This window comes from Rhodococcus sp. NPDC003318 (assembly GCF_042879035.1).
Taxonomy (GTDB): domain Bacteria; phylum Actinomycetota; class Actinomycetes; order Mycobacteriales; family Mycobacteriaceae; genus Rhodococcus_G.
The window spans coordinates 1-57,671 of record NZ_JBIAOU010000020.1; the positions used below are offsets into that span (position 1 = coordinate 1).

Below are 57,671 nucleotides of genomic sequence, written 5' to 3' on the forward strand. Positions count from 1 at the left end.
CTGCCGTCTGTGCAGGTCCGCAAGCTTGCCCGCGGTCGTGTGGATATCAGGGACATTCGATGCCGCGGTCACGGCAGGCTCCTGGACGCTGGTCACTACGGCAAACCTCTCACTTCACTCGCACTGGCGACTTGATCGGGGCCACACTACTCTGAAGAGTTATCGCTCACTAAGTGACCCCTGATGTCTCACTAGGTAACCTAGGATAGCCCGAGCCCGGCACGGACCGGTCGGGACGACGCACCGAGCCCGATCCAGCACAAACCCCGGCCGTCGAAGGCCGGGGTTTGCAATCGTTCTCACTTCCGCTCGGCGGACACCAGCATAGGCTCGCGCAGGTCGTAGTAGGAGACCTCGCCCATCAGCTCGGACTCCTCCTCGAACAGCGACCGCAGGTCGTCCGGGATCTCCATCTTCTCGTGCAACCGAGCCTCCGACTCCGAGGTGAAGTAGACGGCCTCGACGTATCCGTCCCTGCCGTCGCTGCACAGCGTGCCGCCGATGATCTCCGGCCGCATCTCGTGCACCCGCTCGCCGACCTGACCCATCAGCTCCGCCATCCGGTGAGCGTTGCGGGTGTGGCCCTCCATCACCTGCACGAACCCGGCGTCGTCGGATCCGCCGCCCATCCACTCGCTGACCTCGGCGCAATCCATGAAGGTCACCGGCCCTGCGAAGCAGCGCTCGGTCTCGGCCCACCAGCTGCCCTGTTCCGGCCTTTCACTGTTGCGCCGTGCCGCTTCCTCGGACTCGAACCTGACCATGCAGATGAAGGTGCCGTCCGCGCATGTCCCGCTCGTCGAACCGAGATAGCCGGTGGCACCGGACGCGAGCTCGTCGTTCCACCGGTCCAGGCAGCGCCGCAGACCGGCCTCGTCGGCCACCTTGCCCTGTATCACTTGAATGAACATCGCCTTCTCCTCACGCGCGCGCCGAGGCGCCGCGAGTACACCGCCGATGGTCGACGGGCGAGGTCCACCGCCGCTGCCGGCTCTGTGCGGCCGACCCGACGGCCCGCGCTCGCGACCACTGCGACACCAATTTTTCGCGTGCACGATGCGCCGCGCAAGATGTCCGCCGCTACCGTCCGGACCACAGGGTGACATGCCTTAGGCTCGTGAGGTGAGCCCGCGCTGGCCGGTGATCGATCGGCCTGCCGAATCCATCGCGATCACCGAGGCCATGGCGTCGGCGGACGGACCTCGCGGTGTGCTGGTGGAGGGGCCCGCGGGAACCGGGAAGACCACGCTGGTGCGGGAGACCACCGCTCCCCTGCGGCGAGCCGCCCAGTGGATCACGGGGACAACGGCCACACAACGCACTCCGTTCGGAGCACTGTCCCGGCGCATCGACACCCGGTCGTCGTGGAACCTGACGACGGCGCTGGCGGACACCCGGAGGCGCCTTGCCGCGGAGGTCGCGAACAGCACACTGGTCGTCGACGACGCCCACCTGCTGGACCCCCTGTCCGCGACCGTGCTCAACCAGCTGGCCGCCACGGACACCGTCGGACTGGTCGTGACCGTCCGGGCCGACGAGCCGGCACCGGATGCGGTGACGGCCCTGTGGAAGGACCGCGGATTCACCCGCGTCGCGGTGGGGCGCTTCGACCGCGGCGAACACGACAGGGCACTCGCCGCTGCCCTCGAGGGGCCGGTGGAAACCCTGACCGCAGAGCGTATCTGGGCGGCGACGGCGGGAAGTCCGCTGTACCTGCGCCACCTGGTCGAGGGCTCCCGGACCGCGGGCACGCTCCACCTCCACAAGGGGATCTGGCGGTTGCGGGGCGAACCGGCGGTCACCCTGGAACTGGCGCTACTGCTGCACCGGCGGCTCCGCCGAGCCCCGCCCGACGCCGTCCGGGCCGTCGTGCTGGTCGCATTCGGTGAACCGCTCGACCTCGCGGTCCTGAACGAGCTGTCCAGTGAGCAGGCGATGCTGGCGGCCGAACGCGCCGGGCTGGTTCGCTTCACCAGGGAGAGCTCGACGCTGGTCGCGCGCCCGGCGGATCGCTTCCTCGGCGACCTCGTCCGCGCGGGCGTCGACGACGCGACCGCTCACCGGGTCCGAGGTCGGATCGCAGAAGTGCTCGCCGAACACGTCGCGACCGACCCGATCCGTGCGGCAGAGCTGTCGCTCGACAGCGACCGGCATCCGACCGTCGGCAGGCTCACCGCCGCAGCCGAGAAGGCCGCCGCACTCGGGGCCTTCCACCGTGCGGAGCCCCTGGCCCGGGCGGCCACCGCCGAGGGAGGTGGTGCCGCCGCCCGCCTCGTCCACGCGAGCGTTCTGGCGTGGACACATCGGGGACCGGAGGCGGAGCGGGTGCTGTCGGCCCCGGGTCCGGCTGCACCCGAGTACCGGGTCAGGTGGACGATCCTCCGGGCGGCGAACCTGTTCTGGAATCTCGGCAACCGCGACGAGGCCCTCGACCTCCTTCGACGAGCCGGCTCGCGGGAGACGACGAGCCCGGCCGGCCGCGACTGCCTCGACGCCGTCCGTGCCGCCATCGACGTCTCGCTCGGCAACGCCACCGCCGGACTGGACGTCGCCGAACGGGTGCGGGTTGCGGCAACCTCGCGGCCCGCCGCCCGTGTGTGGGCGGCCGCCGCCGGCGTGCTCGCACAGGCGTTGGTCGGGCGCGGCGACTCGGCGCCCGGCTGGGCCCGGGAGGCTCTCGAGCTCGTGCGCTCCGACACCGCCGCACTGCGCTCCTTCATCGGACACGGGGAGCTGGTCGCCCTGCTCTACACCGGCCGGTTCGATCGAGCCGACCGGACGGCGCGGCGTTACCTCGACATGACGACCGACGACCCCGATGCGTGGTTCTGGATCAGCGCCCTGGTCGGTCGACTCGACCTCGCGCGCGGCGACCTGCGAGCCGCACTGGCTCGGCTGACGGAAGCGGCCGACGCCCTCGAGAAATCGAACCCGGAGCGGTGTGCGATCACCAACATCGCTCTTGCTCACTGCCACGCGGTGGCCGGACGCCCGCACCCGGCCGCGGCGGCGGTCCGCGTCGCGGAGGCGTCGCTCGGCGCGCACAACCTGCTCCACCGACCCGAACTCGACCTCGCAGGTGCGTGGGTCGACGCATCGGGCGGCGACCTCGGCGCCGCCGTCGCGCGGGCGCGCCGGGCCGCGAGGGTCGCCCGGGCATCCGGGTTGCTGGCGGTGGAGGCGGAGGCGCTGCACGCCGCGGTCCGGTTCGGCTGTTGCGCCGTCGCACCCCGGTTGGCGTCGCTGGCGGACCAGGTCGACGGGTGTCTGGTGCGCCCCATGGCCCGCCAGGCGACCGCGTTGCTCGCCGCCCACGGCGACGGACTGGTCGGGGCGGCAGACGAGTTCGCCGGTGTCGGGTCACCACTGCTCGCCGCCGACGCGTACGCGCAGGCCGCGAACGTGTATCGCCGGCTCGGGGACCGCCGGGCCGAGATACGTGCGGCTGCCCGAGCCCACGCTCTCGCGATCGGCTGCGGCGGAGTACGCACCCCCGCCGTCGCCGTGTCTGCACGGCCCCTTCCGTTGACGGGCCGGGAACGCCAGATCGCCTCGCTCGCGGCCGCCGGGCTGACGAATCACCGGATTGCCGACCGGCTGGACGTCTCGTGTCGCACCGTCGAGGGCCACGTCTCGCACATCATGATGAAACTGCTGGCGACCGACCGCGAGGACATGTGCGTGACGGTGCAGACGTCGAACCCTCCCGGGGACATCTCAGGCGAGCGGAGACACCCTGGCCGCCAACTCTTCTCGACCGCCGATGCCGAGCTTGCCGAAGGCACGGTACAGGTGCCCTTCGACGGTGCGGACGGAGACGGTCAACCGCTCGGCGACCTGCCGATTGGTCATGCCGTCGGCAACCAGTGACACGACCAGCCGCTCCCGCTCGGTCAGCGACACCGAATTCCGGGCCGCGACCAACGCCGGTGTCCGAGGGCCGCCGCACTGGGCGGACAGCCGCTGTGCCGTTGCCGCCGACAGCAACTCCTTGCCGGTGTCGCCGTCACTCCGATGCACCACCGCCGCCTGCGATGCGGCATCCGCGGCGAGGAGGATCGCCCCCATGTCGGCGAATTCCTCGGCAGCCCTGTCCAATCCGTCGCCATCGTGCGCTTCGAGCGCACCGGCGTGACGGGCCGCAGCACGGACGAACGGGCCGTCGACACGGCGCGCGAGTATGCGCAACCGACCCGCCGCCGACCGGTCACCGAATCTGGTCGACGTGTGCAACGCCACCACCTCGACACCGAACATCGACCTCGCTCGCGCCCGACGGGCCGCGCACCTCGCCGTGGCGGCCGCCCGCCGGCGCTCGCCACGGGCCGCCTCCACCCACGCCCGCGCGAGCGCGAGATCGGGCTCGAACGCCCCGAGGTAGGCGCCGAACACCGACTCGGCGCGCGCCAGCGCCGCCGCGCCCTCCCCGACGCGGCCGCGGGCCCCGAGCGCCTGCGCCAGCCCCACCGCACACAGCGCGATCCACATGCGCTGGCCGCAACGTTCGGCCACGGAACCGGCCCGGCGAAATTCGTTCTCCGCGTGACCCAGTCGGCCGGTACTCAGGTCCGCCAGCCCCCGAATGTACGCGTCGGTCACCGCCCGCGGCCGGTCGCCGCCGTCGCTCGCCGGGTACCGCTCGAGCAGGCCGTCGACGACCGCGAGATACCCGGCGAGCGTCACCGCGACCATTTCCGCGACACCGAGCCCCGACGTCTCCACGGTCGCCGACCCGGCCGCCGTGTACGCGCGCATCGCCAGCGGCGGAACGCGATCCGCGCATCCCGCCCGCGCGAGTGCGCATCCGGCGACGGCGGCCGCCGCGGTCAGGGCAGGCGCGGGCCACCATTCGGCCCCCGTCAGCCTGTCCGCCAGCTCGAGCGGTCCAGCCAGGTCGCCGCTGTGGAAGTCGAAGGCCGCGGCCGCGCACTCCACCAGACGACGGGTCGCCGCAGTCGTCGGGCGGGCGAGCAGCATCGACAGTTCCCGCCGCGCATCGACCACACGGTTGTCCGCGTACAACACACCTGCCCGGCACACCGCCCACGCCGTCCGCTCCGGCTCCGACAGTGTCCGCGGGTCGATCGCGCCGAGCAACGCCTCCAGCGCCGCACTGCGGCCCCGCCATCGCATCGACCGGGCGGCGACGAGGGCCGCACGGATGCCGCCGCCGCGAGCGACCGCGGCCACCGCCATGCGCTCGGCCGCGGCCTCGTCGCCTCGGGCGAAGGCCTGTTCCGCGGCCGCGACGAGGTCCGGGGCCCCGACCTCCGTGCCGCTGTCGAGGGAGAGCACCGCGGACCGGATCGGGTGTCCCGCGCGCAGGGCGAGTGCCAGCCGCCTTCGCTGGGTGTGCGCGGCGAGCTCGCCGACGGTCGACTCGATCGCGATACCGAGGACCGGGTGGGTCAGCCTGGCCGTCCGCTCCCGGTCGATTCGCAGGTGCCCGCTCACCACGGCCGCCGCGACGGCGTCCGGGGACGCGAGCCCACGCAGGATCTCCACATCGAGGGCGCCGCCGAACGTCGCGAGCGAGAGCACGTCGACGACGTCGGGCGGGATCGTGCGCAGGGAGGCCCCGAGGAGGGACGTCAGTTCCGCGGACAGCACGGGGCGACCACTCAGCTGCCACACCCCGCCGTAGGAGTGGAAGCGCCCCGCGTCCCAGGTTCCCTCGACAAGGTGACGCAGGAACAGCGGATTGCCCTCCGACACCTCCCACATCGACCGGGTCGCCGAGCGGTCCACCGGACGGCCGACCGCCTCCTCGACCGCCCGCCGGACCTCGGTCGGGTCGAACGCGGGCAGCGCGACCTGCTCGAACCGTCCGGTGGCGAGAAGTGTTCTGCCCACGCCTGATTCGCAATCCGTGCACGTCACGACCAGGCGGCCGGGGCCGTCCTCGGTGAGCTGTGCGACGAGCAGCGCGGAGAGCGGGTCGAGGAGGTCGGCGTCGTCGACGACGATCCTCGTATCCTCCCGGCCGCGGAAGGAGCGACGTATCCGCGCCGTCACGGCCGCCGGATCGGGATCCGTCCCGAACTCGGCCAGCTCGGCAAAGGCACCGAGCGGGACGTCACGGCAGGACTCCGTTCCCGCCACCCACAGGCACTCTCGGTGCGCACGCGACGCGACGGTCCGCGCGAGCGTCGTCTTCCCCGCCCCGAAGGGGCCGCGGATCAGCACACCGCGCACGGATCGTCCCGCTGCCGGGACGGACGCGGCCCTTCGCGGGATCGTCGGCCACCGCAGGCCCATGGTGGCGATTATATGGACCCGGTGCAGGCGGCGGCCCCGATTCGATCCCCTCGCCGGGTACACCGGTCAGTCGTGGTCGCCACCGCTGCGACCGACGGCCACACCGTCGACTCCTGCCGCGCCGTCGTCGCGGAACCGGGCCGTGTCCACGACGGGGATCTTGAACTGGAGAACCCGGTACGGCCATCCTGCGGCAGTGTTCCACTGGCTGAGCAGGATGTGGAATCCCGTGCCGGGCCGCGATCCCGGCACGATCGACGGCCCGTACAACTGGGCAACCGCGTCGTCCCCCTCCTGCCCCCAGCCGACGCCCCGGATCGGGGTGCTCTTGTGCACCTCGTAGAGGTTGTCGGTGATGCCGCGGAACACCCGGACGTCGATGTCGTACCCACCGACGTTGGAGGAGTCGAAGTTGACGAGGACCCACTGCCCGTCGACACGGCGCAGGCACAGTTCCCCGAACTTGTCCGCCGATCCCACGCCCTCGAGCACCGGGGTGGGTTCGTTGCCCCACGCCCACGCGCCGTCGCGCCAGCCCCAGCCCTCGTACGCCGCCGGGTCCGGGATCCGGTCCGCCCGGACCCGGCGCAGGATCAGGGGCTTGTCGCGCTGGAAGCCCGTGGACATCACGTACACCCAGCCGTCCTCGGCGACATCCCAGGTCCACAACTGGGCAAGCCCCCGGTGCAGTCCCGGATCGAACTTGGCGCCGGTGTGCTGCCAAGTGCGGCCGTCGTCGACCGACCGCCAGATCTCGGTCCAGACGACGTTGCCGAGACCCTTGTTGACCATCACGTGCAGGTACATCGTGTCCCCGACGGTGATGACGTCGGACGGCAGCACCGTGGAGAACACGGGGTTGTCGTGCGGGTAGTCCCACAGCTGGCGGGCGTGGTTCGGGTCGCCGCCGGCCGCCTCGCTCCAGACGATGCCGTCGTCGAGCCGCTTCGTGTCGGAGAACAGCGCGACCGGCGAGCGCCAGTCGCCGTCTCCGACCCTGGGCCCGCGGAAGGTGTCACCGAAGACCGCCAGGATCCGTCCCGACGGGGTGCGCGCCATGACCCCGAGATCCGTTGCCGACATCCCGAATCGGTCGGTCGCTCCGGGTCCGGTGACGGCCTTGACCATCGTCGAGCGCGCCACCGCGGGGCCCGGGTCGATCGGGGCGGCGGTCCGGGGCGTCTCCGGTGCGGACAGCCGCCAGCCGTGTCGGATGACCTCGTTCCACTCACCCTCGTAGACGTGCCCGGTCACCGGCCACCCGAACGCCTGCTGCATCCGGGTGGCCGCGTCCCGGGTTGCGTTGTCGTAGATGCCCGAACCCGGGAGTCCGAGGGCCTCCTGCCAGCGCCGCAGTCCGTCCTTCGAGGACTGCGGTTCGTTGCCGAAGGTGTTGGACCACGACTCGGTGGGCCCCTCGAGCGGACCCCAGTAGTGACCGGCCGGCAGTGGGAACCGGTCCGGGTCGTCGGGCATGCCCGCGTACCGCTTCGCGGCGGTGAGGACCACGTCGTACGGGAATGTGTCCGGCACGTCCCAGTGCGTTCCGTCCTTGAATCCCTTGAGGATCACCGATCCGTAGGTGTAGTTGTTGTGGCTGCTCACGCCGGGCCGGTTGGCGCCGACCCCGGCGATGTCCACCCGCTCGATCGGGATCCGGTGCTCCTTGGCGACGGTGGCGATGACGAACGCCACCATGTCGAGCATCTTGTCGTGTTCGAGCCACTGTTCGCGGGTCTTCGGCCGCTCCTCGCGGTTGGGGTTGGACCCGTTCCAGTTCCCGATCGTGCCCGAGGTGCCCACCATCGCGATCTGCACGCTCACCCGGTTGTCGCTGAGCACTCCCCACGCGGTGTTCTTGGTGGAGACGGTGTTGACGATGTGGGTGTCGTCGACGAGGTAGTGGTAGCTGCCGTTCTGCTCACGTGCCTGGTAGTCGGCGACGTTCTCGGCGCGGGTGATCCAGTCCTGGTTCTCGGTGGTGTGCAGGTAGATCCGCAGGTACGCCCCGTGACCGGAGGTGTACCCGGGCCCTGCGTGCCAGGTGATGGGGTATCCGGTCGACGTCGACTCCGTCGGTGTGTCCGGCTGCGCAATCGGCTGCACGACAACGGAATCGGCGATCGGAGCCGGATCCCACTGCCCGAAGCGCTCCTTCAGGATCCGGTTGCGGTCGATGCCGACACCACCGACGTGCTGCTTGTCGATCTCGAACTGGTGCAGGTGGGCGGCCGGGTGCACGCGGCCGCCGCTGCCCCAGTTGTGCATCCAGAAGTACGACCCGACGCCGTCCCGCAGCGCCCAGTCGATGGTCGGGTGGTTGCAGTAGATGCCCATGCGGTCCTTGCCGAGCCGGTCCTGCCAGGCCATCAGGTAGGGACGCACCAGGCTGTTCCACTGCTCCTCGCTGGGTGAGGCGTCCACCGAGACGTAGATCGCGGCGGTCTCGGGGCCGCCGGCCTCCCGGTGGATCGCGATGCCGCGTTCCGCGTCTCTCCTGCCCTGCTCGGCGCCGCCCAGCCAGTCGGACTTGCCGTACTGGAAGTTCGACACCAGGATCATGCCCCGCGCCCGCAGTGCGTCGGCCTCCTGCCTGCGCAGTGGCTTGCCGACCATCCAGCCGGCCCGCGGATCGGAGACGTACCGGACGGCGCCGACGAACCCCGCGGCCTCGATCTGTTCCGCCGTCGGCACGCCGGCGGAGAAGTCCACGAGCATCTTGTCGACCAGCGGCCCGCCGCCGTCCTCGTGCGGGGCCATCCGCGGGTCCGTCGCGTCGAACAACCAGGTGGTGTCCGGGTTCAGGTCCGGTCCACCGAAGCGCCCGGGAGCGCCGAACGTCTCGAAGTGCAGATGCGGCCCCGTCGATCCGCCCTCGGATCCGACCACCGCGATCTGATCGCCCGCGTGGACACGGTCCCCGTAGCGCCACTGCCTGCCGGTGTGCGGATCGAGGAACGACGACGGCGGCATGTGCCCGAACGCGAAGTCCAGACCCCAGTCCTCCTGGGCGTCGATGACGAGCCAGGAACCGTAGCCCTGCGGATCGTCGTTGATCCCGACGTGGGCGATGGTGCCGTCGGTGGGTGCATAGATCGGGGTGCCCGTGTTCGCGGCGAAGTCGACGCCACGGTGGTTGGGCCGGTCGGGGGTCCGGTACCCGCTGCTCTCGCCCGAGTGGGTTCCGGGGGCCAGGGGGTGGTAGCGCTTCATGATTACCTCACCAGGAGATCCGGGACGGTGTCCGCGTCGTGCTGTCGATCATCCGACTGCGCACCGACACGGTCACGAGTAGACCGATACTCGAATCCTGCGCCGAGTGCGCCGCCCGCACCCGAGCGAAGTCGAGTAGTGCCCCACGCATGACGACGGCCACCGCGCTGCGGGATGCTCGAACGATCAGGACGCCACCGTCGCACCACGGGAGGAGCCACGATGACCACTGCGTATGTGCGACAGAATATCTGGACGCTCGACCAGCAGGATCACCGGCATCCGACGATCGAGGCCTACGCGCGCGCGGTGGCCGTACTGCAACAGCGTTCCCGGTCGGACGTCGACGATCCCAGGGGGTGGACCCACCTGGCAGCGGTGCACGGAACGGGGAACAACACCGACAAGTTCCGCAATCAGTGCCAGCACCAGAGTTGGTACTTCCTGCCCTGGCACCGGATGTACCTGTACTGGTTCGAACGAATCGTCAGGGCCGCCGTCCGCGAACTACCCGACGTCGACGACACCACCAAGCAGACCTGGGCACTGCCCTTCTGGGAGTACGGCCCCACGGTCGAATCCCGCCGCCTGCCGCGGGCGTTCCTCGACCCGTTCCTGCGCGACGGCGTCACCCCGAACCCGCTGCGGGTGCCCGGCCGCAACCTCAACTCCGGCGCCGCACTGCCGCCGAACGCCGCCCGCCTCCAGGAAGCGCTCGCACCGGTCACCTTCACCGGCTCCCTCGGATTCGGGGGTGCCGCCACGGCGTGGAACCACTTCGGCGAGGACCCGGCGGCCGCCGCCGCGCCACTCGAACTCACCCCGCACGGCGCCGTGCACGTGCAGGTCGGAGGGCCGATGGCGGACTTCGACACCGCCGGGCTGGATCCGATCTTCTGGCTCCACCACGCAAACATCGACCGGCTGTGGGAGGTGTGGCTCGGGCAACCGAACCGCACGAACACCACCAGCTCGGCCTGGCTGACGGGCGAGACGTTCCACTTCCACGACGAGACCGGAACACCGCGCAGCCAGCAGGTCGCGGACGTGCTCGACATCCGGGGACAGTTGAACTACCGGTACGAGGGCACACCGGCCCCCTCCGTGCCGATCGAGGAGGGGCCGATCGAGGAGGCACACCGCGTGGAACACGAACCCGCACATCCCCCGGAACTCGTCGGCGCCACGAGCGAGGCGGTGACGCTCACCGGCGACGTCGCGAGCGTCGCCGTCGACGTCGGAGCCCCCGCTGGGCCGCTCGCCGAGTCCGCACGCGTTCCCTCCCGGGTCTTCCTCGACATCGAGGACGTGTCCGCGCCCCGTGCACCGGGCGTGACCTACTCGGTGTACGCCGACATCCCGGACGGCGACCCGGCCACCGACGACGACCACTTCGTAGGCACCGCATCGTTCTTCGGCATCGAGGAGGTCGACAGCCGCGACAGCGAACACGCGGGTATGCGGCTCCGGTTCGACATCACCGACCTGCACCGTCGTCTGGTCGAGACCGGGAGGTGGAGCGACCGGGTCTCGGTCACGTTCGTTCCCGACTTCGTCGAGCCCCCGGACAGTCCCCTCGACCTCCCGGCGGAGGAGTCGGCGACCGTCCAGGATCCGGGGACGCTGCGGGTCGGCCGCATCGGCGTGTTCTACCAGTGACGGCGGTGCAGGAGTCGGCGCGCCGCCGACTGAGCTGGGACCATCCCGAGCTGGCGCTGGCGGGCATCTGCGGCTGCGCATGGCTCGGCCTGATGGCGTTCCACTTCGCGTCCGCCGCGCCGGCGACTCCGCACGGGCACCATCACGCCGCCCCGACGCAGGACGTCGCCGCCGTGTCCACGGGAATCGTTGTCTCAGTGACATTCTGGATTCTGATGGCGGTGGCCACGATGCTGCCGACCGCGCTGCCCGCGGCACGTACGATCGGGCTGACCGGCATGTGGAGTCGACGACACCGCGGACCGGCACTGTTCGCTGCCGGCTACCTCGCGGTGTGGATCGCCGCCGGGATTCCCCTCGTCGTGGCCGCGGCATGGATCGTGCCGGGTGACCCGTCGCCGCTACTGATCGCCGCGGCACTCGCCGTCGCGGCGGCGTGGGAGATCACCCCGTGGAAGCGCTGGTGCCTGCGCGGGTGTCACCGCCTGCGATCCCTGCCACCGTCCGGACGCCGGGCCGACCACGGATGCGTCGCGCTCGGCGTCCGCAACGGACTGTCCTGCACTGGCGCCTGCTGGGCGATGATGACCCCGATGGCCCTCGCCTGGCACGCGGCCGGACTGTGGGTCATGACGGTCGTCACCGCGACCGTCTGGGCGGAGAAACTGCTGCGCAACGGTTCTCGCCACCTTCCGATGGCGGCAGCGACCTTGGCGGCCTCGGCGGTCCTCGTCGCCGTGACGGGATGAGTCCGCGGCCGGTGGATGCGGTCACCGTGCGGAGACGAGGTCCACGCGGACGGAGTCGTCGGCGTTGACGACGAACACACTGTCCTGGCCCTTCCGCCAATCGACAGGGACGAGGAAGTAGCGGTCGGACGCGCGGATCAGCATGCGCAGCCCGGCATACCGGTGGTGATAGAGGTTCCCGTCCTGCACGAGGTCCTGGCTGATCACTCCCGGCCCCTGAATGGACAGCCGGTCGACGCTGTAGAGAACCACACCGGGCCGACCCTCCAAACCCGCAGCGAACTCTGCGCCCTGACGCTCACCGACGTCCTGCGCATACAGCGCGACAAGCCACATCGACCCGCCGAGCAGCAGCGCAGAGAGCACGACACCCCACATGCGGTCCCGACCGTCGTCGGGGCCGGTGCCCCGCATCACCTTCCACCCAAACGCCGCCAGCAGGGTGATCCCGATCAGCGCCAGCGGAAGCGGATAGCCGTGGTCGAACAGCGGAAGCCGAAGCCGGAACAGCCCGTTGAACAGGATCAGCGCCAGAACGGCGGCACCCACTGCCGTAGCCAGCAGGGCAGCGGTGCGACGCCGGGGACTCTCCGAGAGGGTCCCGGCGATCCGGGTGAACGGTCGACGCACCAGCACCACCACGACCACGACCAACCCCGCGACGATCAGCAGCGGCACCGCCGAATTCAGGCTCCGCCCAGTCCTTCGTCGGCGGTGCGCGGCGTCACGGGATCCTGCGACAGTCCGGGCAGGTCGTCGCCACCCGGCGGACGTGTCGAATCGCTCGCGGTCGACGACGGCGGCCCCTGCGGTCGCGGCTGCTCGGTGCGGTCGCACGCAGAGAAGAGCAGGACCGATCCCAGGGCGACTGCGGCCACTGCCGCGCGAGAGGCGTTCGACGTCGTCATGGCGTCCTCCGTGACAGGTACCCGGCCAGCACGGCGAGGTTCATCCGCAGGATCTCCATCGCCAGTGCCGGGTCGAGTGTCGACACCACGTCCCGGGCGCTGTGGACGTCGCGGTTGGCGGTGTCGTTGTCCTCGATGGTGAGTGCGGCCGGGATGCCGGCGTCGATGAACGCAACGTGGTCACTTGCGAACGGGGACAACGAGGTCGACACCGTCAGACCGGTCCAGGTGGACGCGGCCGCGACGAGGTCGTCGACGAGCGTTCGCGACACCGGCGCGCCCTCGACGAGCACCCCCGGTTCGGGAGTGTTCCGGCGCGCCACCATGTCCATGTTGATCACCGCGAGTATTCGGCGCCGCTGCGCGGCCGTCAGACCGGCGACGTGCCCCGAGCTCCCGAACAGGCCCTGTTCCTCTCCACCGAACAGGATCAGCCGCAGATCGTGGTGCCAGGCACGGGTGGCCAGCACCCGGCCCAGCTCGACGACACCGGCCGCACCGCTGGCGTTGTCGTCCGCACCCGGAGCCGGGCCCGTCTCGCCGTCCTCGTGATTGACCGAATCCAGATGCGCGGTCGCAACGATCACCCCGCGCGGCCCCGCCCCGGCGCCCGGCCGCGCCGCGATCACGTTGCGGCTGCGCCCGGCACCGACCCGCACAGGGACCTGGGTGACGGTGTAACCGAACGAGGTCAGCATCGCACCCGCGGCGGCAGCGGCATCCCGGAACCCGTCACTGAACGAATGTCGGGTCCGCGGCGAGGTGAGCTGTCCGAGGCATCCCTCGTAGGACGGTCGGGACAGCTGGGCGAGCAGGTGCGCCGTCCCCGGGTCACGTGCCCCGGCATCGGTCGCCGGGCGGTCGACGATCACCGTGTCCTGCGGCAGCGGTTGCACCCGCCAGCACACCCGATCCTGGGCGGTGGGCGTCGGGACCGCCGCGGCATCGACGACGAGGTACCGCCCGTGGTCGACGAGCACCTCCACCTCGGGGTGGGCCAGTTGGAACGCCGCGCCGACCTGGGTCACCAGAGCGGGCGCGGAGTCGAGCAGCGACGCCGGTCCCCGCGACGTCACCCGGCTCACCCCGTGGTCGGCGGGTGCCCACACGACGACATCGTCGGCCAGGCGAGCCCAGCGCGTCGCACCGTCGCCGGCTGCGCGGGAATCGAACAACTGCGTTGGCAGCGTGGCGAACTCGACACCGGTCATGATCGACCACCCATCCGCAGCTCGAGCCGATCCGGGTCGAGCCGCACGATCCGCACCACCCGGCGCTCACCCGCCGCAGTGGTCACCTCGAGACTCTCGCGCTCCGCGCCGGTCGCCCACGTGCCCTCCCGCGGCTCGTTCGCGTCGGCGGGGCCGACCGCCCAGTCGACGAAGGTGCCGTCCGGGCGGAACTCGATCCCGCCGCGACCGCGGGCCCGCGGGAAGTCGAACCCGGCGGGCCGGTACACCCGGACGTCGTCGTGGTCCTCCTCGAAGGAGTGGCGCCAGCGTCCACACACATCGGACATCGGCTCGTCCGTTTCCTACGTCCTGACCGACAGTTCCGGTGTCGCAGCGGCGATCTCACCGTCGGTTGCCGGGGTCACGGCCGCAACGCCCGGTCGGCCGAGCGACTCCCAGCCGGATTGCGAAGGCCGCCAACCCGAGCCGTCCCACCACTTGTGGTGCACGGTGCCGTCCGCGCCCGCGGCGAACACGTCCATCCGGCCGGACCCGGTGGTGACCACGGTCGGTTGTCCGGCGCCGGCCACGGCGACGGGCGCTGCGACGGCGAAGGCCTCGCCGGCGGCGCGACGCGACGTCCACAGCGATCTGCGGACGCCGACCAGGCACGCGGTCATCCGGGCGACCTGCCCCCGGGTGAACATCACCATGCCCGCGTCGTCCGTGTAGTCCATGTAGTCCATGAACAGGTCGCCGTGAGGGCCGTTGTTGCAGGTGACATGGGGGAAGGTGGGCATGCCGACGTTCTCGCTGCCCTGGTTGGGGGTGTCGGCGACCTCGTCGGAGCCCCGGCAGCCGGTGCCGTCGTCACCCCAGATGTGGAAGAGGTTCAGATAGTGACCGATCTCGTGGGTCGTCGTGCGTCCGAGGTTGAACGGCGGTGCCGCCGTCCCCACCGTACCGAACGCGGTGTGGGTGATGACGACGCCGTCCGTCGCTGCGGGTCCGCCGGGAAACTGTGCGTAGCCGAGCAGGCCGCCGCCCAGTTTGCAGACCCAGATGTTGAGGTAGCGCTCCGCCGGCCACGCGGTCGCACCGCCGCTCTCGGCGAACTTGACGGACTCGTCCTGGTCGAATTCGCGGACGTCGGTCCTGCTGCGCGTGATGCCGTTCGTCGGGCGCCCCAGGGGATCGGTGTCGGCGAGCCGGAACTCGAGCCGAGCGTCCCCGACGAGATGCTCGAAGACCGCCGGAACGCTCGACACATCCGTGTTGGTGGCGCGGAAGTCCTTGTTCAGCACCTCGATCTGGCTGAGAATCTGTGCATCGGTGATGTTCTGCTCCGCGGTGTTCGCCACCACGTGCACGACGACGGGGATCGTCATCACGCCGCGGTCGCCGGGTGGTGCCGCCGACTCCAACCCGATCGTCTGGTTCTCGATCTCCGAGCGGGCAACGCGGTACGACTCGGATTCCGTCAGCAGCTTCCGGTGCACCTCCATCGCTCCGCACTTGCGGCGGGTCGGGAGAGTCACACCTCCGTCGTTGTCGGTCATGTCGATGAACTCCTTTGTTGTGCATTCTTTTTCACAGGACGATGTGTTCGAGTCGGACGAGCTCGCGGGGCAGGCCACTGGCCTCCACCCGCTCGAGCGGATCCGCCTCGACGTAGCGGTCCAGGCCGAGACCGGTCAACCGGGCGATCCGGCGGACCGGAACCTGGAAGGTGCGGTACGCGCCGAAGGAGAAGGCTTCCTCACCCTCGGCGAACTCGTCGAGCAGCGCGGCCTGGCTCAGCAGGTAACCGGTGACGGCGAGTCGCCCCTCCTGACCGACCATGGCGACGAGCTTCCAGAACTGACGAGGCAGTGCCACCCCGCGGTACTGCGGATCGTCCGGCGCGAGGACGGGTCCCGTCACGACGCTGACGGCGATGTCGGCGTTGTCCGCGTTCGTCAGCACGTAGTCCTCGAGGCCCAGCCACAGCGTCCGGCCGGCGTTGAACTCGTGATGCTGCGGGGTGCAGTTCGTGAAGTGGAAGGTGTCGTCGTTGGCGGCCTTCGCCGTCGGCCCCCACGCCGGGTCGAGGCGCCGTACCAGGTGACCGCGGTCGAGAGGGTTGTCCCGGTACACGGGCTCGCCGGTCTGGTCGGAGGCGGGCAGCCGGGGGTCGACGATCCAGCGGTCCCGCTCACGAGTCAGGTTCCGGGACTGCTTCCCGTCGATGTTCACCGCGGTGAACATCGCGAGCCTCCGTGCCCGGTTCATGACGACGCTGAAGTGGTGGTAGCGAAGTTCCTGCGAGGCAACGGCGGACAGGTCCCCGCCGCGTTCCGGGAGCGGCAGTGGCACGCGCAGGAACCCGGGGTCGTATCCGGACCTGGTGGTGTAGTCGGGATCGATGGAGATCGCCTCCGGTTCCGCCACGGCGGCCCGCGGGGTCCCGTCGGCACCGACGCGCACGGTGATCTCGAGGGGAACCTGCACGGTCACCGCTCCGTCACCGAGCTCGACGCCGGACCGGGCCGCGGGCGCCGTCACCGGTGCGGCCACCTCCATCCGATCGGCGGCGAAGACACCGTCGACGAGACCGCGCTGGTCCGAACCCAGGTCGAGTGCACGCAGGTACGCGACGATCCGGCTGATCCGCACCCCCTCGTTCAGCACTCCCCCGAACTCCGCGTGCGCAGGTGCGGGCACGCTCGCGTGGTGCAGGGCGACGACTTCCCACTGGTCGTTGAAGACCGGGGACCCCGACGATCCGGGCTCGGTGTCCGCCGAGTAGTGCAGGAACTGCCCCGGTACGTCGACGATCCTGTTCTCGCGCAACGTGATCTGCTTCTTCTCCCCGCGGGGGTGCTGCACGATCGTGACGAAGTCGCCGATGATCGCCTTGCCTTCCGCCTCGATCAGCCGGTTGAATCCGAACTGGCCGAGGACATCTGCCGTGCCGGCCACCGCGACTAGGGCGAAGTCGCGTTCGCGGTCGGCGACGAAGAACCGGTCGGGGTCGAGCGGAACGGCGTGCACCAGCAGCGGCATGCCGTCGACGCCGTCCTGGAAGTCGAACTCGACCATACTGCCTCGCGCGGTGTGGGCATCCGGCAGCACATGGTGATTGGTCAACAGCAGACCCGGCGAGACGAGGAACCCCGTGCCGTAACCCTGCAGGACTCCGCGGGCGTCGCGAATGGTGACCCGGCCGACCGCGCGTGCCGCCCGAACCCCGGAGTCCAGGTACCGGACGCCGACGAAATCCGATGTGAGAATGATCTTCTCGAGTACCTGTTCGGAGCTGCCGCCGCCGTCGACGAGTTCACCCACCCGGTCCAGCGCCGCCTCGGTGAGTCGGTCCGTTTCCTCGGTGACCGTACCGGTGGGCAGCTCCTCGCCCGTGTAGTAGCGGCTGAGCCGGTCCAGCCGTTTGGCGATCCGTTCGGGAGTGTCGGCCAGGGCGATTCCGCCGGGCACCGACAGCGTGTCGACGTGCTCCGCCCTCCGGCCGGCACGCTCCTGTACCCGCCGGGCCGCGGCCGCGTTCTGCTTGCGCTCTTCCGCCGCGATCCGATCCGTGGATCGGCCCTGCGTGATCGGGGACGAGTTCCCGATCCGGTCGCTCGGGGTGACTATGGTCATGACGCTTCCTCGTGTCTGGTGAACTCGTGTCTGGTTGTTCGTCGAATGCGAAGTCTTCTCGCCCGGATCCGGTCGGACACGCGTAGCCGGCTACTCGATCGGGGCGGACGCTGCCTCGAACTGCTCGACTCCGCCCCGGACCACCCGGTGAACGGCACCGGTGGCGACGAGCTGGTCGAGAATCGGCACCGCGAGTTCGGGGCGAACGGACGTTTCGGCCAGCAGCGGACCCAACGGCATCGATTCGGAGCCGAGTGCCGTGGCGATGGCTCCGCGGCGGGCGGCCTCGAGCGCCGCCTCGACCCGCAGGCGGCATGCCTTCTCGCCGCCGTCCGCGTCGATCGGCGATGCGCCGTCCATCAGGATGTCGCGGATCTCCTGCGCGGCCAGGTCACGATCGGTCGCCCAGACCAGCATCGCCGCGACCGCGACGTAGAGCGCGGCGAACGTCGTGCCCTCCATCTCGGGCCCCGGCGCGATCACCTCGTAGGTGGTTCCCGAGATCGTCCTCGGCGCATAGATGTCCGGCTTGCCCAGCTCCGGGAAGTACGGGGTCTCGTGGGTCAACGACCCGTCGTCCTCGATCGCCCCCACCGCGAGAACGCCCTCGCCCCAGGCCGGAAACGTCGGTGTGTCGGAATGGTCGCCGGACGCGATCACCAGGCGCCCCTGTGCGACGAGCTCGTCGACGATCGCGTTCTCGGTGTCGGTCGGCTCGGCCTTCCCGTAGTCGACGACGACGATGTCCGCCCCCGCCTGCCCGACCTCGCGCAGCCACCGATCGATGCCGGAAGGCATCCCGTCGGGGAACGCCAGCTCGTGCGGAAGCAATTCCGCCAGTGCCGATTCCCCGACGCCGGTCTCCCCGGACACCACGACCCGACCGGGGACGCCCTGCGCGATCGCACACTGGGTGACCGCGACGGCGATCTGGTTGCGGCGACCCGCGGTGAACGGTCCGGCGACCGCCAGCCGCAGCGGACACCGGACCGGCACCGCCTCCGTGGCCGGGCCGGCCGCCTCGGCACCGAAGAAGTCGGCGCCCACCGGCTCCGCGCTCTGCGTTCGCTCGGGCCGAGCACCGAGCGAACGGACCAACCGAGGCAGATCCGCCGACTCGTAGGCTCCGTCGCGGGAGACGATGTCCGCCAACTGTTCCCACTGCTCGAGGTGACGGATGTCGGTGTAGTGCAGGGACAGGTCCTTCTCCGGGAAACGGGTGAGGGCCGGCAGGTTGCGCCGGATCCACTGCCACACCTCCGGCCACGACAGCGGATCGAGCCGGATGGTGCGGACCTCCGAATCCCTCATCGCACCGGTGAGTTCCGTCAGTTCGCGGGTGGCGATCACCGCGAGCCGGGCATGGCCACGCCGCGCGGTGAGGGTGCCGAGCGCCCGCAGCACGTCCGGGCCCCCGGACGCGTCGCCCGCCAGCAGATCGCAATCGTCGATCACGATCGCCAGACGCATGTTCGCGAGGCCCCCGACCACTCGCTCCCACCAGTCACCGGCGCCGAACGTGCCCGGCGGAACCGTGGGCACGCCCCTCGACTGCATCACCTCGACGACGAGTTCGGCCAGTTTGCGCACCGGATCCGGATCGGCGAGCAGCAGCCGGGCGCTGATGAACAGGTACGTGATCGAGACGTCGAGTTCCTCGATCACGCGGTCCAGCAACGCGGTCTTCCCGGTCGCGGGCATGCCGACGACGTGCAACATCCTCGCCGACGTGTGCCCCGACAACACATCGACCGCCTCACGCAGCTCGGCGAGTCGGGAGATGAATCGCAGCTCGCCCTGCCGGACGCCGAGCCGCAACCCGACCCGAGGCCGGGCGGGCATCGGTGTCGCGCCGGCGTCCGGGTCGACAACCGCTCCCGGTTGGCTGCCCCCGACGAAGAGGCAGGGCACCGCCCAGTTGAGCAGCGGTCTTCCGCAGTCCTCGTCGCCGTTGATCGCCAGCCGGGCCAGGCGCAGCGACTCGGCGACCGAATGACCGGCGGTGAGCGCCTGGTAGAAGAACCGGGTGAGCAGCCGCTCCGTCCCGAACGGCAGGACGGCCTGCATACCGATCACCATGGGGCTGGCGTCGCGAACACACAGGTCGGCCGTCGACAGCGGGCCCGGCCACCCTCCGTTCCCCGGCTCCTCGTCCGGTGCCCGCGCGGTCTCGCAGCCGGCGAACACCGCCAGACGCAGGTCCGGGAGCTGTTGCAGCAGCAGGGCGAAGTCACGGCTCGGCACGACCGTGCCGCGTCCGTTGCGCCGTTCCAGCCGGAGTCCGTCGGGATTGGCGTGCCCCAGGTAGTGGAGCAGATGAAACCCGTTGCGCTGCTTGCCCATCAGCGTGCGAAGCTGTTCGACCGTCGGACGGTCCTCGACCACGATCCGCAGCAGGCCGGACCGTTCGAGCGGTTCGAGTTCCCCGAGCAGACTTCGCTTCTCCGCATACAGGTCGAAGGGCGTCTCGGTGTCCGCGGGGCCCACCCTCGGCGGGCTCGACATGACCAGCAGCAGATTCAGCGGTGGCGCGACGGGCTCCTGCCGGACCGGGTAGGTCCGGGAACGACCGGACCGTACGACGTGGACGTCGCGCGCCATCGCCAGGCACCGGTCCGGTTGCTCGGGGTCGAGCATCAGCTCCCACGGCCAGGCGCACACCCCGTGCGGCGCGGCGAGAATGCGCACCAGAACCTGGGCTCCCGACAACCCGGCGGCGCCGCGGGTGCGCTGCAGCAGCGTTCCGACCTCCGAGACCCCGAAGACCAGATCGGTCAGCGCTGCGCCCACCGCCCGGGCCTGCGACCCGGCGTCGCTGCGTGCGTGCCGGACCGCGTCCCGCAGCCACACGGCCGGCGTCGTCACGCTCCTGCCGACAAGGTCCGCGGGGAACGTCCACGCCGGTTGCGGGCGTCGCACCGCGAAGACCGAACCGAGCCGCGACTGCGCCGACACCCAGATGTCGTCTCCCGCTGCGAGGACGCTGATCTCGAGTTCCTCGAACCCGGCCATCGCGAGCCGCCTACATCAGGGCGGCCCGTTCGACCGCACCCAGGTCGACCACACTGGCGACATCGGTCACCGGGCGTACGCCGTTGCCGTACACGGTGATCCGGTAGTCCTGCGCGGCGAGCCCCTCGATCGTCGCCACCTGCCACCCGTCACCGTGCAACGGAATCTCCCTGCGCCAGCCGTCCGCACCCTCGACCGTCGCGGTCAGGACCGCATTCTCGGCTTCGGTGCGCGCCCGGATCACCATCGGTTCCAGATCCGTGATGTCGTCGACCTCGAGCGACACCGCCTCACGTTCCGCGGGAAACACATCCGGCGGAGCGAGCCGCTGGGCGGTCAGCAGACCACCGAAGTGATCGAGGACCGGACCGTCGTTCTGCAGCGATGCGTGCCGCTGCCCGACGAACGCGGCGTTGCGCCACCCCTCCATCGCCTCGTGCGGGATCGCGGACAGTTTCGGCACCGTGCCGTCGCCGCCGCTCTCGTCCGGGCCGCGAGTCCACAGCGACTCGATCCGGTTCCCCGTGAACCGGGCCGCCCACCGGGTGCGCTGGAAGTCACCGATGACGGGACGGACGTCGTAGCCGAGGTCCCCGGCTCGCAGTCGCTCGTCCACCCGCGCCCGCAACTGCCGGTGCAGGTCGACGGCGTCGCGCACCTTCGCACCGTCCACCGCGGTGCCGGACCACTCGATGTCCTCGTGGTCGAGGTTGCGCCACGAACCGTCCGGGCCCTCGATGCAGCGGTACGACGGCAGCAACTGGTACGCGGAGGTGAACGACCGGATCAGCGCACCGAGGTCCACGCTCAACGGCCCCCACCCCTTGCGGAAGCCGTTGACGAGGAATTCGAGAGCGTTCACCGAGCCCGAGTACGGCGTCCCGAACGTGACGAGGGTGCGGGTGTCGCGCCACCCGTCGAGCGTCTCCAGGTACAGCCGCGCGACGATTCCGCCCATCGAATGGCACACCAGGATCAGCTGGGCGTCGTCGTTGCCGGACTTCTCCCGCCACCGGGCCAGCCAGTCGTGCGCCCGCCGCGCGAGACCCCGCGCCGCGACCCGGTTGTCGCGACGCCAGTCATAGGGGAATTCGAAGTAGTTCTCCCCCGGCAGCGCTCCGAACCGCCCCGTGACCTCCGTCCGGAACCTGGTGTAGCCGTCGATCTTCCAGTCGAGCCCCGGCAGGACGTGCAGATCCGGGACCAGGCGGGTCGCGACGACCCCGTCCCCGAGGTCGTCGGCGTCGGGGTCGTCACCGTCGAGTTGCAGCTTCTTGATGCTTCCGCCCAACGACAGCACCGCCGCCAACGCCGCTCCGGGCGTCGGTGCCCACAGTTCCCTGCCGTCCTTGGCGAGCACCGAACCGGTGATGCCCGGTATCAGGACCACGACGTCTCTCATGGTTCATCTCCGAATCCGTGAGCGATCCCCAACCCCCCGTGGTGCGAGTCTCCGCCGCATCCCGCCACGAGGGCACGCGTACCCGACTACTCGTTTTGTTCGTGCGACAGCGATCCACCTGCGGGACCCGTCGACGCGCCGAACGACCGCGGACAACGGCCCCACGGTCGACACCAGCGACGCCACCTGGCAGTCTGTACTCGAGACCCGCTCTCGTCCTGAGGGCAGGCTCGCAGTAACAGGAGCAAAAAAGTGGCACAAGGCACCGTCAAGTGGTTCAACGCGGAAAAGGGTTTCGGATTCATCGAGCAGGACGGTGACGGACCCGACGTCTTCGTCCACTACTCCGAGATCCAGACGAACGGCTTCAAGACCCTCGACGAGGGTGCGCGTGTGGAGTTCGAGATCGGCCAGGGCCAGAAGGGCCCGCAGGCCACCGGCGTCCGCAACATCTAGGACTTCGTTTCGGCTCGAAGGGCGTCTCCGCACGGAGGCGCCCTTCGTCGTTCCACCGGCACGTCACCGCGTTATCCTGGGGTTCTCGACTCACCCGCGAGGTGACACATGAGAAGAACGCCGACCGACCCGATGTGGATCGGCAGGTGGGGGATCGGGACCGAGACCCGGCACGACGATGTCTGAGCTCGACCCCCGCCCCGCCCCGCGCGCGGTACCCACAGGCATCGCCACCGATCTCGCCGCCGCAGGATTCACCGACGGTGAGGAGATCGGCCGCGGTGGCTTCGGTGTCGTGTACCGCTGCTCGCAGCCCGCACTCGATCGGACAGTCGCGGTGAAGGTGCTCAGCGGCGATCTCGACCCCGAGAGCCTCGAGCGGTTCCTGCGTGAACAGCGCGCGATGGGCGCCGTGTCGGGGCACCCGCACATCTGCAACATCCTTCAGGTCGGCACGATCGGATCGGGTCGGCCGTACATCGTGATGCCGTTCCACCCGCACAACTCGTTGCAGGAACTGATCCGCCGCGACGGCCCCCTGGACTGGACCGCGGTGCTGCGGCTGGGTGCGAAGATGGCGGGCGCGCTCGAGACGGCGCACCGCTCCGGCACCCTGCACCGCGACGTCAAACCGGCGAACATCCTGCTGACCGAGTACGGCGAACCGCAGCTGACCGACTTCGGCATCGCGCGCACACGCGGCGGATTCGAGACCGCGACCGGGCTGATCAGCGGGTCTCCCGCCTACACCGCGCCGGAGGTCCTCGAAGGCCGCTCCCCGAGCGTCCGCTCCGACGTCTACAGCCTCGGCGCGACCCTGTTCTGCGCGATGACCGGCCATGCCGCCTTCGAACGGCACGAGGGCGAACAGGTCGTGGCCCATTTCGTACGCGTCACCGCGCACCCGGTCCCGGATCTGCGTGGCGGTGACGTTCCCGCCGACGTCAGCTCGGCCGTCGAGGCGGCGATGGCGACCGACCCCGCAGACCGGCCTGCCACCGCCGCCGACTTCGGCATGCGACTGCAGGACCTCGCGCTCGTCCACGGACTCGGGGCCATCGAGATGGCGCTGCCCGCCGCCGCCACCAACTCGGCCGGCACCGTGGGCCCGACCACGCTGACCCACCGCGCCGGCGAGGACGGCAGGCACTCCGCGTACTTCCGGTCGACCGGCACTCTCGGCCCGACCCGGCGGCCGACCGCGCCGACCCCACCCGCACCCGCCACCCGGTTCCGCCCCCCGGTCACCGGCCGCACCCTCGTCGCCCGCGAACGCCTCATCGAGAAGTTCCACCCCGGAGAACGCCGGCGGCTGACCGTCATTCACGCCCCCGCCGGTTTCGGGAAGTCCACCCTCGCCGCCCAGTGGAGCGCCTTCCTCGCCGCGGACGGAGTCACCGTCGCCTGGCTGACCGTCGCCCCCGACGACGACAACGTCGTCTGGTTCCTCTCGCACCTGGTCGAAGCGGTCCGCCGCGCCGAATCGGCGCTCGGCGACGAACTGGGCCAGGCGCTCGAGGACCACGGAAACGACGCCGCCGCCTACGTCATGACCACGCTGATCAACCGCATCCACGACGCCGGGCAGCACGTCGCGGTCGTCATCGACGACTGGCACCGGGTCACCAGCGCCGAATCGCATGCCGCGCTCGACTACCTGCTCGACAACGGCTGCCACCACCTCCAGATCGTGGTGACCAGCCGCACCAATACCGGACTGCCCCTCGCCCGCATGCGCGTGCTCGACGAGCTGATCGAAATCGACTCGACGGCACTGAGATTCGAGCCGAACGAGTGCGAGGAACTGCTCGTGGGGCTCGGCGGACTGCACCTGTCGCACGCCGAGGTCGCCGGGCTGTGCCGCTCCACCGAGGGCTGGGTGGCGGCGCTGCAACTGGCGTCGCTGTCACTGCGCAGCAACGACCGGCCCGGTGAACTGATCGAGCACCTCGGCGAGCAGCACGCCGTCGACGAGTTCCTCGCCGAGAACGTCCTCGACACCCTCGAACCCGACCTGCTCGACTTCCTGCTGACCACGGCGATCACCGAACGGACCACCGGATCGCTGGCGTCCGCGCTCGCCGGGGTCCCGCACGGCCGCGCCCGCCTCGAGGAGGTCGCGGCCCGCGACCTGTTCCTGGTCCGGCTCGGCGAGGACGTGACCGAGCGCAGATCCACACGCAGCGCCGACTGCTGGTACCGGTACCACCACCTGTTCGCGAAGTACCTGTGCCGGCGACTCGAACGCGATCACCCCGAGCGGGTCGCCGGACTGCACCGGACGGCGTCCGCCTGGTTCGCCGATCGGCACCTGCTCAGCGAGGCCGTCGACCACGCGCTGCTGGCCGGTGATCCCGATGCCGCGGTCGCGCTGGTCGAACGGGACGGCACGTACCTCATCGAGCACTCCCGGATGATCACGCTCCTCGGATTGGTGGACAAGCTTCCGGCGACCACCGCCGCGGGCCGGGCGCGACTGCAACTGATGGTGGCGTGGGCGAACGTCCTGCTGCAGCGTCCGGGACCGTGTCGACGCGCCCTGGCACTCGTCCGCAACGCGCTCGACACCTCACCCGACCCCGACCAGTCGGTGGAAGCCGACGTCGTCGAGGGGGTGATCGCCGCGTTCAGCGACCTCCCGGAAGACATCGAGCGGTACACCGAGACCTGCCTCGCCGATCCGGCCAGGTACAGCCCGTGGGTGGTGACCGCCGCCGCCAACATCCGGACCTTCGGGGCGCTCTACCGGTTCGACTTCGACGCGGCGCGCCGCTGGCAGGAGTGGGCGACGCCGTACCACGAGGCGATGAGCGGCCCCTTCGCCACCATGTACAGCTACTGCATGGTCGGCATCGCGGCCAACGAACAACTCGCCGTCGAGGCGGCGGAGGACTGGTTCCGCCGCGCGGTCCGGGTGGCCCGCGACCTGTCCGGCCACCGCTCGCATTCGGCGCGTCTGGCGTCCGCGATGCTCGGCGAACTGCTGTACGAGGAGAACAAGCTCGACGAGGCGGAACAACTGCTCGACGAGGGATTCGCTCTCGGCGGCGAGGGCGGGATCGTCGAGTTCATGATCGCCCGCTACGTCACGGGCGCCCGCATCAAGGTGCGGCGCGGCGACCCGGACGCCGCGGCGCAACGGCTCGCCGAGGGCGCCCGCACCGCCGACACCCTCGATATCCCGCGGCTGCGGGCACGGATCGACAACGAACGCATCCGCCTCGGCTTCCCGGTGACCGCCCGTACCCGCGCGCCGCGCTATCCGACGCTGCCGCCGGTCGACGACGTGCCCGACGGCAGCGCCGAGATCACGGCACAACTCGAGGATGCGACGACGGCCCGTCTCCTGGCCCGCACCGGGACCCCGGCGAACACCGCGCAGGCGTACCGGATCGCGCAGGCCTGGGTGGATCGGCTGGCGGGGACCCGGCGGGCCCGTGCCCGGCTACAGGCCGACCGGTTGCTCATCGCCTGCCTGTACGCGGACGGTCGGGACGAGCGCGCCCTGTCCGTCCTCGCGAGCGTGGCCGCGCGCTGCGCCCAGCACGGGATGCTGCGCTACCTGCTCGACGGCGGGCCGACCATCCTTCCGGGGCTGTCGCGACTTCGGGCCGCGGCCGCTGCCGGCGAGTGGGACCAGTCCTGGCCGACGATCCCGATCGAATTCCTCGAGGACGTCCTCACGATCGCCGCGGCCGACCCGCACCGGTGACCCTCCGGATCCCACAACCCCTCCTACCCCCGCCCGGGGTGAAGGGGACATTCATGCGGCCTGACGAGACGAAGGCCGCCTTCAGCCCCCAGGGTGAAGGGGACATTCATGCGGTCTGACGAGACGAAGGCCACCTTCAGCCGGGAGGGTGGAGGGGGTGCCCGCGTCGTCAGTCGGCGAGCACGGGCATCGTGACGACCTGGCCGGCGTAGGCGAGGCCGGCGCCGAAGGCGAGCAGCAGCGTGGTGTCGCCGGGCTTCACCTTGCCGGTGCGCAGCATCTCCTCCATCGCGAGCGGGATCGACGCGGCGGAGGTGTTGCCGGTCTCGGCGATGTCGTTCGACACCGCGACGTGCTCGGGCAGGTTCATGCTGCGGGCGATCACCTCGGTGATCCGGGCGTTGGCCTGGTGCGGGACGAACGCGTCGATGTCGTCGATCGTCAGGCCGGTCCTGTCCAGGGTCTGCTGGGCGATCTTGCCCATCTCGAACGCGGCCCAGCGGAACACGGAGGTGCCCTCCATGATGATCCACGGACGCTTCTGCGTCGGGTTGGTGGCGAAGTCCACCCAGTCGGGCTCCTGGCGGATCGCGCGGCCCTGAGCGCCGTCGGACCCCCACACGACGGGACCGATGCCGGTCTGCTCGCTGCGGCCGACGACGACAGCGCCCGCGCCGTCACCGAAGATGAAGCGCACGGACCGGTCGGTGGGCTCGGTCGAGTCGCTCATCCGCTCGACGCCGATCACCAGGACGTGGTCCTCGCTGCCGGCGCGCACCAGGTCGGACGCCAGACCGAGGGCGTAGCAGAAGCCCGCGCACCCGGCGGAGACGTCGATGGCGCCGGCACCACCGGTGCCGAGTTCCTCGGCGACCAGGGCCGAGCACGCCGGGGTCTGCAGCGGGTAGGTCGAGGTCGCGACGATGACCGTGCCGATCTGCTCGCCGGTCAGACCGGCGGCCTCGAGCGCCTTGCGTCCCGACGCGATCGCCATCGCGAGCACGCTCTCGTGGGGCCCCGCGAAGCGACGGGTCCGGATCCCCGAGCGGGACTGGATCCACTCGTCGGTGGAGTCGATCTGCTCGCAGATCTCCTCGTTGGTCACGACCCGCTCGGGCCGGTACACGCCGAGCCCGAGGATCGCGGAGGGTCGAAGTTCGGTGGTGTTCGCGATCGCTGCACCCATAGGGACTGTCTCCTCTGTCTTTCTGCCGTCGGATGCTCGGGCGAAACCACGAACTCCTCGCCCGACACGGTACTGGGCGGCCCTCGCGCGTGGTGACGCCTCCACCGACGAACTGGACGGTCCACCGAATACCACTGCGGGATCTTGTCACCGTCGACGGTCGGACGGCACGGGAAACGTTGCATCCAGGGGCGACAGGGACCACACCGTCAACACGGATGTACTCGTGTCACGATCATCCACTCGAATGACCCCGTTTCTCACTACGATCGTCTCGCGGCGGCCCGTGCCGATTCAGATGGGCCGCACGGGGGTCCAGCCCTCACTGCTCCACGCTTTCTGCAACACGACCGAGCGCGACGACAGTCGAAGGGTGAACGTGGCATGAACGTACGGGTACTGGGTAGACGCGGCCGACAGGGCCGGACCGGATCGGCGCTGCGGGCCTCGATCCTCGGAACGGCGAAGGTCCTCGCCGTCGCCACCGTGACACTCCTCGTCACGCCGCTCGGCTCACCGGCGGCGGCCAACCCGAACACGGTCAATCCCATCCCCGGATTGAACGGAACGAACGGCCTGCCGCAGCTGCCCGGCCGCACCACCGCCGTCTCCCAGGCCACCGGACTGCTCAGCGCCAACCGCACCCAGGACGACAATGTGCTCGGCACCGACCTGGGCATCATGTGGGACAACGGCAGCGGACAGATCCTCACCGCGTTCGGCGACTCCGCGGGCCTCGGCCTTCCCAACCTGCTCAACGGCAGCCTGTGGGCGTGGCGGAGCAACACCCTGTTCCGCAGCTCCGACCGCAACCTCGCCGACGGCATGACCTTCGACAGCACACCGCAGGACTTCCTCGGCCAGTCCAAGGAGCTGATCCCGAGCCCGAAGATCCCGTTCGTCGAGATCAGCCGGATCCCGACCGCGGGAGTGGCGGTCGACGGCGTCCAGTACATGTCGCTGATGTCGGTGAAGAACTGGGGCCAGCCGGGTCAGTGGGAGACCAACTTCTCCCGGCTCGCGGTCTCGGCCGACAACGGGGAGAACTGGGCCGAGGTACCCGAGACCGACCGGCCGAACGTGGACGGCAACCGCAACTTCCAGATGAGCGCGTTCCTGAAGGACGGCGGCTACGTCTACCAGTACGGCACCCCGCCCGGGCGGAACATGCTCGCGTACGTCGCGCGGGTACCCGAGAAGGAGATCCGCGACCTCGGTGCCTACGAGTACTGGAACGGCACCGAATGGAAGAAGGGCGACGTCAACGCGGCCGCCCCGATCGTGTTCGGCGGAGTCGCGGAACTGTCGGTGCAGTACAACGAGTACGTGGGTCAGTACCTGATGCTCACCACCGACGCGTTCAACTCGGTGGTGATGCGCCGGGCCCCCAGCCCGACGGGTCCGTGGGGACCGCCCGAGGTGTTGGTCGACACCCGGGAGTTGCCGACCGCCTACGGCGCGTACATCCATCCGTGGTCGAGCGGGCCGGACCTGTACTTCCTGACCACCGTGCACTCGAACTACAACGTCCTGCTGCTGCACACCAGCCTCGGCTGAGCCGAGGGCGACGGGGCCGCCGTACGGTCGCCGCATGGACGCACAGGACTGGGACCGGCGGTACGCCGGCGACGAACTGCTCTTCGGGGCCGCCCCCGAGCCCGCCGTGGTGGAGTTCGTCACGTCACTACCGGCGGGACGTGCCCTGGACCTCGGGTGCGGGGAGGGACGCAACGCCCTGTGGCTGGCGTTGCACGCCTGGCAGGTGGTCGGCGTGGACTTCTCGACGGCGGCACTCGCGAAGGCGGTCCGCGCCGCGAGCCCCCTGCCTCGCGCCACTCGGGAGCGGCTGACCTGGGTGGATGCCGATGTGACGCAGATCCGACCGGGACCGGACTACGACCTGGTTCTGGCCTGCCGCCTCGGGTTGTCGCGGGAATCACGGACGTCGGTCCTGCGCCGGGCGGCGGCTGCGCTGCGCCCCGGCGGCACGATGCTCATACTCGAACCAGGCGCCCGCGCCGAGACGACCGGTGGAGGTGAATCCGATTGCACACCAGAATCTCTCACCTCCGGGCTCGACGACCTCCTGGAGCTCGTCGCGGTGCGGTCGGAGGACGTCCGCGACCCCCACCTTCCCGGCGATCCGGCACATCCGAACGGCCGCTCGAACACCCTCGTCGTCGGAATCCGCCCGTACCTTGGCAGCGAACTGAATCGCGAGTAACATCGGCTAAGTTACCGACGAGTAGCCACTTGGGCGGTACTACGACCAGGGCTGGACAGACCCAGAACGTGGTCGCACACCAGGAACTAGACCGCACCATCTCAGGGAGACAGAGGACATGGGGCATTACAAGAGCAACGTTCGTGACCTGGAGTTCAACCTCTTCGAGGTGCTCGACCTCGAGAAGCCGCTGAGCGAGGGAACGTGGGGCGATCTCGACGCCGACACCATCAAGAACATGCTCAGCGAGGTCGCGCGGCTCGCCGAGGGCCCGCTCGGTGAGTCCTACGCCGACGCCGACCGCAACCCGCCCGTGTTCGACCCCGAAACCCACGAGGCGACGCTGCCCGAATCCTTCAAGAAGTCCTTCCGGGCGATGTGGGATGCCGAGTGGTACCGGATGGGCCTCAGCGAAGAGGTCGGCGGCGTCCCGGTGCCGCGCGCCCTCGTGTGGGCCATCTCGGAGATGATGCTCGGCGCCCAGCCCGCCGCGTTCATGTACCAGGCCGGACCGTCGTTCGCGGACGTCCTCTTCAAGAACGGCACCGACGAGCAGAAGCAGTGGGCGGCCACCTGCGTCGAGCGCGGCTGGGGCGCGACGATGGTGCTCACCGAGCCGGACGCCGGCTCCGACGTCGGCGCCGGACGCACCAAGGCGATCAAGCAGGACGACGGTTCCTGGCACATCGAGGGCGTCAAGCGGTTCATCACCTCCGCCACCTCCGACGACCTGTTCGAGAACATCTTCCACCTGGTCCTGGCCCGCCCCGAGGGCGCGGGACCGGGCACCAAGGGTCTGTCGCTGTTCTTCGTCCCGAAGTTCCACTTCGACTTCGAGAAGAACGAGCTGGGCGAGCGCAACGGCGCCTTCGTCACCAACGTCGAGCACAAGATGGGACTCAAGGCCTCCGCGACCTGTGAGCTCACCTTCGGTGGCCACGGCGTGCCCGCCCAGGGCTGGCTGGTCGGCGAGGTGCACAACGGCATCGCGCAGATGTTCGACGTCATCGAGCACGCCCGCATGATGGTCGGCACCAAGGCCATCTCCACCCTCTCGACCGGCTACCTCAATGCGCTCGACTACGCCAAGCAGCGCGTCCAGGGTGCCGACCTGACGCAGATGACCGACAAGGCCGCGCCGCGCGTGACCATCACCCACCACCCGGACGTGCGCCGGGCACTGGCGATGCAGAAGGCGTACGCGGAGGGCCTGCGAGCGGTGTACCTGTACACCGCCGCCCACCAGGACGTCGAGGTCGCCGAGCACGTCTCCGGCGCCGAGGGCGACGTCGCGCACCGCGTCAACGACCTGCTGCTGCCGATCGTCAAGGGTGTCGGTTCGGAGCGCGCGTACCAGTACCTGACCGACTCGCTGCAGACCCTCGGCGGCTCCGGCTTCCTGCAGGACTACCCGATCGAGCAGTACATCCGCGACGCGAAGATCGACTCCCTCTACGAGGGCACCACCGCGATCCAGGCGCAGGACTTCTTCTTCCGCAAGATCGCCCGCGACCGCGGCGTCGCCCTGGCGCACGTCGCCGGCGAGGTCAAGAAGTTCATCGACCGCGAGGACGCCGACAACCGGCTCAAGTCGGAGCGGGCGCTGCTCGCCACCGCGCTCGAGGACGTTCAGGCGATGGTCGCGACGCTGACCGGATTCCTGATGGGTGCCCAGGAGCAGCCGACCGAGCTGTACAAGGTCGGCCTCGGCTCGGTGCGCTTCCTGCTGTCGGTCGGCGACCTGCTCATCGGCTGGAAGCTGCTCGAGGCGGCCGAGATCGCACTCGGCAAGCTCGACGCCGGAGTCTCCGCCAAGGACAAGCCGTTCTACGAGGGCAAGGTCGCGACCGCGTCCTTCTTCGCCAAGAACGTGCTGCCCGAGCTGACCGCCTCGCGCGGCATCGTCGCCAACGTCGACAACGACATCATGGAGATCGACGAAGCGGCGTTCTGATCAACCTGATCAACCCGTGAGGGCCGATGCCGCACCCGCGGCATCGGCCCTCACGGCGTCTGCCCTTCTACTCGCCCGCGACGGCGGACTTGATGCGGTCGAGGTCGGCGTCCGTCATCCCGTCGGGCTGCAGGACGGCGTTCCATCCGTCGACGTACTCGGTGGTGTAGTGGTGCCCGTGCCCACCGGGGACGCCGGTGGAGAACGGGAGGTCCGCGGTGACCTGCCAGAAGGTCACGAACGGCATCCAGACCATGTCCTCGAGGACGTCGTGGCCGGGCGGTTCGGAGATCCAGTCGGGCTCGCTGAAGATCAGATCCGGACTCCACCACACGATGGGGTCGGACGGGTGCATCAGGTAGAGAACCCGGCTGCCGTCCCAGGACTGCTGCGCGGGCGGGATGCCGGCGGCCGCGTCACTGGTGAAGCGGACCGTCCGCCCGTCCTTGTAGGTCGGCTCGGACTCGAGGCTTCCGGCGTCACGGCCCTCCCGGAACTCGGTGAACAGGGTGTTGAAGTTCGGAGGTCCGGCGAACAGCGTGCCCGACGTCCGGTTCCGCAGGTCGTATTCGCCGCTGAACGCGGTCTCACCGCCGAACGAGCCCAACGACTCGCCCGCGACGTACAGGTTGGGACGCTCGTCCTGCGGCAGCTTCGACCACCGGTCGTAGACCGCGTCGAACAGGTCCCGACCGGCCTCCCGGGCCTTCGACTGGTCCACGAGGTACGAAATCCACGACGGCAGATAGGAGTACTGCATGGTGACGGTCGCCGCGTCGCCGTCGGTCAGGTACTCGAACGCGTCCACCGCGGCCGGGTCCACCCAGCCGCTGCCCGTCGTTGTCATCACGAGCAGGTTCTTCCGCTGGAAGCCGCCGGCTCGCTCGAGGTCGTCGACCGCCAGCACCGCCCGGGCCTCACTCGAATCCGCCGATTCCAGGCCGGCATAGGTCCGGATCGGCTCCTCGGCGGGACGCCCGACCACCTCGGTGATCTCGGACGGCGTGGGACCGCCGGCGACGAAGTTGCGCCCCTGGTAGCCCAGTGTGTCCCACGGCACCACACTGCCTGGCCCGCCGGACCGGAGCCCGGACGTCGTCTCCTCGACGCCCTCCTCCGTGGTGCCGTTCTTGACCGAGAACGCCTCGTTCGCGAGGGAGGACAGGCCGCTGAGCAGAACACCGGAGACCACCCACCAGACCAGCAGGGCCACCAGGGCCCACCCGACGACCGCGGCCGCGCGGGCGCCGATCCAGCGACGAAGCAGGGCACCGACCCAGTGGTAGAGGTTCCGGATGCCCCGTCCCATCGCCACGAGCAGGCAGAACACGATCGCGGCGATCAGCGGCGACGCGACGGCGAGTGCCACGTTGTACTCCGTGACACCCATCAGGGCGCGAATCTGGTGCTGCCAGTACTGTCCCGCCGCGAAACTGCCGACGAGAAGCACGACGGCGACGACGGCGAACAGCTGCCACGAGCGCCGGCGCGCCGGCCGCGGGGGCCGGTCGGCGAACGCCCGCCAGATCGCGGCCGCCCAGACTCCGAGTCCGTAACCGATCGACGCGGTGATGCCCCAGACCAATCCCTGCAGGAATCCGCCGCGGGGCAGGAGCGAGGGCGTGAACGACAGGCACGCCAGGATCAGCGCCCCCCAGGATCCCGGCAGCGTGAACCTGCCCAGATACCGGCGGCCGCGGGCGAGTGCCCCCGACCCGTCCGTGCCCGGCGGAGGGTCCGGGTGCCCGGAGTCCTCCCGGCGTTCCCCCTGCCGATCGTCGGCCCCCGGATCAGGCACCCGCACGCCGACCGACCCCGATCCGTCCGCCATCACGTCGTACCTCCTGGTGACAGCCGCGCCACAACGGCACGACGGACTACATGTTCACCCGGAATCGGCACGATCGCATGGCAGCCACGCGCTCCGGTTCGAAAAAGACGCAATCGCCTCGCCCCGCACCGGACCTCGCCGAGGGCACCGCTTCGTCAGCGACCGGGCGGGCGGTAGTCCGCGGGACGCTTGACCGCCTCGTCGATCTGCTCCGGGGTCAGGAGCGCGACCGTCACCGTGCGCGCGGCACCCGCGGCGGCGGTGCGGATGCTCATCGTCGCGGCCGCGACCTCGTCGGGTACGTCCCCGATGACGTAGAGGTCGTCGCCGCCGAATGCGAAGTAGCAGCTCTCGACGGTGCCTCCGACGCTCTCGACCGCGGTGCGGATCGCGTCGCGGCGAGCCGTTCCGCCCTCGGCGAGCAAGCCGCCGGCGCCGTCTGCGGTGTATCCGACGCGCCACAGGTACTTGGGCATGTTCCCTCCTCGGTTGCCGGGTGCCACCATCGTCCACCCCGGCGGGTGGGCGCGGGTGTGGGATCGTGAAGATCGTGGCACGGATCCGCGTCGGGATCTCCGGTTGGACGTATCCGAACTGGCGAGGCGACTTCTACCCGAAGGGCCTCGTGCACCGACGTGAGCTCGCGTACGCGGCGGAGCGGATGACGTCGATCGAGATCAACGGGTCGTTCTACTCCCTCGGGCGGCCGACGGCCTACGTGCGATGGCGGGACGAGACACCGGACGACTTCGTGTTCGCGGTCAAGGGCTCCCGGTACATCACACACGTCAAGCGGCTCGGCGACGTCGAGACGGCCCTGGCGAACTTCCTCGCGTCCGGCGTCCTCGTACTCGAGGCGAAACTCGGCCCGTTCCTGTGGCAGTTGCCCGCGACGCTGACCTTCGACGCCGACCGCTTCGACGCCTTCCTCGCCGCACTCCCCCGGTCCACGACCGCGCTGGCCGAGGCCGCGACACGTCACGACGCCAAGGTTCCCCAGGCGTACACGGACGCGGACGCCCGCCGACCGGTGCGGCACGCCGTCGAGGTGCGTCACCCCTCGTTCGCGACCCCGGAGGCGCTGCGGCTGGCGGAGCGGCGGACGGTCGCCGTCGTCGTCGCCGACACCGCCGGCAGGTTCCCGGTGATCGACACGCCCACAACCGATTTCATGTACGTCCGGCTGCACGGCCACACGGAGCTGTACACCAGCGGTTACGCGTCCCGCACCCTCGACATGTGGGCGCGCAGAGTCGGGGGATGGGCCGAGGACGGACTGGACTCGTACGTGTACTTCGACAACGACGCCCGCGGCCGGGCCCCGTTCGACGCGCTGGCACTGCTGCGGCGTCTCGACTGACCCGACTCCAGGCAGGTATTGACAACACACGTTGTCAGTTGCAGGGTGGGCGGTGTGACCACCACCGCGACCGGACCCACCCGCTACATGCGCGACCGCGCGAAGTCGGCGCGGGTGACCGCACCGCTGCGGCCCTTCGCCTGGCCCGCACCCGATGCCACCCCGAGCGAGGCCGCACAGCTGCGCCGCGCACTCCTCGCACGGGACGAGCCGAGCGCCGCCCTGGTCCGGGCCGTCCGCGAGGACCGCACCGTCACTCTCGCCCAGTTCCGGCAGGCCCTCGCCGAGGGCGTCGACGCCGTCCCCGACGCGCCCGCCCCGCTGCGCGAGTACTTCGCGCTCCTCGAGGACACCCCCGCCTGGGTGGACCGCGAGAAGATCGCGCTGGGTGCGCGCACACTGCGGCGCGTCGGCTCCGACGTCGGTGACGTGCTCGCCTACGGCTCGCTGCTGGGCGGGTACAACAACTCGGGTCCGCTGCCGGTGCTGACGGCGTCGGGGCGCCTCACCGGCGAACGGACCCGGCGGCGCATCGCCGAAACCGGAACGTGGTGGAACGCGTGCGTCGCGGACGGCGGACTCGACCGCTTCGGCGACGGATTCACCCTGTCCGTGCACGTGCGCCTGATGCACGCCTTCGTCGACTACCACCACGAACACGAAACCGACTGGGACAGCAGCGAACGCGGCCTGCCCGTCAACCAGTTCGACCAGGCCGGCACGCTCGGGCTGTTCTCCATCACCTTCCTGCTGCACACCCGGGTGCTCGGCATGCGGTACACGCGGCGCGAGGCCGACGCCGTGCTGCACCTGTGGTGCTACGTGGGCTGGCTGATGGGCGTCGACCCGCGCTGGCTCCCCTTCGACGAACGAGCGGGCCTACGCATGATGTACCAGATCGGTGCGTCGTCGCCGGCGGCGGACGAGCACAGCTACGCACTGGCGCGGTCGCTGGTGGACCTGCCGTTGCACACCCGGTATCCCCGGTTCGCGCGACTGCGTCGCCGCTACGAGTACGAACGCGGATTGTCGCTGGCCACCACACTTCTCGGCCCGGCAGGCGTCAGGGCGCTCCGGGTGCCGGTCCGCCCGCCGTGGTACCCGGCCGGACGGATCGCCGTCAACATCGCCAAACATCATGTGGTGGGCCGATTTCCGGCGGGCAAGCGCCACCTGCAGAGGTTGGGTGAGCGGCAACTGCACCGGGACCGGCTCCGCGTCCTCGGCGGCGAGATCCCCGACGTCGCACCGATTCCCCACTGACGGTCACCGCGGGCCGCGCCGTCACTCCCCTTCCGGTGCCTCCGCGGCAGGAGCGGGGGCGGCTGCGGGTGCCGGTGCGGGTTCGGGTTCGGGTTCGACGCATCGGACGATCGGCACCGGGTCGTACTTCACCGTCCGCGTGGTGCGGGACAGTTCCCGACCCGTCGCGTGGTCGCTGATGACGCGGGTGTCCGAGGTGGTGAAGCCCTGCGCACCCGACGACGCGATGCAGCCGGAACCCGCGGGCAGGGTGACCGTGTTCGGCGACGTGTAGGCGTACCGGTCCCCGGTGATCGACTCGACGTCGACGGTCTTGGTTCCCCACAGCCGGACCGTGATGTTCGAACTGGTGCCGATCGTTTCGATCAGCACACCGGTGTCGGTGTTGTTCGTGAACTTCAGGTCGATGGCACCCTCGAACACCGTCGCCTCCCGCGCCTCGGGGTACCGCGAGATGTAGTAGCTGTGCTCGGTGTGACCGGCGTCCTCCATGCCCGCGAAGTACGAGGCGTTGTACAGCGTCGTGGCGAGCTGGCTGATGCCGCCGCCGACCGCCGTGTCCGGACGGCCGTTGTTGATGATCCCGGACGAGACGTAGCCCTGCGCGGTGCCGCGCGGACCCGTGTAGTCGTTGAGCGAGAACGTCTCTCCGGGCCCGACGAGGGCCCCGTCGATCTCGCCCGCAGCGAGTCGGATGTTGACCCCGGAAGCGTATTCGAATGCGCCGGTGGTGAACTCACCGATCACCTCGGTGACGCCGAGCTTGTGCGCGGCGTCCGTCGTCAGCTGCGGTTCCTTCGGCCCGTACACGGCGGCGACGGTGCGCGACCCCGTCCCGGTGAGCAGGGTCGGCAGCGATTCGAGGCTCACGTGCCAGTCGACCATCTCGCCGCTCACGCCCGGTACCACCGTCGGGACACCGCCGGAGAGGGTGATCGACGCGTCCTTCGGCGCGAGCTCGGTGCCCGCCAGCTGCGGCGCGAGCACGCCGATCGCGGCGTCGACGTTGTATTGCGGTTCGAGGCCGCCGTCGCCGCCGGGCACGAACGACAGCACCGAACCGATCCGGTCCCGCGCGAGCACCGCGGTCGCGCCGTCCCGACCGGTGACCACGACGTCCGCCGACACCGCCGGCGTCGCGACGTCGCGCATCGCGGCCTCGACCCCGGACCGGGTGACCGCGACCGCGGTCACCTCGACCGGTGCGTCGACGCCGTCGACCGTGGCCCAGCCGTCGGCGAACGCGTCCATCGCCGCGGTCACGTCGAGGCTCTGCCCCTGCAGCGGGTCGACGGCAACCGGTGTCGCACCCTCGAACCGGATGGTGCCCTCGACCGGTGCACGGTCCGTCTGCGGGCGCAGCCCCTCGATGGCGGCGGCGAGCGCGACGTCGTCGCGGGTCGAGGCGACCCCGACCTCCCGGTGGGTGAACAGAGACGTGAACCGGGTGATCGGGTTGCGCGGTTGGTCGCCGGCCCGGTCCAGCGTGGCCGCCCAGTCGACGCCGACCCCGGCGGAGACGGGCACCAGATCGGTGGTGACGTCGCCCGCGCGGACGGTCACCGGCTGCTGCGTGCGGGGTTCGATGGCGGCCCGCAGCGTCGCCTCCGCCTCGGCATGGGACTGCCCGCCGACGTCGACGCCGGCGACCGTCACGCCGCGGGGCACCCGGTCCGAGGACAGCGCGAGGTCTGCGACGTACCAGACGACCGCCGCCACGACCGCGGCGATCGCCGCGCCGATCGCGATCCGGCGGGTGCGCGGCCCGTCGGTTACCCAACCGCCGTGGCTGAAGGCGCCCTTCGTGCGGTCAGACCGCACGAAGGGCGCCTTCAGCCGGGGGTCGTCGGACGGCGGTGCCGGCTGGTCCGCCGTCGCCTTCGGCAGCGCCGCGGTCGGTGCGTCCTCCGGGCCGATGCGTTCGGTGACGGCGTCGGCGGAGGTGGCGGCGTCCTCGGACGTGCCTGCGGCGGTCTCGGTGGTGGCGGTCCCCGGGTTCACGGTCTCGACCGCCGGTGGCGTCGTGTCGGCGGCGCCCCCGGACTGTGGGGCAGGCTCCGGCGACTGCGCGTCGCGCAGCCCCGATCCCTGTTCCGCACCCGAGTGCTTGTCGATTCCGCCAGACATTCACGGCCCTCCCGGTAATGTTCATCGGCTGGGCCAGGACCCGCTTTCGAACATCCAGGGTAGCCGGACGAATCGGGCACCCTCGCGGTGGCGGTCCCCGCAGACAGAGGTGTCCCGCGCTGCAACCGGGTCGGGGGTCTGGCTGCAACGCGGGACGACCTGAGTATCGACGCCCCAGGACGGGGCGTTACACAGAAACAGAAATTTCTTCGGCGAACTTGTGACGAAGTGCAGGAAAGTGCCCCCGACCTGCACGAACACCGTCACGCGTGGTTGAACGGACTTCGCTCACCCGCTTCGTCTCACGCCCCGGCGTCTCCGGACCCGTCGCGGCCGGGCACCGAGGGGATCGGCAGGACGAGCGCCGCCGGCGCATGGGGTGGCACCGCAGGGGATCGCGGGGCGACCGGGGCGGTCCTGCGGTACGCGGCCCCGAGCGGTGGGCGTGGGTCCGGTTCGCCGGCGTTCGGCCACAGCGAGAACGCACGCTCGGCGAGGGCGGTGATCGTCAGCGACGGATTGACGCCCAGGTTCGCGCTCACCACCGAGCCGTCGGCGACGTGCAGTCCCGGGTGGCCGTAGGCACGCAGGTACGGATCGACCACCCCGGTCTCGGCGGAGTCGCCGATCGGGCAGCCACCGAGGAAGTGCGCGGTCATCGGGATGTTCGCCAGGTCGGCGAACGAGCCGCCGGGGTCGCCGCCGATCTTGCCGGCGACGGACCGGATCACCTCGTGGCCCTGCGGTATCCACGTCGGTGGCAGTTCGCCGGGTCCGCGCCGGCTGACCAGCCGGAACCGGCCGCGCAGGCCGCGCCGGACACCGAGTTCGAGGGAGTTCTCGCCGGTCTGCATCACCAGCGCGATCACCGTCCGCTCCGACCAGCGCCGCACGGACAGGCCCCGCGCGAACGTGACCGGATGGCGGACCACGACACCCAGCGCCTTCAGCGGGCGCGGGATCCGGCCGCCGCCGTCGACGAGCAGCGTCTGCAGCAGCCCGATCGCGTTGCTCCCCGGCCCGTAGCGCACGGGTTCGACGTGGGTGCGCTCGTCCGGGTGGAACGAGGACGTGATCGCCACCCCGCGGTTGAGACCCGCGGGACGGTGCGCGGTGGCGGCCAGGACGGCCTCCGAGTTGGTCCGCACCTGGCTGCCCAGCAGGCGCGAGAGCCGCGGCAGCCTGCCGCTCTCCCGGGTGCCGAGCAGCAGTCGCTGGGTTCCGTACGTGCCCGCCGCGACCACGACCTGGGTGGCGGTCAGCGTCCGGGCCGTCCGCCGCAGGCCGTCGGTGCGCCGGGTGTGCACCTCGAAACCGCCGCCGGGACGCGGTTGCAGTCCCGTCACGGTGGTCAGCGGAAGGATCTGCGCACCCGCCCGCTCCGCGAGGTGGAGGTAGTTCTTCACGAGGGTGTTCTTCGCCCCGACCCGGCACCCGGTCATGCAGGACCCGCACTCGGTGCAGCCGGTGCGTGTCGGTCCGGCGCCGCCGAAGAACGGGTCCGGGACCGTCCGCCCCGGCCGGTCGAAGAAGACGCCGACCGGAGTGGAGACGACGGTGTCGCCGACCCCCATCTCGTCCGCGACCTCGCGAACGACGCGATCGGCGGGGGTGGTGCTGGGGTTGGTGACCACCCCGAGCATCCGGGCCGCCTGCGCGTAGTACGGATCGAGTTCGCCCTCCCAGTCGGTGATGTGACCCCACTGCGGATCCTCGAAGAACGGGCGCGGCGGCCGGTACAGCGTGTTCGCGTAGTTCAGCGAGCCGCCGCCGACACCGGCGCCGGCCATCACCAGGACGTCGGCGAGCAGGTGGATTCGCTGGATGCCGTAGCAGCCGAGCGCCGGCGCCCACAGGTAGCGGCGCAGGCGCCAACTGGTCTCGGGCAGTTCGTGATCGGCGAATCGGCGCCCGGCCTCGAGCACGCCGACGCGATAGCCCTTCTCGGTCAGCCGCAACGCGGCCACGCTGCCGCCGAAACCGGAGCCGACCACGATCACGTCGTAGTCGGGTTGCCCGGTCACGCGACCACCTCCGCACTCGCGCGGGTCACGGTCCGGTAGTTCTCGGCGTCGAACGTGCGCAGCTGCGCGCGGTACCGCCATGTGAACGTCGGCCACATCACGGAGTTGCGGCCTCGCGTGTCCATGTACCAGCTCGAGCAGCCGCCCTGGTTCCACACCGTCGACGCCAGCGCCGCCCCGATCTGCGCCCGGTACTCGCGCTGGGCGCGGTCGGACACCTCCACCGCCACGAGGTCGTGGGAGTCCATGTGGTCCAACGCTTCCCGGACGTACCGGGCCTGACTCTCGAGCATGTACACGATCGAGCTGTGCCCGAGGTTGGTGTTCGGCCCGTACATCAGGTACAGGTTCGGGAATCCGTGCACGGTGATGCCGCGGTGTGCGCTCGGACTGCCGTCCCAGTGCTGCGCGAGCGTGCGACCGTCGGTGCCGCGCAACAGATGCGCGACCGGGGGTTCGGTCGGGGTGAATCCCGTCCCGAAGATGATGGTGTCGACGTTCCGCTCGACACCGTCCGCACCGACGACACCGGTGGGCGTCACCCGCACCAGCCCGGACGGCACCAGGTCGACGTCCGGGCGGTCCAGCGTGGAGAGCCAGTCGTTGGACAGCAGTATCCGTTTGCATCCGATGGTGAACTTCGGCTTCAGCGCCCGGCGCTTCTCCGGATTCGAGACCTGCTTGCGCAGTTGCACTCTCGACACGATCGAGATCAGCGGCAGCAGCCAGGTGAGGTGGGCGAAGACCACGACGTAGCCCTCCCTCATGGAGTACACCAGGCCACGAACGATTTTCTGGGTCAGCGGAATCCTCCGGTACAGCGCCTTCTCGAGTGTGCCGAGAGTCCGGTTGGGCCGGGGTACGACCCACGACGCGGTGCGCTGGAGGACGGTGAGTTTCGCTGTGCGGTCGACGATCTGCGGAACGAACTGCACCGCGGACGCGCCGGTGCCGACCACCGCGACGCGCTCGCCGGTCAGGTCGTGGTCGTGGTTCCAGGCCGCCGAGTGGAACACGGTGCCCTCGAACTCGTCCAGGCCGTCGATGGCGGGCAGGTTCGGTGTCGACAGTGCGCCGGTCGCGGCGACCAGGGATCCGGCGGTCAGCTCGCCCCGGATGGTCCGCACCCGCCACAGCGCGGCCTCCTCGTCCCACCGGGCTTCGAGCAGTTCGCAGTCGAAGACCGTCCGGGCCCGGACCCCGCTGCGGGTCGCGACGTCCTTGAGGTAGTCGAGGATCTCGCGCTGCTCGGCGAACGTGTGACTCCACTGGGGGCTCGGCGCGAACGACAGCGAGTAGAGGGAGGTGGGCACATCGCAGGCCGCACCCGGGTAGGTGTTCTCCCGCCAGGTGCCGCCGACCTCGCCGGCCCGTTCGATGACGACGACGTCGCCGGCGTCGCCGCGGCGGACCAGATCCGCGGCGACCGCGAGGCCGCCGAAACCGGCGCCGACGACGAGCACCTTCGCGTGCGCCGGCAGTTCGGTCAGGGTGTGGTGCGTTCCGGTGCTCATGTCCGCGTCACCATCGCGTCCCACACGGGCAGCAGCCGCTCGCGCCGCCCGACCTCCTCCGCGGGCGTGCGGAACAGCGCGGACACCGCGAACCCGCGGGCCAGCTCGATGCTCAACTCGATGGCGTCGGCCCCGAAACGTTCACCCATCACCACCGAGGCGCCCCCCTGCAGCGCTTCGGTGACGCGGCGTTCGAGCGGCACCATCGCCTCGAACAGCGCCGGATCGGTTCGCGCGGCCACCCACAGTTCGAGGGCGGCGTAGAAGAGTGGCCCACTGAACGCGTCGAGGAGCACGTCGAGTCCGCGTTCGGGATCCGGCTCGGCAGCGAGGATCTCGGCGAGTCGCTTCTCGACGAGGTACTCGACCGCGGCGACGACGAGGGAGATCTTCGTGGGGAACTGGTGCAGCTGGGCGCCGCGGGAGACGCCGGCCCGTTTCGCGACGCCCTGGGTGCTGGTGCCTGCGTAACCGAGCTCGACCAGCGACTCGATGGTCGCGTCGAGCAGTTTCTCTCTGGTGTGGGCGCTGCGTTGCGCCTGCGTCCGCGGCGGACGGTCGGTGTCCTGAGTCACACCGTCACGGTAGCAACAAACAGTCCAGACTGCTTGTAAATCTGGAATGCGTTTCCGAGGAGGAGGGGACCCTACGGGCGGAGCAGGACGTCGAGGCCGCGCTGGAAGTCCGCAATCCGCCGGCTGAGGGCGGTGTGACCACCGTTCACGAGCTCGGAGACCCGGACGATCCCGGCCGTGTCGGCGACCTGGTTGAGGTTGCGCGACGTCCAGTACCAGACCGCGGAGGTGAAGGCGTTCTCCGGCAACGAGAGCCACTCGGGGTGGGCGACGAAGTCGATGCCGGTGTACTGGCTGACCTTCTCGTAGTTGTGCCGGCCGGTGACCTGGATGGCACCGCGACCCTTGTACCGCACACCGTCGCCCGGCTGGGTGTTGCCGAGGTCGGCACGACCCTCGTAGGCGCGACCCGAGGCGTACTCCTCGAAGGTGCGGAAGGAATCGGACTCGACAGCGAGCTGCGCGAGGAAGGCCGCCTTGCGGACCGGGTTGTCAATGCCGCCGCGGATCATCGCGTCGTTGAGCGGGACGATGTACTGGGCGATCTTCTCGGGGGAGATGCCGGGGACGATCCGCGCCAGGTCCTCGGGGGTGACCGCGGGCGGCGGCGGGGGCGGCGGCGCGGGCGCCGGGGCGGGCTCGACGACCGGCGCCGGGGCGGGCGCGGTAGGTTTGCCGGCGGTTTCGGCCGTCACGGCCTCGGCGATGTCGGACACGAACCCCGCCACGGAGGCCGGCGTGGCCTTGTCGGCGCCGGAGTCGTCCGGGTTCGCATCGGCCTGCTCGGCGGATCCCCCGTCAACCTCGGGCAGCGCAGGGAACTCGAGCGCGCCGAACAGGTCGTCAGGGCCGAGGAAGCGAGCGGGTGCGGCGCCGACGCTCGCGACGGCGGACGTCTCGGCACCGGCGACGGCGGAGCCACCGAAGCCGACAAGGGCGGCGCCGGCGGTGATCAGTGCGGCAGCGGCGATCGCCGCGCGCACATGGCGCGGATGGGAAACGTACACGGGTTGTGCTCCAACTTTCGGCCGAGAGGCACATCGGCCTGGCGAACGGTGCCGCGGCGCTGTCGGCGAACGTTCGTGTCCACCGGAGGTCACCGTCACGCAGCAAGAAGGTCACAACCAGGTAACGTTGCAGCTAGCCGGGTTTTCAACCAAAGGTGATCAGCGCCACAAGCGCTTGAAAACGAGGGCCACCGCACGCTAACCACAAGAGTGGCGCTCGCCTCCGCTTCTCCACGACGGGGTTTCGAACCCCTCACCGCCTGGACTTCGAGCCGCACCGGCCCGCCGCGTGCGAATCCGGCGAATCCACTACACAACAATACTTTTCGAGAATCACACGACTGAAATGGCGCAGCCGCTCAGGTCAGCGGCCGAGCGCGTTCGTACGGCGTCCGAAATCGGACGCCGAACACGACGAAGCCCGGCCCCCGCGGCGTCGCGGAGACCGGGCCAGGTGGTCGGTTTGTGTCCTACACAACAGTGGTCGGTGCTTGCGCTGCAGACTTCCGTACGCCATACAGCGGCGCCTCGTTGGGGCTTTCGTGACTTCTCCGAGACCGGAAAGTCACGGAAGGCGCAACGGTCACTCGCGGCCGAGCGACACCCAGTTCGGGTTCGCCGACCGCGCGCCGACGGTGATCGCGGCGAGCTCGTCGAGCCGGGCGATCCGCTCCGACGACAGGTCCAGTTCCACGGCCGCGGCGTTCTCCGTGACCCGGTCCGCAAAACGAGTGCCCGGGATCGGCACCACGGGCAGCGCGTACTCGCGACCCTTGGCGTAGAGCCACGCCAGCACGACCTGCGCCGGCGTCGCCTCCGTCTCGCGTGCGACGTCCTCGACCACGCCGAGCACCTTCGCGTTGCCGGCCAGAGCGTCGCCGGCGAACCGGGGGAACCGGCGGCGCAGATCGAACTCGCCGACGGCGCTCGGGTCGTACCTGCCGGTGAGATAGCCGCGTCCGACGGGCGAGTAGGGCACGAAACCGACGCCCAGCTCCGCCGCCGCCGGGACGACGTGACGCTCGACGTCGCGGCTCCACACACTCCACTCGCTCTGGATCGCGGCGATCGGATGAACCGCGTGCGCGCGGCGCAGCTCGTCACCGGTCGCCTCGGACAGACCGATGTGCCGCACCTTGCCCGCGGCGACGAGATCGGCGATCGCACCGACCGTCTCCTCGATCGGAACATCGGGATCCACGCGGTGCAGGTAGTAGAGGTCGACGCTGTCGACGCCGAGTCGGCTCAGCGACGCGTCCAGATACCCCGCTACGTTCTCCGGCCGCCCGTCGATCCCCCGCTGCCCCGCGGCGACATTGCCGACCAGACCGAACTTCGTGGCCAGCTGGACCTCGTCGCGCCGGGTGCGGAGCACCTCGCCGACGGCCTTCTCACTGGCTCCCTCGCCGTACACGTTGGCGGTGTCGATGAACGTGACGCCGATGTCGATCGAGTGGTGCAACGTGGCGAGGGCCTCGGCCGGATCGACCGGTCCGTAGACCGGAACGACCGACATGGCGCCGTAGCCCTGGACGCTGACATCGAGGCCGTCGCCGAGTGTGGTGGTACGAACAGTCATGGTTCGCATCCTGGCCCACGAGACAGCGAGGCGCACGGTCTGGGATCACCGTGATCCCAGACCGTGCGCTTCCTCGCCGAGTGTCAGCGCTCGATGATCGCCGTGACGCCCTGCCCGCCGGCGGCGCAGATCGAGACGAGACCGCGACCGGACCCCTTCTCCGCCAACATCTTCGCCAGCGACGCGACGATGCGACCCCCGGTAGCGGCGAACGGGTGACCGGCCGCGAGCGACGAGCCGTTGACGTTGAGCTTGCTGCGGTCGATCTTTCCGAGCGCCCCGTCCAGGCCGAGCCGCTCCCTGCAGTACTCCTCGGACTCCCACGCCTGCAGGGTCGCGAGCACCACCGACGCGAACGCCTCGTGGATCTCGTAGAAGTCGAAGTCCTGCAGGGTCAGCCCGTTGCGGGCGAGCAGACGCGGCACCGCGTAGGTCGGCGCCATGAGCAGTCCGTCCGGTCCGTGCACGTAGTCGACGGCCGCGGTCTCGGAATCCACCAGGTGCGCGAGCACCGGCAGGCTCCGCTCGGCGGCCCACTCGTCGGTGGACAACAGTGCCGCGGACGCGCCGTCGGTGAGCGGGGTCGAATTGCCCGCCGTCATCGTCGCGTCACCGAGCTTGGTGCCGAACACCGGCTTCAACGTCGCCAGCTTCTCCACCGTCGAGCCGGGCCGCAAGTTGTCGTCCCGGGTGAGGCCGAGGAACGGGGTGACCAGGTCGTCGAAGAAGCCGCGGTCGTACGCGGCGGCCATGTTCCGGTGACTTGCGGCCGCGAGCTCGTCCTGGTCCTCGCGCCGGACACCGAACTCCTTGGCGGTGATCGCGGCGTGCTCTCCCATGGACAGGCCGGTGCGCGGCTCGCCGTTGCGGGGGATCTCGATACCGAGCATCGACGGCCGGACATGGCCGAGCAGCTTGACGCGGTCGGCGGTGGACCTGGCGCGGTTCACCGACAGCAGGAACTCGCGCAGCTCGTTGTTCACGCCGATCGGGGCGTCCGAGGTGGTGTCGACACCGCCGCCGATGCCGGCGTCGATGCGTCCGGCCGCGATCGCGTCGCCGACGGCGACGATCGACTGGAGACCGGTCCCGCAGGCCTGCTGCAGGTCGTAGGCCGGGGTGTACGCGCTCAGCGAGCTGCCGAGCACCGACTCCCGGATCAGATTGAAGTCGCGGCTGTGCTTGAGGACCGCGCCGCCGACGACCATGCCGAGCCGCTCACCCTGCAGGTTGAACCGGCTCACGAGGCCGTCCAGCGTCGCGGTGAACATGTCCTGGTTGGACGCCCGCGCGTACGCCTTGTCCGAACGCGCGAAGGGAATACGGTTGCCGCCGACGATGGCGACGGGACGCGGCTGACGTCCGGACGGCTTCTCGGTGGTGCGCGCTGTGGTGGTCACGGTGTCTCCAAGTCGACGGGTTCTGCCTCGACACCAAACTTACTTCAGAGTAAGTTAAATGTCGACACCGCGCCCGGACCCGGGTGCAGACGACGCCGACGAAGAAGGTGGACCGTGGCAGCCAGCAAGGGCGCTCCCGACCTCTACTCCCAGTTCCTCTCCTCAGCACCGGGCGCATTCATCGCCAAGCAGACCGGCCTCCCGCAGCCGGAACACCTCCGTCGCTACCAGGCCGGCGAACCGCCACTGGCCGGGCCGATCCTGATCGGCGGGCAGGGCCGCCTCGTCGAGCCGCTGCGCGACCTGCTCTCCGACTACCCCGCAGCACTCCCCCACGACGACCGCTACGGCGCACTCGTCTTCGACGCCACCGGCATCACCGAGGTCACCGACCTCGTCGAGCTGTTCACCTTCTTCCAGCCGGTGATCCGCAACCTCGCACCCTCCGCCCGCGTCGTCGTCCTCGGCACCACGCCCGAGGAGACGAGCAACGTCGACGAACACATCGCCCAGCGCGGCCTCGAGGGCTTCACCCGCAGCGTCGGCAAGGAGGTCAAGCGCGGCGCCACCGCCCAGCTGGTCTACGTCTCGCCGTCCGCGTCGACCGGGCTCTCCGGAGTCGAATCCACCCTCCGGTTCCTGCTGTCCGCCAAGTCCGCGTTCGTCTCCGGGCAGGTGATCCGGGTCGGCGGCGCCGACGCCACCGCACCCGCGTCGTGGGACAAGCCCCTCGACGGCAAGGTCGCCGTCGTGACCGGCGCCGCCCGCGGCATCGGCGCGACCATCGCCGAGGTCCTCTCCCGCGACGGTGCACACGTCGTGTGCGCGGACATCCCGGCCGCCGGCGAGGCGCTGTCGCAGACCGCCAACACGGTCGGCGGCACCTCCCTCGCCCTCGACGTCACCGCCGAGGACGCCGGCGACAAGCTCGCCGCGCACCTGCTCGAGCGGCACGGTGGAGCGGACATCATCGTCCACAACGCCGGCATCACCCGCGACAAGACCCTCGCCAACATGGACGAGGACCGCTGGAACATGGTCATCGCCGTGAATCTCCTTGCCCCGCAGAAGATCACCGACGCCCTACTGGAGAAGGGCGCACTGAAGGCCGGCGGACGCGTCATCGACGTGTCCTCGATCGCCGGCATCGCGGGCAACCGCGGCCAAACCAATTACGGCACCTCGAAAGCCGGCGTCATCGGTCTCGTCCAGGCCACCGCGCCCGTACTGGCCGAGAAGGACATCACCATCAACGCCGTCGCCCCCGGCTTCATCGAGACCGCGATGACCGCGGCCATCCCGTTCGCCACCCGCGAGGCCGGACGCCGGATGTCGTCACTGCTGCAGGGCGGTCAGACCGTCGACGTCGCCGAAACCGTCTCGTACTTCGCCAATCCCGCATCGAACGCGGTGACCGGTCAGATCGTGCGGGTCTGCGGCCAGTCGCTGATCGGCGCATGATGTCCGGCCGGATCGTCCAACTCGACGGGCCACCGAGCACGCTGAGCATCTACGCCCGCGCGGCCCTCGGGGCGCTGCCGGTTGTCGGCAAGTCCGGCATCGGCACGAGCCTGCCCGACGAGACACTGACCCTGCGCGGACTGAAGGTCGACACCGACAACCTCGCCGCCTATGCGCGGGTCTGCGGCCTGCGGTTCGGCGACGCTCTGCCGGTGACGTACCCGTTCACCCTCGCGTTCGGGACCGTGATGCAGCTGATGGTCTCGTCCGAGTTCCCTTTCCCCGCAATCGGTTCCGTGCACATCGAGAACGTCGTCGAACAGCGACGCCCGGTGTCGGTGTCCGAACCGCTGGACCTCGCGGTGCACGCGGAGAACCTGCGCCCGCACCCGAAGGGCACCCAGGTGGACCTGGTCACCGAGATCAACGTCGGACGCGAACTCGCGTGGCGGCAGGTGAGCACCTTCCTCAAGATGCACGCGACCGACGCCCCGAAGGAGCCGCGCACCGAGCACGCCGACGAGGTCCCGCCGCTCCCGATGCGCACCCTGCGCGTCGACCAGAAGACCATCGGCCGCTACGCCGCGGTGTCCGGGGACCGCAACCCGATCCACGTCTCGTCACTGGGCGCCAAGGTATTCGGGTTCCCCCGGACCATCGCCCACGGCATGTGGAGCGCCGCCGCGATCCTCGGCGCGGTCGAGGGCCGGATCCCCGACGCCGTCACCTACCGGGTGAAATTCGGCAAGCCCGTGGTCCTGCCCGCGACCGTCAACGTCTACGCCGACGAACGCGACGGCGGCTGGGATCTCGCACTGCGACACCCGAAGAAGGGCTATCCGCACCTGACCGCGACCCTGCGCTGACGGCGACAGCCCATCCACCCCGGCTCCCCTCCCCGGATGGCGACGCGCACTCCCCCGACGGCTGAAGGTCACCTTCGTGCGGTCTGACCGCACGAAGGTGACCTTCAGCCGATGGGAGGTGGGGGGCGTTACTTCTTCTTGCCGGCCAGGCCGCGCCAGGCGAGGTTCTCGAGCAGGTCGGCGGCCTTCTCGACCTCGATCTCACCGCCGACGACGCGGTCCGCGACGGCTTCGCCCGCGCCGACCAGTGCCACGGCCATGATCCCGAAGTCGGTACCCGGTTCGGGCTCCTTCGTGCTGGACTCGAGCAGCTTCGCGGTCAGCTCGATGAGCCGGTCCCGGCTGGTCTGGACCTGACTCGCGAACGCCTGCTGCCCCATCGACTGGCGGTACAGCACCATCCACGACGCCCGGTGGCTGTCGACGAAGCCGAGGAATCCGACGAGCGCCGCCCGCAGCTGCTCGCGGGGCGTCAGGTTCGGGTCGGCAGCCGGGGTGATCGCCTCGACGAAGCGCTGCCCCTCCCGGGCGATGCTCGCGGCGAACAGTTCGTCCTTCGAGCCGTAGTACAGGTACAGCATCGGCTTGGAGATCGCGGCGGCCGCCGCGATCGCGTCCATCGAGGTGTCGTGGAAGCCCTTGGTCGAGAACACCTCGACCGCCGCGTCGAGCATCTGCTGTTCCCGCACCGCGCGCGGGAGTCGTTTGGTTCCGCCGGCCATCGTTCCTCCAGAGTCCGCGGCCCGGCTCGGCCGGGTCCACGGTAGTGATCTTACTCTAGAGTAAGAATGGGTGTGGGTCGGCTCTCATTCTGCCCGAGCCGCCGAACCCGCCACGATCCGCCCCACCGCGCGGCCGATCAGCAGGTCACCATCCCCTTCGCCTGCGCGACCCGCAGCACCGACGCGTCCACCCGGGCCTGCGGCAACCGGCCCGCCGCCACCTCCCCCTCGAGATGATCCAGCACCGCGGGCACCTCGTCCGTGGTCAGCCACAGCGCCACGTCCGCGCCCGCCGTCAGCGCGGCACCGACGGCCTGCGGGACGCTCAGCCGGTCCGTGATCGCCTTCATCCCGGACAGGTCGTCCGTGAAGATCGGACCGTCGAACGGCGGTGCGCCGTAGCCGGTTCCCGTGCGCAGCAACGACATCGCTGCCGGACTGATGCTCGCGGGCACACCCGGTGCGGTCAGCCCCGGCACATCCAGATGCCCCACCATCACACCCGTCCCGGTGGTCACCAGCGTCCGGTACGGCACCAGATCGCGGGTCTGCAACTCGTCCAGCGGCGGCGTCGTGACCGCGCCGGTGTGCGAATCCCCGGACGCCGACCCGTGACCCGGGAAGTGTTTGATCACCGGCAGGACCCCGGCGTCGCGCATCCCGCGCGCGTACTCGCCGGCGTACTGCGTCACCACGTCCGGGTCGTCGGAGAACGAGCGGTCCCCGATCACCGTGTCCGCCGGCTGGTCGCTGACGTCCACCACCGGCGCGAAGTTCACCGTGATCCCGAGGTCGCGCAGGCCGCGACCCCGCTCGAGCGCCATCCGATAGGTCTGCTCCGGCGTCATCGTCTGCGCGACCGTCCGCGGCGCCGGGTCCGCGCCCAGCAGGTCCGAGACCCGCGACACGCGGCCGCCCTCCTCGTCGATGCTCACCATCACCGGCACCGCCGCGACCGCCTGCACCTGCGGCACCTGCCGGTTCGCCAGCATCGACTCGTCCGTCCAGCTGCCGATGAAGATGCCGCCGACCTGCTCGTCCCGCACCACCGCGACGGCGTCCGCGGTCCCCGTCACGCCGACGTTGAGCAGCTGCGCCAAGCGCTGCCGCGGGCTGAGCCCGGCGAGGAAGTCCGCACCGCAGGCCGGCGCCGCGGCCGGCTGCACCTCCGAGGTCGGCGGAGTGGTCGCGGCCGCGGTCGTGGCGGTTTCCAGCTCCGAACTCGCGGTCGCGGCCGGCTCCGAACTCGCGGTCGCGGCCGGCTCGGTGTCGGAGCAACCGGCCACCAGCCCCAGTCCGAACAGCAGGGCCAGAGCACGGGTCGAACGGGAGAACATCACTCCGCCAGCGTAGGCCACGACACCCACCCGACCCCGCCGCGAACGGGTAGCCTGACAGCAGGATCGCCCCCAGAACCGAGGAGGTCTCCATGCCCGCTGATTTGATGCTCATCGCATACGACGGAACCGAGAATTCCAAGCGCGCAATCGAATACGCAGGCCGGTTCCTCAGCGCCGAACGCGCCGTCGTGATCACCGCGTGGGAACCGATGGTCCGTCAGGCCGCCCGGATGTCCGGGCTGTCGGGCGTCATGCAGCCCGAGTGGGTACCCGACGAGGACACCGAGGACATCGCCCTCACCGACGCCAGAACCGTCAACACCGAGGGCCTCGAACTGGCGCGCAACGTCGGCCTCAACGCCGAGGGCCGCACCATCGAATGCGTCACCACCATCTGGACCACGATCGTCGAGGCGGCCGACGAACTCGACGCCGACATCATCGTCACCGGGACCCGCGGCACCACCGGACTGAAGTCGCTGCTGCAGTCCTCCGTCGCCGACCACGTGCTGCGGCACAGCCACCGACCGGTACTGATCGTCCCGCCCGGCAGGTGAGCGCGCCGGCGAACCGCCGGACTATCGTCGGAAACCGACATGGACGGTTTCCTGCTCTCGCGCGCCGACCGGACCCTGCGGACAGCCGGGAGCCGAGGCACCTACGACACCGCGGCCGCCGCGGCACACGCCCTCGCCGAGCGTCGCGTGCCCCTCGTCGTGGGGGCGCTGCCGTTCGACCCCGACGGCCCGGTCGCGTTGACCGCCCCCGAGACCGCCGACTTCCGGCCCGGACCGTGGCGCCCCGATTCCGCACCCGCGGTGCCCGCCGCCCGGATCACCGCCGAGCTACCCGCCCCCGGTGAACACCGCCGCCGCGTCGCCGCACTGGTGTCGCGGGTACGGGCCGGCGAACTCGACAAGGTCGTCGCGGCGCGGTCGGTGACCGTCACCACCGACCGCCCGATCCGGCCGTGGTCGCTGCTGGCCCGCCTGGTCACCCGCGACCCGGCGGGCAACGGCTTCGGCGTCGACCTCTCCCCCGCCGGCGAGGAGTACGCGGGGCGGGCGTTGATCGGGGCCAGTCCGGAACTGCTGCTCGAACGCACCGGCCGCGAGGTGCGCTGCTTCCCCCTCGCGGGCACCGCGCCCCGCCACACCGACCCCGACGCGGACCGGACCGAGGGCGAGCAGCTGTTGGCGTCGGCGAAGAACCGCGCCGAACACGCCTTCGTCACCGACCGGATCCGGGAGGTGCTCGGTCCACTGTGCACCGACCTGGCAGTGCCGACGGTGCCGCACCTGATCGCCACGCCCCAGGTGTGGCACCTGGCGACCCCGGTCCGCGGCGTGCTCCGCGACCCGTCGACGACCGCACTCGACCTGGCCCGGTTGCTGCATCCCACTCCGGCGGTGTGCGGCACCCCGCTGCAACCCGCACTGGACACGATCCGCCACATCGAGGAACCGCGCCGCTTCTACGGCGGCGCCGTCGGCTGGTGCGACGCCGCGGGGGACGGGACCTGGGTGGTCGCGATCCGCTGCGCCGAACTCGACGCCGACACGGCGACGCTGCGGGCCTGGGCAGGCGGAGGCATCGTCGCCGCGTCCGACCCGGACGCCGAACTCGCCGAGACCACCACGAAGCTCGGCACGCTGCTCGGCGCCCTGGACCTGACCGCCTGAATCCGGACTCGTTCGGCGGGCATCGCCTGCCGCCCCGAAACCGGGCGGCCGGGTGATACCTTGGCGCGAACGATTTCGTCAGGCAGCAGCAATTGGGAGATCCGAGATGAAGTTCCTTGTCCCCGGCGTGGCAAGTGCAGTGATCGGCGCGGTGCTGGGCCTCGCGGCCGTCTTCGGTGTCACGGCAGCCGCTGCGGACAACACCCGTCCGGATGTCGATCGCAGCGGTAACGCGGACTCCTCCCTGCTGAACCAGGTGGAGTACGGCAGCCGTTAACAGCACCACCTCCGGTGCGCGGTCCGGCCGCGCACCGGTGTCGACCCCTCACACGATCATCGAGACACCGAACACCGAGCCGCTGACCCGACGGTGGCTGGTCGGTGCCTCGACAGTCGCGTTTCTCCTGGCCTTCCTGCAGGCGCCGGGAATGCTCGTCGCCGACACCAAGTACGACCTGACGCAGAATCCCCTCGGCTTCCTGGAGCGCGCGTCCCACCAGTGGTCGTCGCTCGCCCCGCTCGGCCAGGTGCAGAACCAGGCCTACGGCTACTTCTTCCCGCACGGCGCCTTCTTCGGGCTCGGCAACCTCGCCCACATCCCGCCGTGGATCACCCAGCGGATCTGGTGGGCGCTGCTGCTGATCGCCGGCTTCTGGGGCGTCGTCCGGCTCGCCGAAGCCCTCGGCGTGGGCAGTCGCAGTTCCCGGATCATCGCGGCGATCGCGTTCGCGCTCTCACCCCGCGTCATCACCACCCTCGGGTCGATCTCGTCCGAGACGCTGCCGATGATGCTCGCGCCGTGGGTGCTGCTGCCGGTCGTGTTGGCGACGTCGTCGCCCGTGAGTCCTTTCGGCCCCGGAGCGGACCACAAGGACTCACGGGTGTTGGCGGCGAGGTCGGCGGTCGCGGTCGCGCTGATGGGCGCGGTCAACGCCGTCGCCACCGCGGCAGCGTGCCTGGTCGCGGTGCTCTGGTGGATCGCGCACCGGCCGAATCGGCGCTGGTGGGTCTTCACCGCCTGGTGGATCCCCCTCTGCCTGGTCGCGGTCGCCTGGTGGATCGTGCCGCTGCTGCTGCTCGGACGCGTCAGCCCGCCGTTCCTCGACTACATCGAGTCGTCCGGGGTCACCACGCAGTGGACCTCGCTGACCGAGGTGCTCCGCGGCACCGACAGCTGGACCCCGTTCGTGTCGCCGGAACGGATCGCCGGCGCGGTGCTCGTGACGCAGCCGGCCGCGGTGGTCGCGACGGGCGCGCTCGCCGCCGCGGGCATGGCCGGGCTGGCGATGCGGTCGATGCCCGCGAAGGGACGGCTGACGCTGATCCTGTTCGTCGGGCTGGCCGGGCTCGGCGCCGGCTATGTCGGCGAACTCGGCTCCCCGGTCGCCGAGAGCGTCCGCGTATTCCTCGACTCCGGCGGCGCGCCGCTGCGCAACGTCCACAAGCTCGAACCGCTGGTGCGGCTGCCGCTGGTGCTCGGGCTGGCGCACCTGCTCGCGAAGGTGCCGCTGCCCGGGTCGGTGTCCTCGACCCGGTGGCGCGGCGCGATCGCGCACCCCGAACGCGAACCGATGGTCGCGCTGACCAGCCTGATCCTGGTCGCGCTGACCCTCGCGACGTCGCTCGCCTGGACCGGGAAGCTGGCCCCGCGCGGCGCCTACGACGAGGTGCCGGGGTACTGGCACGAGGCCGCGGACTGGCTCGGCGAGCACGCGGCCGGCGACTCCGGCGACGGCTCCGACGCGATCCGCGCCCTGGTGGTTCCCGGCGCACCGTTCGCGGCGCAGGTGTGGGGTCTGACCCGCGACGAGCCGCTCCAGGCGCTCGCGACCACACCGTGGGCGGTACGGGACGCGGTGCCCCTGGTGCCGCCCGGCGCCATCCGCGCCCTCGACTCCGTGCAGCGGCTGATCGCGGACGGCAGCCCCTCGGCCGGGCTCGCCGAGACCCTGCGCGGGCAGGGCATCGGCTACGTCGTCGTCCGCAACGACCTCGACCCCGACACGTCCCGCTCGACCCGACCGCTGCTGGTGCACCAGGCCCTCGACGGCTCTCCCGGCCTGACGCGGGTCGCGACGTTCGGCGAGGAGGTCGGGCCGGGCGAGGTGGACGGGCTCGTCGTCGACGGCGACCTGCGACCGCGCTACCCGGCCGTCGAGATCTACCGGGTGGACATCCCCGGCGCCGCGCCGGCGGGGCCGTACACCGTCGATCTGGCCGGTGTCCCGATCGTGCAGGGTGGTCCGGAGTCGCTGCAGCGGTTCGCGTCCCGCCGCGCCGAGCCGGGGACGCAGACGCCCGCCGGGCCGGTCCTGCTGGCGACCGACGCGGCGCGGGCCGGGCTGCCGGTCGACGCGGTCACGGTCACCGACACCCCCACGGACCGGGAAACCGACTTCGGGCAGGTCGACAACCACAGTTCCGCGTTGCGCAGTGCCGACGACCCGCGGCGCACCTACAACCTCGTGCCCGACTATCCGGTCGACGGCGCGGACCTCGTCAGGGGCGTCTGGGAGGGTGCCCGGATCACGGTGTCGAGTTCTGCGGCGGACGCCACCCAACTCGGCGGGACCGCACCCGGTAGCGGTCCGGCCGCCGTCGTCGACGGCGACCAGGCCACCGGCTGGTTCAGCAACGGGCTGGAAAGCGCACTGGGACAGTGGCTTCGACTCGACTTCGACAACCCGATCCGGGGTGGTCTGCTGCACCTGCGGACCAGTGCCGCCGCGCTCGGTGTCCCCGTCAAGCAGATCGAGGTGACCACCGCCAACGGCAGCACCGCCGTCCGGGTCTCCGAGCCCGGCGAGCCGCTGACGGTATCGCTGCCGCCCGGCCCCACCGACTGGGTGAAGATCACCGCCACTCACACCGAGGACGGCTCCGTCGGAACGCAATTCGGGATCAGCGAGGTCTCCGTCGACGACTACACCGACCGCGACAATCCCGTCACGGTCCCGATCCGCCGTCACACCGTGCTGCCCGCGACGCCGGCCGGCGCCACCGTCACCGGATGGGACCTCGGCCAGGAACTGCCCGGCCGCACCACCTGTGTCGAGGGTCCGGGCCGGGTGCGCTGCCAGGGCGGTCTCGGGCTGCAACCGGAGGAACCGGGCACGTTCGAGCGCACCCTGTCCGTCCCCGCCGACACCGTGGTGACCCCGCGACTTCTCGTGCGGTCGCGGCAGAGCCCCGAGCTCGACGAGCTGCTGGCCGACCCGGAACGTCCGCGCGCCGGCGGCGCCTCCGCCGTCACCGACGTCCGCGGCTCGGCGGCCGCCGCGGTCGACGGGGACGAGCGCACCAGCTGGACCTCGAGCGCCGACAGCATCACCGGCAAGGACGCGAAACCGACCGTCACCCTCGTCCTCCCGGAGCCCGTCGAGGTCACGGGTCTCGAGTTGACGCCGAGTCTCGGTGCCCTCCCCGCGCACGCCACGCGCGTGGCCGTGGACCTCGGTACCGGGCCACAGGTTCGGGACGTCGCCGACGATCACCGGATCTCCCTGTCGCCCACCGTCACCGACCGGATCGTGGTGAGCATCGTGGACTGGGACGGCGTCCTCGACCAGACGGCACTGGGCTTCGCGCAGGAACAGCCGCCCGGCTTCGCCGAGATCGGGGTGCTCACCACCGACGGCGCCACCGTCCCCGGAACCGGCGTGGCCTCGCCGCCGCCCGGCGACCGCACCGTCACCGTCGGCTGCGCGGACGGCCCGGTCATCTCGTTCGCGGGGTCCGTGGTCCGCACGTCGGTGACCGCGACCGTCGACGAGCTCCGCTCCGGCGCACCGGTCCCCGCGACCGTGTGCTCGGTCGAGGACCCGCTGGGCACCAGCACCGACACCGCCGGGGTGCCGCTACCCGCGGGCGCCCCGTCGGTCGTCGTCGCACCGGGTCCGGCCTTCTTCGTCGACGGTCTGCGCCTCGACGCGGCGGGGCAGAACGCGTCGGCGACACCGACGACGACGCCGGCGCCCACGACCGCGTGGACCGCGAACCACCGGGAACTGGCCGTCGACGCGACCGGCGGGGACATGCTGCTGGTGAACCCGGAGTCCCAGAACGTCGGATGGATCGCCACCGCGCCCGACGGCACCGAACTGACCCCGGTCGTGGTGAACGGCTGGCAGCAGGGCTGGGTGGTGCCCGCGGGCACCGTCGGCACCGTCACCCTCGACTTCCCGACCGACCGCTGGTACCGGCTCGGGATCTTCGGCGGACTGCTCGCACTGCTCCCGCTGTTCGCGTTCGCGTGGTGGCCGCGTCGCCGCCGTCCGGGACGCGCCGACACGCCCGCACCGCGCACCTGGCACAGCACCACCGTCGGCGCCGTCGGTGTACTCGCCACCGCCACCGTCGTCGCCGGCTGGGCAGGGACGCTCGTAGCCGTCGCGGTGGCGGCCGCGGTGGTGGCGGTCCGGCGGATCCGAGGTCCGGTGACCGCGGCGCGGATGCTGGTCGTCGCCTCCGGCACCGGAACCGCGGTGGGCGCGGCGCTGCTCTCGACCGGGCCGTGGCGGTTCCCCGACGGCTACGTCGGGCACTCCTGGCTGGTTCAGCTGGCGGCGCTGATCGGGGTCGTGGCGGTCGGCTGGTCGGCGGTCCCGCTGTCGCGGGCCGCGCGCCGGGCGGCCTCCCGGCGGGCGAGGGCGCGCCGCGACGGCTCCTCGATCAGCGCGTAGCTCGCCGACGCCACCGCCAGACTCAACACCACCGTCACCACCAGCACGAACACGAACTGGCCCTGGAACGGCAGCACACCGAACACGGGGAACACGATCGAGAGCACCAGCAGGTGCCAGATGAACACCCCGTACGACCAGCGACCGACCGCGAGCGCCACCGGGCCCGCCAGCAACCGGTGCCGCGGCTCTTCGGCGAGCACCAGCGGCGCGAGCAGGGCGAACGCCAGGACCGCTCCGAGGGCGATCTTCACCGCGTACTGCCACGGCTCGGACCGCGTCAACCCCTCCGGCCCGGCCAGGTCGGTGCACGACAGCCCGAACGCCAGGGCGGCGAGCGCCGTCATCGCCCCGCGCCGCCGCGCGAATCGGTGTACGCGACCGACGGGCGTCACCACCAGCTCCGCGAGCAGCATCCCGGCCCCGAACCACGGCAGATAACCGGGCAGCCAGTTGTCGGAGTGGATGCCGTCGGGGGTGGGAACCGGCACGAACCCCCACGCCAGGCTCACCACCACCACGGTGAGCAGCACCGGGATCCGCCACCGCGCGGCCGGTCCGCGCAACCGGACCACCGCGAACGCCAGCAGCGGCAGCACCAGATAGAACGCCACCTCCACCGACAGGCTCCACATCTGCGTCAGCCCGTCGGTCAGCGTCAGCGGCACGAACACCTGCGTCAACGCCAGGTTCG

38 protein-coding genes and 2 pseudogenes (1 of these 40 running past the window's edge) are annotated in these 57,671 nt (G+C 70.6%); 16 read left to right on the forward strand and 24 right to left on the reverse strand.

Going from position 1 to position 57,671, the window contains the following annotated elements; translation table 11 throughout:
• Positions 1 to 299: 299 nt before the first annotated feature.
• Positions 300 to 911: a hypothetical protein gene (locus tag ACFYVR_RS22505; RefSeq protein WP_387477316.1), complete on the reverse strand. Its 612-nt coding sequence runs from the start codon at positions 909 to 911 to the stop codon at positions 300 to 302.
• Positions 912 to 1,182: 271 nt separating this feature from the next.
• Here ACFYVR_RS22505 and ACFYVR_RS22510 point away from each other — a divergent pair.
• Positions 1,183 to 3,666: pseudogene (locus ACFYVR_RS22510) on the forward strand (LuxR C-terminal-related transcriptional regulator); the annotation flags it as partial.
• A gap of 51 nt (positions 3,667 to 3,717) precedes the next feature.
• Here ACFYVR_RS22510 and ACFYVR_RS22515 read toward each other — a convergent pair.
• A complete protein-coding gene (locus ACFYVR_RS22515; protein WP_387477318.1) occupies positions 3,718 to 6,258 on the reverse strand; it encodes a LuxR C-terminal-related transcriptional regulator in 2,541 nt (846 codons plus the stop codon).
• 66 nt (positions 6,259 to 6,324) lie between these two features.
• Positions 6,325 to 9,471 (reverse strand): DUF4185 domain-containing protein, encoded by a 3,147-nt coding sequence (locus ACFYVR_RS22520; RefSeq protein WP_387477320.1) that lies wholly within the window; start codon positions 9,469 to 9,471, stop codon positions 6,325 to 6,327.
• A 222-nt stretch (positions 9,472 to 9,693) separates the two neighbouring features.
• Between ACFYVR_RS22520 and ACFYVR_RS22525 the strand changes: the two genes are divergently transcribed.
• Together ACFYVR_RS22525 and ACFYVR_RS22530 are read left to right on the forward strand one after the other, a co-directional pair.
• Positions 9,694 to 11,130: a tyrosinase family protein gene (locus ACFYVR_RS22525; protein ID WP_387477322.1), complete on the forward strand. Its 1,437-nt coding sequence runs from the start codon at positions 9,694 to 9,696 to the stop codon at positions 11,128 to 11,130.
• A complete protein-coding gene (locus ACFYVR_RS22530; protein WP_387477324.1) occupies positions 11,127 to 11,879 on the forward strand; it encodes a DUF2182 domain-containing protein in 753 nt (250 codons plus the stop codon). Before ACFYVR_RS22525 ends, ACFYVR_RS22530 begins: the two co-directional genes overlap by 4 nt.
• Positions 11,880 to 11,900: 21 nt before the next feature.
• On the opposite strand, the gene ACFYVR_RS22535 is transcribed toward ACFYVR_RS22530, so the two are convergent.
• The 8 genes from ACFYVR_RS22535 to ACFYVR_RS22570 form a co-directional block, all read right to left on the reverse strand.
• Positions 11,901 to 12,557: a hypothetical protein gene (locus ACFYVR_RS22535; RefSeq protein ID WP_387477326.1), complete on the reverse strand. Its 657-nt coding sequence runs from the start codon at positions 12,555 to 12,557 to the stop codon at positions 11,901 to 11,903.
• 8 nt (positions 12,558 to 12,565) lie between these two features.
• Positions 12,566 to 12,787, reverse strand: a complete 222-nt coding sequence (locus ACFYVR_RS22540; protein WP_387477328.1) for a hypothetical protein — start codon at positions 12,785 to 12,787, stop codon at positions 12,566 to 12,568.
• Positions 12,784 to 13,998: a M28 family metallopeptidase gene (locus ACFYVR_RS22545; protein WP_387477330.1), complete on the reverse strand. Its 1,215-nt coding sequence runs from the start codon at positions 13,996 to 13,998 to the stop codon at positions 12,784 to 12,786. Before ACFYVR_RS22545 ends, ACFYVR_RS22540 begins: the two co-directional genes overlap by 4 nt.
• Positions 13,995 to 14,306 carry a hypothetical protein gene (locus ACFYVR_RS22550; protein WP_387477332.1) on the reverse strand — a complete coding sequence of 104 codons (312 nt, stop codon included), beginning with the start codon at positions 14,304 to 14,306 and terminating at the stop codon, positions 13,995 to 13,997. The genes ACFYVR_RS22545 and ACFYVR_RS22550 overlap by 4 nt, the downstream gene beginning before the upstream one ends.
• A 15-nt stretch (positions 14,307 to 14,321) precedes the next feature.
• A complete protein-coding gene (locus tag ACFYVR_RS22555) occupies positions 14,322 to 15,518 on the reverse strand; it encodes a M43 family zinc metalloprotease (protein ID WP_387477334.1) in 1,197 nt (398 codons plus the stop codon).
• 31 nt (positions 15,519 to 15,549) lie between these two features.
• Complete coding sequence (locus ACFYVR_RS22560) at positions 15,550 to 17,598, reverse strand: DNA/RNA non-specific endonuclease (protein ID WP_387477336.1); 2,049 nt, start codon at positions 17,596 to 17,598, stop codon at positions 15,550 to 15,552.
• Between the two features lie 90 nt (positions 17,599 to 17,688).
• Entirely contained in the window at positions 17,689 to 20,610 is a 2,922-nt protein-coding gene (locus ACFYVR_RS22565) for a CHAT domain-containing protein (RefSeq protein ID WP_387477338.1), read from the reverse strand.
• A 10-nt stretch (positions 20,611 to 20,620) separates the two neighbouring features.
• Positions 20,621 to 22,012, reverse strand: coding sequence for a hypothetical protein (locus ACFYVR_RS22570; protein ID WP_387477340.1), 1,392 nt, complete (start codon positions 22,010 to 22,012; stop codon positions 20,621 to 20,623).
• A 252-nt stretch (positions 22,013 to 22,264) separates the two neighbouring features.
• Between ACFYVR_RS22570 and ACFYVR_RS22575 the strand changes: the two genes are divergently transcribed.
• A complete protein-coding gene (locus tag ACFYVR_RS22575; protein WP_007533802.1) occupies positions 22,265 to 22,468 on the forward strand; it encodes a cold-shock protein in 204 nt (67 codons plus the stop codon).
• 178 nt (positions 22,469 to 22,646) lie between these two features.
• Entirely contained in the window at positions 22,647 to 26,180 is a 3,534-nt protein-coding gene (locus ACFYVR_RS22580; protein ID WP_387477343.1) for a protein kinase, read from the forward strand.
• 169 nt (positions 26,181 to 26,349) lie between these two features.
• Here ACFYVR_RS22580 and ACFYVR_RS22585 read toward each other — a convergent pair whose 3' ends face one another.
• The gene (locus ACFYVR_RS22585) at positions 26,350 to 27,366 is read right to left on the reverse strand and encodes a beta-ketoacyl-ACP synthase III (RefSeq protein ID WP_387477345.1); all 1,017 of its coding nucleotides are present in this window, start codon (positions 27,364 to 27,366) and stop codon (positions 26,350 to 26,352) included.
• 384 nt (positions 27,367 to 27,750) lie between these two features.
• On the opposite strand from ACFYVR_RS22585, the gene ACFYVR_RS22590 reads away from it, so the two are divergent.
• The 3 genes from ACFYVR_RS22590 to ACFYVR_RS22600 all read left to right on the forward strand — a co-directional run bounded on the left by ACFYVR_RS22590 (position 27,751) and on the right by ACFYVR_RS22600 (position 31,544).
• The gene (locus tag ACFYVR_RS22590; RefSeq protein WP_387477347.1) at positions 27,751 to 28,923 is read left to right on the forward strand and encodes a DUF4185 domain-containing protein; all 1,173 of its coding nucleotides are present in this window, start codon (positions 27,751 to 27,753) and stop codon (positions 28,921 to 28,923) included.
• A 34-nt stretch (positions 28,924 to 28,957) separates the two neighbouring features.
• Positions 28,958 to 29,590 (forward strand): class I SAM-dependent methyltransferase, encoded by a 633-nt coding sequence (locus ACFYVR_RS22595; RefSeq protein WP_387477349.1) that lies wholly within the window; start codon positions 28,958 to 28,960, stop codon positions 29,588 to 29,590.
• A 118-nt stretch (positions 29,591 to 29,708) separates the two neighbouring features.
• Positions 29,709 to 31,544: an acyl-CoA dehydrogenase gene (locus ACFYVR_RS22600; protein ID WP_387477351.1), complete on the forward strand. Its 1,836-nt coding sequence runs from the start codon at positions 29,709 to 29,711 to the stop codon at positions 31,542 to 31,544.
• A gap of 67 nt (positions 31,545 to 31,611) precedes the next feature.
• Here ACFYVR_RS22600 and ACFYVR_RS22605 read toward each other — a convergent pair whose 3' ends face one another.
• Together ACFYVR_RS22605 and ACFYVR_RS22610 are read right to left on the reverse strand one after the other, a co-directional pair.
• Positions 31,612 to 33,375: an alpha/beta hydrolase gene (locus tag ACFYVR_RS22605; protein WP_387477353.1), complete on the reverse strand. Its 1,764-nt coding sequence runs from the start codon at positions 33,373 to 33,375 to the stop codon at positions 31,612 to 31,614.
• Positions 33,376 to 33,530: 155 nt separating this feature from the next.
• The gene (locus ACFYVR_RS22610) at positions 33,531 to 33,851 is read right to left on the reverse strand and encodes a GYD domain-containing protein (RefSeq protein ID WP_387477355.1); all 321 of its coding nucleotides are present in this window, start codon (positions 33,849 to 33,851) and stop codon (positions 33,531 to 33,533) included.
• A 74-nt stretch (positions 33,852 to 33,925) separates the two neighbouring features.
• On the opposite strand from ACFYVR_RS22610, the gene ACFYVR_RS22615 reads away from it, so the two are divergent.
• Positions 33,926 to 34,735, forward strand: coding sequence for a DUF72 domain-containing protein (locus tag ACFYVR_RS22615; RefSeq protein WP_387477435.1), 810 nt, complete (start codon positions 33,926 to 33,928; stop codon positions 34,733 to 34,735).
• 54 nt (positions 34,736 to 34,789) lie between these two features.
• On the forward strand, positions 34,790 to 35,998 hold the full coding sequence (locus ACFYVR_RS22620) for an oxygenase MpaB family protein (protein ID WP_387477357.1): 1,209 nt from the start codon (positions 34,790 to 34,792) through the stop codon (positions 35,996 to 35,998).
• Between the two features lie 21 nt (positions 35,999 to 36,019).
• Here ACFYVR_RS22620 and ACFYVR_RS22625 read toward each other — a convergent pair whose 3' ends face one another.
• The 7 genes from ACFYVR_RS22625 to ACFYVR_RS22655 all read right to left on the reverse strand — a co-directional run bounded on the left by ACFYVR_RS22625 (position 36,020) and on the right by ACFYVR_RS22655 (position 46,224).
• The gene (locus ACFYVR_RS22625; protein ID WP_387477359.1) at positions 36,020 to 38,125 is read right to left on the reverse strand and encodes a VanW family protein; all 2,106 of its coding nucleotides are present in this window, start codon (positions 38,123 to 38,125) and stop codon (positions 36,020 to 36,022) included.
• A gap of 302 nt (positions 38,126 to 38,427) precedes the next feature.
• Positions 38,428 to 40,149, reverse strand: coding sequence for a GMC oxidoreductase (locus ACFYVR_RS22630; protein WP_387477361.1), 1,722 nt, complete (start codon positions 40,147 to 40,149; stop codon positions 38,428 to 38,430).
• On the reverse strand, positions 40,146 to 41,663 hold the full coding sequence (locus ACFYVR_RS22635) for a flavin-containing monooxygenase (RefSeq protein ID WP_387477363.1): 1,518 nt from the start codon (positions 41,661 to 41,663) through the stop codon (positions 40,146 to 40,148). The genes ACFYVR_RS22630 and ACFYVR_RS22635 overlap by 4 nt, the downstream gene beginning before the upstream one ends.
• Positions 41,660 to 42,238 (reverse strand): TetR/AcrR family transcriptional regulator, encoded by a 579-nt coding sequence (locus ACFYVR_RS22640; RefSeq protein WP_387477365.1) that lies wholly within the window; start codon positions 42,236 to 42,238, stop codon positions 41,660 to 41,662. Before ACFYVR_RS22640 ends, ACFYVR_RS22635 begins: the two co-directional genes overlap by 4 nt.
• Positions 42,239 to 42,309: 71 nt before the next feature.
• The gene (locus tag ACFYVR_RS22645; protein WP_387477367.1) at positions 42,310 to 43,245 is read right to left on the reverse strand and encodes a glycoside hydrolase family 19 protein; all 936 of its coding nucleotides are present in this window, start codon (positions 43,243 to 43,245) and stop codon (positions 42,310 to 42,312) included.
• 583 nt (positions 43,246 to 43,828) lie between these two features.
• Positions 43,829 to 44,824, reverse strand: a complete 996-nt coding sequence (locus ACFYVR_RS22650; RefSeq protein WP_387477369.1) for an aldo/keto reductase — start codon at positions 44,822 to 44,824, stop codon at positions 43,829 to 43,831.
• An 83-nt stretch (positions 44,825 to 44,907) separates the two neighbouring features.
• Positions 44,908 to 46,224, reverse strand: coding sequence for an acetyl-CoA C-acetyltransferase (locus ACFYVR_RS22655; RefSeq protein WP_387477371.1), 1,317 nt, complete (start codon positions 46,222 to 46,224; stop codon positions 44,908 to 44,910).
• Positions 46,225 to 46,338: 114 nt separating this feature from the next.
• Here ACFYVR_RS22655 and ACFYVR_RS22660 point away from each other — a divergent pair, with 114 nt between their 5' ends.
• Positions 46,339 to 47,685, forward strand: a complete 1,347-nt coding sequence (locus ACFYVR_RS22660) for a 3-oxoacyl-ACP reductase (RefSeq protein WP_387477373.1) — start codon at positions 46,339 to 46,341, stop codon at positions 47,683 to 47,685.
• Positions 47,685 to 48,551: a MaoC/PaaZ C-terminal domain-containing protein gene (locus ACFYVR_RS22665; RefSeq protein ID WP_387477437.1), complete on the forward strand. Its 867-nt coding sequence runs from the start codon at positions 47,685 to 47,687 to the stop codon at positions 48,549 to 48,551. Before ACFYVR_RS22660 ends, ACFYVR_RS22665 begins: the two co-directional genes overlap by 1 nt.
• A 128-nt stretch (positions 48,552 to 48,679) precedes the next feature.
• Here ACFYVR_RS22665 and ACFYVR_RS22670 read toward each other — a convergent pair whose 3' ends face one another.
• Both ACFYVR_RS22670 and ACFYVR_RS22675 read right to left on the reverse strand, forming a co-directional pair.
• Complete coding sequence (locus tag ACFYVR_RS22670) at positions 48,680 to 49,273, reverse strand: TetR/AcrR family transcriptional regulator (protein ID WP_387477375.1); 594 nt, start codon at positions 49,271 to 49,273, stop codon at positions 48,680 to 48,682.
• A 137-nt stretch (positions 49,274 to 49,410) separates the two neighbouring features.
• Positions 49,411 to 50,610, reverse strand: a complete 1,200-nt coding sequence (locus ACFYVR_RS22675) for a glycoside hydrolase family 3 N-terminal domain-containing protein (RefSeq protein WP_387477439.1) — start codon at positions 50,608 to 50,610, stop codon at positions 49,411 to 49,413.
• A gap of 92 nt (positions 50,611 to 50,702) precedes the next feature.
• On the opposite strand from ACFYVR_RS22675, the gene ACFYVR_RS22680 reads away from it, so the two are divergent.
• The 4 genes from ACFYVR_RS22680 to ACFYVR_RS22695 all read left to right on the forward strand — a co-directional run bounded on the left by ACFYVR_RS22680 (position 50,703) and on the right by ACFYVR_RS22695 (position 56,977).
• Positions 50,703 to 51,170 carry a universal stress protein gene (locus ACFYVR_RS22680; RefSeq protein WP_387477377.1) on the forward strand — a complete coding sequence of 156 codons (468 nt, stop codon included), beginning with the start codon at positions 50,703 to 50,705 and terminating at the stop codon, positions 51,168 to 51,170.
• A 39-nt stretch (positions 51,171 to 51,209) separates the two neighbouring features.
• Positions 51,210 to 52,295 (forward strand): isochorismate synthase MenF, encoded by a 1,086-nt coding sequence (locus ACFYVR_RS22685; RefSeq protein WP_387477379.1) that lies wholly within the window; start codon positions 51,210 to 51,212, stop codon positions 52,293 to 52,295.
• A gap of 106 nt (positions 52,296 to 52,401) precedes the next feature.
• The gene (locus tag ACFYVR_RS22690; protein WP_387477381.1) at positions 52,402 to 52,572 is read left to right on the forward strand and encodes a DUF2613 domain-containing protein; all 171 of its coding nucleotides are present in this window, start codon (positions 52,402 to 52,404) and stop codon (positions 52,570 to 52,572) included.
• A 37-nt stretch (positions 52,573 to 52,609) separates the two neighbouring features.
• Positions 52,610 to 56,977 (forward strand): alpha-(1->3)-arabinofuranosyltransferase family protein, encoded by a 4,368-nt coding sequence (locus tag ACFYVR_RS22695; RefSeq protein ID WP_387477383.1) that lies wholly within the window; start codon positions 52,610 to 52,612, stop codon positions 56,975 to 56,977.
• Between the two features lie 71 nt (positions 56,978 to 57,048).
• Here ACFYVR_RS22695 and ACFYVR_RS22700 read toward each other — a convergent pair.
• Positions 57,049 to 57,671: pseudogene (locus tag ACFYVR_RS22700) on the reverse strand (acyltransferase family protein); its annotated part runs 391 nt beyond the window's last position; the annotation flags it as partial.

Coding starts and splice junctions, on each gene's coding strand:
- ACFYVR_RS22505 (WP_387477316.1), bottom strand. CDS start 911: ATGTTCATTCAAGTGATACAGGGCAAGGTGGCCGACGAGGCCGGTCTG.
- ACFYVR_RS22515 (WP_387477318.1), bottom strand. CDS start 6,258: ATGGGCCTGCGGTGGCCGACGATCCCGCGAAGGGCCGCGTCCGTCCCG.
- ACFYVR_RS22520 (WP_387477320.1), bottom strand. CDS start 9,471: ATGAAGCGCTACCACCCCCTGGCCCCCGGAACCCACTCGGGCGAGAGC.
- ACFYVR_RS22525 (WP_387477322.1), top strand. CDS start 9,694: ATGACCACTGCGTATGTGCGACAGAATATCTGGACGCTCGACCAGCAG.
- ACFYVR_RS22540 (WP_387477328.1), bottom strand. CDS start 12,787: ATGACGACGTCGAACGCCTCTCGCGCGGCAGTGGCCGCAGTCGCCCTG.
- ACFYVR_RS22545 (WP_387477330.1), bottom strand. CDS start 13,998: ATGACCGGTGTCGAGTTCGCCACGCTGCCAACGCAGTTGTTCGATTCC.
- ACFYVR_RS22550 (WP_387477332.1), bottom strand. CDS start 14,306: ATGTCCGATGTGTGTGGACGCTGGCGCCACTCCTTCGAGGAGGACCAC.
- ACFYVR_RS22555 (WP_387477334.1), bottom strand. CDS start 15,518: ATGACCGACAACGACGGAGGTGTGACTCTCCCGACCCGCCGCAAGTGC.
- ACFYVR_RS22560 (WP_387477336.1), bottom strand. CDS start 17,598: ATGACCATAGTCACCCCGAGCGACCGGATCGGGAACTCGTCCCCGATC.
- ACFYVR_RS22565 (WP_387477338.1), bottom strand. CDS start 20,610: ATGGCCGGGTTCGAGGAACTCGAGATCAGCGTCCTCGCAGCGGGAGAC.
- ACFYVR_RS22570 (WP_387477340.1), bottom strand. CDS start 22,012: ATGAGAGACGTCGTGGTCCTGATACCGGGCATCACCGGTTCGGTGCTC.
- ACFYVR_RS22580 (WP_387477343.1), top strand. CDS start 22,647: ATGTCTGAGCTCGACCCCCGCCCCGCCCCGCGCGCGGTACCCACAGGC.
- ACFYVR_RS22585 (WP_387477345.1), bottom strand. CDS start 27,366: ATGGGTGCAGCGATCGCGAACACCACCGAACTTCGACCCTCCGCGATC.
- ACFYVR_RS22590 (WP_387477347.1), top strand. CDS start 27,751: ATGAACGTACGGGTACTGGGTAGACGCGGCCGACAGGGCCGGACCGGA.
- ACFYVR_RS22595 (WP_387477349.1), top strand. CDS start 28,958: ATGGACGCACAGGACTGGGACCGGCGGTACGCCGGCGACGAACTGCTC.
- ACFYVR_RS22600 (WP_387477351.1), top strand. CDS start 29,709: ATGGGGCATTACAAGAGCAACGTTCGTGACCTGGAGTTCAACCTCTTC.
- ACFYVR_RS22605 (WP_387477353.1), bottom strand. CDS start 33,375: ATGGCGGACGGATCGGGGTCGGTCGGCGTGCGGGTGCCTGATCCGGGG.
- ACFYVR_RS22610 (WP_387477355.1), bottom strand. CDS start 33,851: ATGCCCAAGTACCTGTGGCGCGTCGGATACACCGCAGACGGCGCCGGC.
- ACFYVR_RS22625 (WP_387477359.1), bottom strand. CDS start 38,125: ATGTCTGGCGGAATCGACAAGCACTCGGGTGCGGAACAGGGATCGGGG.
- ACFYVR_RS22635 (WP_387477363.1), bottom strand. CDS start 41,663: ATGAGCACCGGAACGCACCACACCCTGACCGAACTGCCGGCGCACGCG.
- ACFYVR_RS22650 (WP_387477369.1), bottom strand. CDS start 44,824: ATGACTGTTCGTACCACCACACTCGGCGACGGCCTCGATGTCAGCGTC.
- ACFYVR_RS22665 (WP_387477437.1), top strand. CDS start 47,685: ATGTCCGGCCGGATCGTCCAACTCGACGGGCCACCGAGCACGCTGAGC.
- ACFYVR_RS22670 (WP_387477375.1), bottom strand. CDS start 49,273: ATGGCCGGCGGAACCAAACGACTCCCGCGCGCGGTGCGGGAACAGCAG.
- ACFYVR_RS22675 (WP_387477439.1), bottom strand. CDS start 50,610: ATGTTCTCCCGTTCGACCCGTGCTCTGGCCCTGCTGTTCGGACTGGGG.
- ACFYVR_RS22680 (WP_387477377.1), top strand. CDS start 50,703: ATGCCCGCTGATTTGATGCTCATCGCATACGACGGAACCGAGAATTCC.
- ACFYVR_RS22685 (WP_387477379.1), top strand. CDS start 51,210: ATGGACGGTTTCCTGCTCTCGCGCGCCGACCGGACCCTGCGGACAGCC.
- ACFYVR_RS22690 (WP_387477381.1), top strand. CDS start 52,402: ATGAAGTTCCTTGTCCCCGGCGTGGCAAGTGCAGTGATCGGCGCGGTG.